At 75.9% G+C, this 55,851-nt stretch carries 58 protein-coding genes, 1 tRNA gene and 1 CRISPR repeat array (2 of these 60 cut by a window edge); of the genes, 37 read left to right on the top strand and 22 right to left on the bottom strand.

Annotation, left to right across the window (positions count from 1 at the left end; all coding sequences use genetic code 11):
• Positions 1–245 carry the 5' end (the start) of a MetQ/NlpA family ABC transporter substrate-binding protein gene (locus tag HNR08_RS06990; RefSeq protein ID WP_146840876.1) on the bottom strand. It extends 655 nt beyond the left edge of the window, so only the first 245 of its 900 coding nucleotides appear in the window; it begins with the start codon at positions 243–245; the stop codon falls past the left edge of the window.
• A 557-nt stretch (positions 246–802) separates the two neighbouring features.
• The gene (locus HNR08_RS06985; protein WP_168431863.1) at positions 803–1,720 is read right to left on the bottom strand and encodes a MetQ/NlpA family ABC transporter substrate-binding protein; all 918 of its coding nucleotides are present in this window, start codon (positions 1,718–1,720) and stop codon (positions 803–805) included.
• Positions 1,721–2,227: 507 nt separating this feature from the next.
• On the opposite strand from HNR08_RS06985, the gene HNR08_RS06980 reads away from it, so the two are divergent.
• The 3 genes from HNR08_RS06980 to HNR08_RS06970 all read left to right on the top strand — a co-directional run bounded on the left by HNR08_RS06980 (position 2,228) and on the right by HNR08_RS06970 (position 6,274).
• Positions 2,228–4,885 (top strand): DNA polymerase III subunit gamma and tau, encoded by a 2,658-nt coding sequence (locus HNR08_RS06980; protein WP_183834892.1) that lies wholly within the window; start codon positions 2,228–2,230, stop codon positions 4,883–4,885.
• A 65-nt stretch (positions 4,886–4,950) separates the two neighbouring features.
• Positions 4,951–5,550: a recombination mediator RecR gene (recR, locus tag HNR08_RS06975; protein WP_146837337.1), complete on the top strand. Its 600-nt coding sequence runs from the start codon at positions 4,951–4,953 to the stop codon at positions 5,548–5,550.
• Positions 5,551–5,650: 100 nt separating this feature from the next.
• A complete protein-coding gene (locus HNR08_RS06970) occupies positions 5,651–6,274 on the top strand; it encodes a DUF5063 domain-containing protein (RefSeq protein ID WP_371862381.1) in 624 nt (207 codons plus the stop codon).
• A gap of 25 nt (positions 6,275–6,299) precedes the next feature.
• On the opposite strand, the gene HNR08_RS06965 is transcribed toward HNR08_RS06970, so the two are convergent.
• Positions 6,300–6,725: an organic hydroperoxide resistance protein gene (locus tag HNR08_RS06965; RefSeq protein WP_146837331.1), complete on the bottom strand. Its 426-nt coding sequence runs from the start codon at positions 6,723–6,725 to the stop codon at positions 6,300–6,302.
• 111 nt (positions 6,726–6,836) lie between these two features.
• Here HNR08_RS06965 and HNR08_RS06960 point away from each other — a divergent pair, with 111 nt between their 5' ends.
• From HNR08_RS06960 to HNR08_RS22625, 10 genes are all read left to right on the top strand, one after another.
• Positions 6,837–7,463 (top strand): TetR/AcrR family transcriptional regulator, encoded by a 627-nt coding sequence (locus HNR08_RS06960; RefSeq protein ID WP_146837329.1) that lies wholly within the window; start codon positions 6,837–6,839, stop codon positions 7,461–7,463.
• The gene (locus HNR08_RS06955; protein ID WP_146837326.1) at positions 7,460–8,239 is read left to right on the top strand and encodes a TSUP family transporter; all 780 of its coding nucleotides are present in this window, start codon (positions 7,460–7,462) and stop codon (positions 8,237–8,239) included. The genes HNR08_RS06960 and HNR08_RS06955 overlap by 4 nt, the downstream gene beginning before the upstream one ends.
• A 124-nt stretch (positions 8,240–8,363) precedes the next feature.
• Complete coding sequence (locus tag HNR08_RS06950; RefSeq protein WP_146837323.1) at positions 8,364–9,638, top strand: aspartate kinase; 1,275 nt, start codon at positions 8,364–8,366, stop codon at positions 9,636–9,638.
• On the top strand, positions 9,635–10,699 hold the full coding sequence (locus HNR08_RS06945; RefSeq protein WP_146837320.1) for an aspartate-semialdehyde dehydrogenase: 1,065 nt from the start codon (positions 9,635–9,637) through the stop codon (positions 10,697–10,699). Before HNR08_RS06950 ends, HNR08_RS06945 begins: the two co-directional genes overlap by 4 nt.
• Positions 10,700–10,833: 134 nt before the next feature.
• Positions 10,834–11,202 (top strand): GntR family transcriptional regulator, encoded by a 369-nt coding sequence (locus HNR08_RS06940; protein ID WP_146837317.1) that lies wholly within the window; start codon positions 10,834–10,836, stop codon positions 11,200–11,202.
• Positions 11,199–12,107, top strand: a complete 909-nt coding sequence (locus HNR08_RS06935) for an ABC transporter ATP-binding protein (protein ID WP_146837314.1) — start codon at positions 11,199–11,201, stop codon at positions 12,105–12,107. Before HNR08_RS06940 ends, HNR08_RS06935 begins: the two co-directional genes overlap by 4 nt.
• Entirely contained in the window at positions 12,104–12,883 is a 780-nt protein-coding gene (locus tag HNR08_RS06930) for a hypothetical protein (RefSeq protein ID WP_146837312.1), read from the top strand. The genes HNR08_RS06935 and HNR08_RS06930 overlap by 4 nt, the downstream gene beginning before the upstream one ends.
• Before the next feature lie 73 nt (positions 12,884–12,956).
• Positions 12,957–13,931: an ABC transporter ATP-binding protein gene (locus HNR08_RS06925; RefSeq protein ID WP_146837309.1), complete on the top strand. Its 975-nt coding sequence runs from the start codon at positions 12,957–12,959 to the stop codon at positions 13,929–13,931.
• Between the two features lies 1 nt (position 13,932).
• Positions 13,933–14,703 carry an ABC transporter permease gene (locus HNR08_RS06920; RefSeq protein ID WP_146837306.1) on the top strand — a complete coding sequence of 257 codons (771 nt, stop codon included), beginning with the start codon at positions 13,933–13,935 and terminating at the stop codon, positions 14,701–14,703.
• 103 nt (positions 14,704–14,806) lie between these two features.
• Positions 14,807–15,907: a GGDEF domain-containing protein gene (locus HNR08_RS22625; RefSeq protein ID WP_146837303.1), complete on the top strand. Its 1,101-nt coding sequence runs from the start codon at positions 14,807–14,809 to the stop codon at positions 15,905–15,907.
• Between the two features lie 71 nt (positions 15,908–15,978).
• On the opposite strand, the gene HNR08_RS06910 is transcribed toward HNR08_RS22625, so the two are convergent.
• The 3 genes from HNR08_RS06910 to HNR08_RS06900 all read right to left on the bottom strand — a co-directional run bounded on the left by HNR08_RS06910 (position 15,979) and on the right by HNR08_RS06900 (position 19,579).
• Positions 15,979–16,052, bottom strand: a tRNA-Pro gene (locus HNR08_RS06910).
• Positions 16,053–16,163: 111 nt separating this feature from the next.
• Complete coding sequence (locus HNR08_RS06905; RefSeq protein ID WP_146837300.1) at positions 16,164–17,141, bottom strand: metallophosphoesterase; 978 nt, start codon at positions 17,139–17,141, stop codon at positions 16,164–16,166.
• Positions 17,138–19,579, bottom strand: a complete 2,442-nt coding sequence (locus HNR08_RS06900) for a transglycosylase domain-containing protein (RefSeq protein WP_146837297.1) — start codon at positions 19,577–19,579, stop codon at positions 17,138–17,140. Before HNR08_RS06900 ends, HNR08_RS06905 begins: the two co-directional genes overlap by 4 nt.
• 253 nt (positions 19,580–19,832) lie before the next feature.
• Here HNR08_RS06900 and HNR08_RS06895 point away from each other — a divergent pair, with 253 nt between their 5' ends.
• The 3 genes from HNR08_RS06895 to HNR08_RS06885 are packed head-to-tail and all read left to right on the top strand — an operon-like array spanning position 19,833 to position 20,840.
• Complete coding sequence (locus HNR08_RS06895; protein ID WP_210737102.1) at positions 19,833–20,171, top strand: WhiB family transcriptional regulator; 339 nt, start codon at positions 19,833–19,835, stop codon at positions 20,169–20,171.
• 34 nt (positions 20,172–20,205) lie between these two features.
• The gene (locus tag HNR08_RS06890; RefSeq protein ID WP_146837291.1) at positions 20,206–20,367 is read left to right on the top strand and encodes a Sp36 family protein; all 162 of its coding nucleotides are present in this window, start codon (positions 20,206–20,208) and stop codon (positions 20,365–20,367) included.
• Positions 20,364–20,840: a RidA family protein gene (locus HNR08_RS06885; protein WP_146837288.1), complete on the top strand. Its 477-nt coding sequence runs from the start codon at positions 20,364–20,366 to the stop codon at positions 20,838–20,840. Before HNR08_RS06890 ends, HNR08_RS06885 begins: the two co-directional genes overlap by 4 nt.
• Before the next feature lie 73 nt (positions 20,841–20,913).
• Here the strand turns inward: HNR08_RS06885 and HNR08_RS06880 are convergent, their stop codons facing one another.
• Entirely contained in the window at positions 20,914–21,591 is a 678-nt protein-coding gene (locus tag HNR08_RS06880) for a Crp/Fnr family transcriptional regulator (protein ID WP_146837285.1), read from the bottom strand.
• Positions 21,592–21,642: 51 nt separating this feature from the next.
• Positions 21,643–22,062: a hypothetical protein gene (locus HNR08_RS06875; RefSeq protein WP_146837282.1), complete on the bottom strand. Its 420-nt coding sequence runs from the start codon at positions 22,060–22,062 to the stop codon at positions 21,643–21,645.
• Between the two features lie 158 nt (positions 22,063–22,220).
• Here HNR08_RS06875 and nth point away from each other — a divergent pair, with 158 nt between their 5' ends.
• On the top strand, positions 22,221–22,964 hold the full coding sequence (nth, locus tag HNR08_RS06870) for an endonuclease III (protein WP_146837278.1): 744 nt from the start codon (positions 22,221–22,223) through the stop codon (positions 22,962–22,964).
• On the opposite strand, the gene HNR08_RS06865 is transcribed toward nth, so the two are convergent.
• From HNR08_RS06865 to HNR08_RS06855, 3 genes are all read right to left on the bottom strand, one after another.
• Positions 22,961–23,884 (bottom strand): alpha/beta fold hydrolase, encoded by a 924-nt coding sequence (locus HNR08_RS06865; protein WP_146837275.1) that lies wholly within the window; start codon positions 23,882–23,884, stop codon positions 22,961–22,963. The genes nth and HNR08_RS06865 overlap by 4 nt on opposite strands.
• An 11-nt stretch (positions 23,885–23,895) precedes the next feature.
• The gene (gene nhaA / locus HNR08_RS06860; protein ID WP_146837272.1) at positions 23,896–25,149 is read right to left on the bottom strand and encodes a Na+/H+ antiporter NhaA; all 1,254 of its coding nucleotides are present in this window, start codon (positions 25,147–25,149) and stop codon (positions 23,896–23,898) included.
• Positions 25,150–25,228: 79 nt separating this feature from the next.
• On the bottom strand, positions 25,229–25,963 hold the full coding sequence (locus HNR08_RS06855; RefSeq protein ID WP_146837269.1) for a winged helix-turn-helix transcriptional regulator: 735 nt from the start codon (positions 25,961–25,963) through the stop codon (positions 25,229–25,231).
• 199 nt (positions 25,964–26,162) lie between these two features.
• Between HNR08_RS06855 and HNR08_RS06850 the strand changes: the two genes are divergently transcribed.
• The 9 genes from HNR08_RS06850 to dtd all read left to right on the top strand — a co-directional run bounded on the left by HNR08_RS06850 (position 26,163) and on the right by dtd (position 33,033).
• The gene (locus HNR08_RS06850) at positions 26,163–26,900 is read left to right on the top strand and encodes a hypothetical protein (protein WP_246803056.1); all 738 of its coding nucleotides are present in this window, start codon (positions 26,163–26,165) and stop codon (positions 26,898–26,900) included.
• A gap of 13 nt (positions 26,901–26,913) precedes the next feature.
• Positions 26,914–27,333: a thioredoxin family protein gene (locus HNR08_RS06845; protein ID WP_246803055.1), complete on the top strand. Its 420-nt coding sequence runs from the start codon at positions 26,914–26,916 to the stop codon at positions 27,331–27,333.
• 83 nt (positions 27,334–27,416) lie between these two features.
• Positions 27,417–27,887 (top strand): DUF4395 domain-containing protein, encoded by a 471-nt coding sequence (locus tag HNR08_RS06840; RefSeq protein ID WP_146837260.1) that lies wholly within the window; start codon positions 27,417–27,419, stop codon positions 27,885–27,887.
• Positions 27,888–28,252: 365 nt separating this feature from the next.
• The gene (locus tag HNR08_RS06835; RefSeq protein WP_146837258.1) at positions 28,253–28,846 is read left to right on the top strand and encodes a heme-binding beta-barrel domain-containing protein; all 594 of its coding nucleotides are present in this window, start codon (positions 28,253–28,255) and stop codon (positions 28,844–28,846) included.
• A gap of 1 nt (position 28,847) precedes the next feature.
• On the top strand, positions 28,848–30,011 hold the full coding sequence (gene ygfZ, locus HNR08_RS06830) for a CAF17-like 4Fe-4S cluster assembly/insertion protein YgfZ (RefSeq protein WP_246803054.1): 1,164 nt from the start codon (positions 28,848–28,850) through the stop codon (positions 30,009–30,011).
• Positions 30,008–31,123, top strand: coding sequence for an FUSC family protein (locus HNR08_RS06825; RefSeq protein ID WP_146837255.1), 1,116 nt, complete (start codon positions 30,008–30,010; stop codon positions 31,121–31,123). The genes ygfZ and HNR08_RS06825 overlap by 4 nt, the downstream gene beginning before the upstream one ends.
• A 40-nt stretch (positions 31,124–31,163) precedes the next feature.
• Positions 31,164–31,526, top strand: coding sequence for a DUF2516 family protein (locus HNR08_RS06820; protein WP_246803053.1), 363 nt, complete (start codon positions 31,164–31,166; stop codon positions 31,524–31,526).
• Between the two features lie 2 nt (positions 31,527–31,528).
• A complete protein-coding gene (locus HNR08_RS06815) occupies positions 31,529–32,599 on the top strand; it encodes an asparaginase (RefSeq protein WP_307724255.1) in 1,071 nt (356 codons plus the stop codon).
• The gene (gene dtd / locus HNR08_RS06810) at positions 32,596–33,033 is read left to right on the top strand and encodes a D-aminoacyl-tRNA deacylase (RefSeq protein WP_146837252.1); all 438 of its coding nucleotides are present in this window, start codon (positions 32,596–32,598) and stop codon (positions 33,031–33,033) included. The genes HNR08_RS06815 and dtd overlap by 4 nt, the downstream gene beginning before the upstream one ends.
• Before the next feature lie 24 nt (positions 33,034–33,057).
• On the opposite strand, the gene HNR08_RS06805 is transcribed toward dtd, so the two are convergent.
• Both HNR08_RS06805 and HNR08_RS06800 read right to left on the bottom strand, forming a co-directional pair.
• Positions 33,058–33,537, bottom strand: coding sequence for a GNAT family N-acetyltransferase (locus HNR08_RS06805; protein WP_146837249.1), 480 nt, complete (start codon positions 33,535–33,537; stop codon positions 33,058–33,060).
• 27 nt (positions 33,538–33,564) lie between these two features.
• Positions 33,565–33,747 (bottom strand): hypothetical protein, encoded by a 183-nt coding sequence (locus HNR08_RS06800; protein WP_146837246.1) that lies wholly within the window; start codon positions 33,745–33,747, stop codon positions 33,565–33,567.
• 82 nt (positions 33,748–33,829) lie between these two features.
• On the opposite strand from HNR08_RS06800, the gene HNR08_RS06795 reads away from it, so the two are divergent.
• Positions 33,830–34,351, top strand: coding sequence for an O-acetyl-ADP-ribose deacetylase (locus HNR08_RS06795; RefSeq protein WP_146837243.1), 522 nt, complete (start codon positions 33,830–33,832; stop codon positions 34,349–34,351).
• Between the two features lie 5 nt (positions 34,352–34,356).
• Here the strand turns inward: HNR08_RS06795 and HNR08_RS06790 are convergent, their stop codons facing one another.
• Positions 34,357–35,520, bottom strand: coding sequence for a pyridoxal phosphate-dependent aminotransferase (locus HNR08_RS06790; RefSeq protein ID WP_146837240.1), 1,164 nt, complete (start codon positions 35,518–35,520; stop codon positions 34,357–34,359).
• A gap of 76 nt (positions 35,521–35,596) precedes the next feature.
• On the opposite strand from HNR08_RS06790, the gene HNR08_RS06785 reads away from it, so the two are divergent.
• The 3 genes from HNR08_RS06785 (at position 35,597) to HNR08_RS06775 (ending at position 40,290) form a co-directional block, all read left to right on the top strand.
• On the top strand, positions 35,597–36,517 hold the full coding sequence (locus HNR08_RS06785) for an SHOCT domain-containing protein (protein ID WP_146837238.1): 921 nt from the start codon (positions 35,597–35,599) through the stop codon (positions 36,515–36,517).
• 93 nt (positions 36,518–36,610) lie between these two features.
• Complete coding sequence (locus HNR08_RS06780; RefSeq protein ID WP_146837235.1) at positions 36,611–36,967, top strand: TraR/DksA family transcriptional regulator; 357 nt, start codon at positions 36,611–36,613, stop codon at positions 36,965–36,967.
• Between the two features lie 74 nt (positions 36,968–37,041).
• Positions 37,042–40,290: an AfsR/SARP family transcriptional regulator gene (locus HNR08_RS06775; protein WP_146837232.1), complete on the top strand. Its 3,249-nt coding sequence runs from the start codon at positions 37,042–37,044 to the stop codon at positions 40,288–40,290.
• Between the two features lie 37 nt (positions 40,291–40,327).
• Here HNR08_RS06775 and HNR08_RS06770 read toward each other — a convergent pair whose 3' ends face one another.
• Positions 40,328–41,170, bottom strand: coding sequence for an ABC transporter permease (locus HNR08_RS06770; RefSeq protein ID WP_146837229.1), 843 nt, complete (start codon positions 41,168–41,170; stop codon positions 40,328–40,330).
• Positions 41,167–42,180 (bottom strand): ATP-binding cassette domain-containing protein, encoded by a 1,014-nt coding sequence (locus HNR08_RS06765; RefSeq protein ID WP_146837226.1) that lies wholly within the window; start codon positions 42,178–42,180, stop codon positions 41,167–41,169. The genes HNR08_RS06770 and HNR08_RS06765 overlap by 4 nt, the downstream gene beginning before the upstream one ends.
• A 202-nt stretch (positions 42,181–42,382) precedes the next feature.
• On the opposite strand from HNR08_RS06765, the gene HNR08_RS06760 reads away from it, so the two are divergent.
• The 7 genes from HNR08_RS06760 to HNR08_RS06730 all read left to right on the top strand — a co-directional run bounded on the left by HNR08_RS06760 (position 42,383) and on the right by HNR08_RS06730 (position 48,312).
• On the top strand, positions 42,383–43,168 hold the full coding sequence (locus tag HNR08_RS06760; protein ID WP_146837223.1) for an SDR family NAD(P)-dependent oxidoreductase: 786 nt from the start codon (positions 42,383–42,385) through the stop codon (positions 43,166–43,168).
• 10 nt (positions 43,169–43,178) lie between these two features.
• On the top strand, positions 43,179–43,865 hold the full coding sequence (locus tag HNR08_RS06755) for a TetR/AcrR family transcriptional regulator (protein WP_146837220.1): 687 nt from the start codon (positions 43,179–43,181) through the stop codon (positions 43,863–43,865).
• Complete coding sequence (locus tag HNR08_RS06750) at positions 43,859–44,632, top strand: hypothetical protein (protein WP_146837218.1); 774 nt, start codon at positions 43,859–43,861, stop codon at positions 44,630–44,632. Before HNR08_RS06755 ends, HNR08_RS06750 begins: the two co-directional genes overlap by 7 nt.
• A 7-nt stretch (positions 44,633–44,639) precedes the next feature.
• Positions 44,640–45,917, top strand: coding sequence for an aminotransferase class III-fold pyridoxal phosphate-dependent enzyme (locus tag HNR08_RS06745; RefSeq protein ID WP_146837215.1), 1,278 nt, complete (start codon positions 44,640–44,642; stop codon positions 45,915–45,917).
• 74 nt (positions 45,918–45,991) lie between these two features.
• Positions 45,992–47,263: an MFS transporter gene (locus HNR08_RS06740; protein ID WP_146837212.1), complete on the top strand. Its 1,272-nt coding sequence runs from the start codon at positions 45,992–45,994 to the stop codon at positions 47,261–47,263.
• Positions 47,264–47,318: 55 nt separating this feature from the next.
• A complete protein-coding gene (locus HNR08_RS06735; RefSeq protein ID WP_146837209.1) occupies positions 47,319–47,798 on the top strand; it encodes a VOC family protein in 480 nt (159 codons plus the stop codon).
• 22 nt (positions 47,799–47,820) lie between these two features.
• Entirely contained in the window at positions 47,821–48,312 is a 492-nt protein-coding gene (locus tag HNR08_RS06730; protein ID WP_246803052.1) for an acyl-CoA thioesterase, read from the top strand.
• Positions 48,313–48,322: 10 nt separating this feature from the next.
• Here HNR08_RS06730 and HNR08_RS06725 read toward each other — a convergent pair whose 3' ends face one another.
• From HNR08_RS06725 to HNR08_RS06705, 6 genes are all read right to left on the bottom strand, one after another.
• The gene (locus HNR08_RS06725; RefSeq protein ID WP_146837206.1) at positions 48,323–49,192 is read right to left on the bottom strand and encodes a Cof-type HAD-IIB family hydrolase; all 870 of its coding nucleotides are present in this window, start codon (positions 49,190–49,192) and stop codon (positions 48,323–48,325) included.
• Between the two features lie 40 nt (positions 49,193–49,232).
• A complete protein-coding gene (locus tag HNR08_RS22270) occupies positions 49,233–49,355 on the bottom strand; it encodes a hypothetical protein (protein ID WP_276509363.1) in 123 nt (40 codons plus the stop codon).
• 177 nt (positions 49,356–49,532) lie between these two features.
• Positions 49,533–49,697: a hypothetical protein gene (locus HNR08_RS06720; protein ID WP_183834890.1), complete on the bottom strand. Its 165-nt coding sequence runs from the start codon at positions 49,695–49,697 to the stop codon at positions 49,533–49,535.
• Between the two features lie 43 nt (positions 49,698–49,740).
• Positions 49,741–50,694 (bottom strand): hypothetical protein, encoded by a 954-nt coding sequence (locus HNR08_RS06715; protein ID WP_146837203.1) that lies wholly within the window; start codon positions 50,692–50,694, stop codon positions 49,741–49,743.
• Positions 50,695–51,263: 569 nt separating this feature from the next.
• Positions 51,264–51,611, bottom strand: coding sequence for a DUF488 domain-containing protein (locus HNR08_RS06710; RefSeq protein WP_146837200.1), 348 nt, complete (start codon positions 51,609–51,611; stop codon positions 51,264–51,266).
• A gap of 60 nt (positions 51,612–51,671) precedes the next feature.
• Positions 51,672–53,309, bottom strand: a complete 1,638-nt coding sequence (locus HNR08_RS06705) for a methyl-accepting chemotaxis protein (RefSeq protein WP_168431031.1) — start codon at positions 53,307–53,309, stop codon at positions 51,672–51,674.
• 263 nt (positions 53,310–53,572) lie between these two features.
• Positions 53,573–55,851: direct repeats of the CRISPR family, unit length 29 nt; unit sequence GGGCTCATCCCCGCACGCGGGGAGACGAC; it runs 1,290 nt beyond the window's last position.

Here is a 55,851-nt window from a genome sequence, read left to right as displayed (position 1 = left end):
CTGAGCGCCGGGTTCGGCTGCTGGTAGTCGGTGAAGTTCACCAGCTCGACGTCGATGCCCTCCTCCGCCGCGAGGTCGGTGAAGGTCGTCCAGTACTCCTGGGCGATGTCGGCGACGCCGATCTTCACGGACACCGGGTTGTCCGGGTCCGCCGACGTGGGGGACGACGGCTCGCCGCCGCCGGAGCACGCGGCCAGCGCGCCCAGCGAGAGGGCGGCGATCGCGGCGGTCAGTCTGCGCTTCATGGTGCTTGCCTTCCAGGTCGCGGGCCCGGCGGTCGTGCCGGTGCGGGCCCGTGCGGTCCGGTGGGACCGCCGTGCGGTGCGGGTGGCGGCGGTGGTGCCGCGCCGGGGGCCGTCCGGCGGCGTCCCCCGGCCCGGCGACGGAGCCGTCGGGCGTCAGGACCTGGGAGGACCGGGGTGGCCCGGCGGGGTGCTCGCGGGGAGCAGGGGAGCCGGGCGGCGGGTCCGCCGCGGGAGGGCCGTGCTGCGGGATCGCAGCGTCAGCACATTCGCTGACGACAGCACATGAGCCCGCAGGTCGCCCCGGCCATGACGCGCATCGACGGCGCGGTGTGCTCGGAAGCGGCGTGGGTGCTCACGTGCTCGACTCCTGTCCCTGGGTGGGGGCGGACGCCGGCGACCCTAGCACCCGTCCGGGAAGCCGTGTCCCCGGGTCTCAGCGCCCGGCCTGGGCCCACCGTGCCACCCCCGCTCGCACCCCGCACGCGGTCGCGCACCCGCACCCGCACGCGACCGCGCCCGCCCCTCGGGGGAGCGGGCGCGGTCGCGTGCGGTGCGGCTCAGGCGGCGGACTCGCGGACCAGGTCCTCGAGGTCGGCCAGGTCGGACTGCAGCTCGTCGGCCGGCACGTCCTCGACCACGGCGGTGCCGCCGTTCTCCTCGAGCAGCTGGTCCGTGACCTCCTTCGAGTGGTAGATCTCGATCAGCTGCGCGTAGACCGGGTTGTCCTTGTCCTCGGCGCGGGCCACCCAGATGTTCAGGTACGGGCGGGCCGTGTCGGTGTCCTCCAGGTCGGAGTAGATCGCGGTGGTCGGGTCGATGCCGGCGTCCGTCGCGAAGTTGTTGTTGATGACCGCGGCGTCCAGGCTCTGCAGCTGCACGCTGGTCTGGTTCGCGTCCACCGGGACCACCTTCACGCGGGAGGCGGCCTCGTCGATCTCCGCCGGCGTCGAGAACGCGTTGCCGCCGTCCGTGAGGGTGATCAGCCCGGCGGACTGCAGGACGAGCAGCGCGCGCGCCTGGTTCACCACGTCGTTCGGGATGGCGATCTCGGCGCCCTCGGGGATGTCGTCCGGCGACGCGTAGCCCTTGGTGGTGTAGAGGCCGAGCTGGTAGATCGCGGTCGAGCCGATGGGCTCCAGGTCGTCGTCCGACGCCACGTTGTAGTTCGCCAGGTAGAGCAGGTGCTGGAACTGGTTGAGCTCCAGGTCGCCCGAGCTGAGGATCGGGTTGGGCTGCGTGTAGTCGGTGAAGTTCACCAGCTCGACGTCGATGCCCTCCTCCGCGGCGAGGTCGGTGAAGGTCGTCCAGTACTCCTGGGCCTTGTCGGTGACCCCGACGCGGACCGTGACGCGGTTGTCGGCGTCGGCGGTCGAGGTGGCGTCCCCCGCGCCCGGCGAGTCACCCCCGGACGAGCACGCGGCGAGGGTCGCGGTGGCGAGGATCGCGGCGATCGCGGCGGACAGCTTGCGCTTCATGGTGGTGCCTTCCGGGTGTGCGGCTGGGGGGTCGTGCCCCCGGGTCCCGTCCCGCTGCGCCGAGATCGGTGGTTCGGACCGAGATCGGTGCGTGGGGCGACCGATCTCGGTGGGAGGCACCGATCTCGGCGGGGGACGCGGGGTGGTTCTGCGGGCCGGCGGCCCGGGGAGGGCCGGCGGGTGGCGGCGCGGGGGCCGCCGGGCGCGCGGGAGGCGACGGGGTCGTCGCGGGGCGCCGGAGCGCGGCTCAGGCCGCGGCGGTACAGCGACAGGCGAGCGCACGGCGGCGGTCCGCGGCGCGCATGCGGCGCGGGCGGCTCGGCGATCCGGCGTGGGTGCTCACGTGTCTCTCCTGGGGTGCGGGCCGGGCAGGACGCCCGGTGGCGGAGCGACCGTAGCAACGCGTCTCGGAGATTGGAACGTCGTGCTCGGATGGCGAGACGAGGTGTCGACGGGGGTCGCCGGGACCGTCCCGGGGTGTCGGTCCGCGCCTCTAGAGTTCTGGGGGTGACGACAGCCCTGTACCGCCGCTACCGGCCCGAGACCTTCGCGGAGGTCGTGGGGCAGGACCACGTCACCGCGCCGCTCCGCCAGGCGCTGCGCACCGGGCAGACGAACCACGCGTACCTGTTCTCCGGCCCGCGCGGCTGCGGCAAGACGACCTCGGCCCGCATCCTCGCCCGCTGCCTCAACTGCGCGCAGGGCCCGACCGACACCCCGTGCGGCACGTGCGAGTCCTGCGTCGAGCTCGCGCGCGGCGGCCCCGGCAGCCTCGACGTCGTCGAGATCGACGCGGCCAGCCACGGCGGCGTCGACGACGCCCGCGACCTGCGCGAGCGCGCGACGTTCGCCCCCGCGCGCGACCGGTACAAGGTGTTCATCCTCGACGAGGCGCACATGGTGTCGCCGCAGGGCTTCAACGCGCTGCTCAAGATCGTCGAGGAGCCGCCGGAGCACGTGAAGTTCATCTTCGCGACGACCGAGCCCGACAAGGTCATCGGCACCATCCGGTCCCGCACGCACCACTACCCGTTCCGGCTCGTCCCGCCGGACGTCATGGTCGGCTACCTCGACCGGCTCTGCCGCACCGAGGGCGTCACCGTCGGGTCCGGCGTGCTGCCGCTCGTCGTGCGCGCCGGCGGCGGGTCCGTCCGCGACTCCCTCTCCGTGCTCGACCAGCTCATCGCGGGCTCCGGGCCGCAGGGGCTCGTCTACGAGGACGCGGTCGCGCTGCTCGGTTACACGCACGCCTCCCTGCTCGACGACCTGGTCGAGGCGCTCGCCGTCCGGGACGGTGCCAGCGCGTTCCGCGTCGTGGAGCGGGTCATCTCGACGGGCCACGAGCCGCGCCGGTTCGTCGAGGACCTGCTCGAGCGCCTGCGCGACCTCATCGTGCTGTCCGCCTCCGGCGACGCCGCCGCCGCGGTGCTCCGCGACGTCCCCGGCGACCAGCTCGCCCGGATGCAGAGCCAGGCCGCGCACCTCGGCGGGGCCGAGCTGTCCCGCTCCGCCGACCTCGTCAACGCCGCGCTCACCGAGATGACCGGGGCGACGTCCCCGCGGCTGCACCTCGAGCTGCTCATGGCGCGGCTGCTGCTGCCGGCGCTCGACGACTCCGCCGCAGGCCTCGGTGCGCGGCTGGACCGGCTGGAGCGGGAGGGCGTGCGGGTCGCGCCCGGTGCCGCGCCGGCTGCCACGGCGGCGGCGCCCGCGTTCGCGCCGGCCGCGCCGGTGGAGCGGGTGGCGGTGGTGACGCCGGAGACGCCGCCCGTGGCAGCGCCCGGAGTGCCCGCTCCGGCCCCCGCGCCCGTGGCCGCGCCCGCCGCGCCCGCCGCGCCCGCCGCGCCCGCCGCGCCCGCCGCGCCCGCCGCGCCGGCCGTGGCGGAGGCGGTCCCGGACGACGCCGTCGCCGAACGCGAGGCGCCGGACGAGGCCCCGGACGACGAGGCCCCGGACGACGCGGCCCCGGACGACGGCGCGGTCGACGCCGCCCCCGCGCCGGTCGCGGCGGCCCCGCAGGAGCGCGAGCCCGCCGGTGCCGGGACCCCGGCGCAGGCCCCCGCCCCCGAGCCGGTTCGCGCTCCCGAGCCGGTTCGCGCTCCCGAGCCGGTCGCCGCGCACGACGTCCCCGTCGCCGCGCCGGTCGCGCCGCTCGACCGCCCCGCCGGCGCCTCCGCCGCCGGGGACGCCGAGGTGCTCCGCCGCCGCTGGCCCGAGGTGCTCGACACCCTCAGCCGCCTGAAGAAGACCACCTGGGTCCTCATCAGCCAGAACGCGCAGGTCGTCGAGCTCGACGCGACGACGCTGCGCCTCGGGTTCTCCGCGCCGGGGCTCGCGTCGGCGTTCCGCGGCGGCTCCCACGCGGACCTCGTGCAGCAGGCCGTCCGGGAGACCCTCGGGTTCACCGTGAAGGTGGAGCCGGTGCTGGCCGGCGCCGGGTCGCCCGCCCCGCGCGCGGCCGCGCCGTCCGCCGGCCCCGCGCCGGTGCCCGCCCGGACCGGCGCCCCCTCGGCCGCCGAGGCCGCCGCGTCCTGGGACGCCCCCGCCCCGCGCCCGTCCGACGCGCCCGCCCCACCGGCGGAGGCGTCGCGCGCCCCGCACCAGGTCGGCCGTCCCGGCGGCCCCGGCGCCGGGGACGGGTCGGGCGACGACGACCCCGACGCGACCGGCGACGCCCGAGCCGCCGAGGCGTCCGAGTCGTCACCCGGGCCGGGGGACGACGCGCCCGCCGGCGCGTCGCCGGGGTCGGACCGGGTCGTCGGCACCGCGGCCGCGCCGGGGGCCGCGGCACCGGCCGCCCCCGCCGACGCCGCGCCACCCCGCCCCGGGGCCGTCCCGGCCGGCACCGTGCCCCCGCCCGTCCCGGACGGCCCCCCGCCGCCGTGGGACGACCCCGAGGACCCGGGCGCCCCGGAGCCCCCGGACGACGAGTGGGCCCCGCCGCCGGCCGCCCCGAGCGGAGCCGACCGCGTCCGCGCCGCGGCCCGCGCGGCCGCGGCGGCCGGTCCGTCCGCGGGGTCCGCGCCGGCCCGCAGCGCGTGGGCGGACGACGAGCCGTCGATGGACGACCCGGACATCGGCGCCTCGGGCCTGTCCGGCGTGCCGCTGCTCGCCCAGATGCTCGACGCGACCGTGGTGGAGGAGCAGGTCGAGGAGGGCTTCTGACCGTCGCCGCGCCCCGGTCGGCGCGCGCGGCGGCCCGCGTGGGTGCCGGGCCGTAGGCTGGGGGCGTGTACGAGGGCGCGGTCCAGGACCTGATCGACGAGCTCGGGCGGCTGCCCGGTGTCGGACCGAAGAGCGCCCAGCGCATCGCGTTCCACATCCTCGCCGCCGACCCCACCGACGTGCGCCGGCTGGTGGACGCCCTCACCGAGGTGAAGGCCCGGGTCCGGTTCTGCACCCTGTGCGGCAACGTGGCGGAGGAGGACCTCTGCCGCATCTGCCGCGACCCCCGGCGCACGCCGACGGTGCTGTGCGTGGTCGAGGAGCCGAAGGACGTCGTCGCGATCGAGCGCACCCGCGAGTTCCGCGGGCGGTACCACGTGCTCGGCGGCGCCATCAACCCGATCGCGGGCATCGGCCCGGACGACCTGCGGATCAAGGACCTCATGACCCGCCTGGCGGACGGCACGGTCACCGAGGTGATCCTCGCGACCGACCCGAACGTCGAGGGCGAGGCCACCGCGACCTACCTGGCGCGCCTCCTGGTCCCGATGGGCCTGACGACCAGCCGCCTGGCGTCCGGCCTGCCCGTGGGCGGCGACCTGGAGTACGCCGACGAGGTCACGCTGGGCCGGGCGTTCGAGGGCCGGCGCCGGATCAGCGCCTGACCCGCCGGCGCGCCAGCCGCTCGGCGACGTCCGTGCAGGTCCCCGGCGCGCCGGGCCCGCTGCCGGGCGTGTCGCGCCGCGGAGGGGCACGATGGCTGGCGTGACCGGATCCGACGACCTGCGCGTGGCGACCGACTCGGCCCAGGTGGACGACCTGGCGCTCGACCCGGAGGCCGCCGACCTGCGCGCCGTCGCCGCCTCGGTCGCGCGGGAGGCGCGGTCGTTCCTCACGACGGTCACCGAGGTGGGCGCGGGCACCAACCCCGACGCCGCCATCCCGCTGCTGCTGCTCGCCGTGTCCGATGCGCTCGCGGTCGGGGCACGGCTCGGCGCGATCGTCGACGTCGTGCCGAGCGAGCGGTACGAGCCCGACGTCGGCCCGGACCCCGACGTCGACCCGCTCCGCTCCGCCCTGGCGAACGTGCTCGACGGCGTGGACGACTACGCCGAGGTGGTCGACCCGGTGCTCGGCACGGACATCGGCGCCGCGACGCTGTCCGGCGACCTCGTGACCATCGCCGGCGCCCTGGTGCAGGGGCTGCGGCACCACGAGCGCGGGCACGTGCTCGAGGCGCTGTGGTGGTGGCAGTTCTCGTACCTGTCGGTGTGGGGCGAGCGGGCGTCGAGCGTACTGCGCACCCTGCAGACCCTGCTGGCGCACCTGCGCCTGGACGTCGAGGACGACGTCGCCGCCGAGGCGGAGTACGACGCGCTCCAGCCCTGACCCGACCGGGGGTGGTGGGGCCGCGTCAGGCGACCGTCGTCTCCAGGGAGACCTCGATGTTGCCGCGGGTGGCGTTCGAGTACGGGCACACCTGGTGCGCCTGCTCGACCAGCTTCTCCGCCGTCGCCTGGTCCACGCCGCCGATCTCGACGTGCAGGGCCGCCTCGAGCGTGTACCCGCCCAGGCCGTTCGGCAGGATCCCGATGTCCGCGACCACCGCGGAGTCCCGGATCGGCGTCTTCGCCGCGGCCGCCACGCCCTTGAGCGCGGAGTGGAAGCACGCGGCCCACCCGGCTGCGAACAGCTGCTCCGGGTTGGTACCGCCGCCGGGGCCGCCCATGGCCGGCGGGACGGCGAGGGTCAGGTCGAGCGCGCCGTCATCGGTGGCGACGCGGCCCCCGGCGCGGCCCTCGCCGGTCGAGGTGGCGGTGGCGGTGTAGACGGCGCTCATGCGAGGCTCCCTAGGTAGACGAACTAGTACGTCTACAGTGAACCACGCCGCCGGGCGCCGTGCCAGACTGGCGGACCGAGACCCCGCCGCCGAGCCCGGGAGGAGCCCGTCGTGCCGACCGCCCCCGCCGCACCCGCGGCTCCCGGCGCCCCCGCCGCCCCCGCGCGCGGCCCGGTCGCCGACCGCATCCTCACCGCCGCCGCCCGCCGGTTCGCCGCCGACGGCATCCGCGCCGTGAGCGCCGACCGGGTGATCGCCGAGGCCGGCGTCTCGAAGGTGACCTTCTACCGGCACTTCCCGACCAAGGACGCGCTGGTCGTCGCCTACCTCACGGCCCTGGCCGACGCCGAGCGCTCGGCGCTGGACGCCGCCCGCGCCGCGCACCCGACCGAGCCCGCCGCCGTGCTGCGCGAGTACGCGGACGTGCTCGGCGGCGCCGCGTGCGCCCCGGGGTTCCGCGGCTGCCCGTTCATCAACGCCGCCGCCGAGTACGCGGACCCGGCCCACCCGGTGCGCGCGGTCGTCGCCGAGCACCGGCGCTGGCTGGTCGCCTCGGCGGCCGCCCTGCTCGCGGACCTCGGGGTGCCGGAGCCGCAGCACGCGGCCGAGGAGCTCGTCATGCTCCGCGACGGCGCCATGGTCGCCGGGTACGTCGGCGGCACGGAGACCGGCCGGGAGGTCGGCGACCTGCTCCGGCGGGCCGGCGCGGCGATCGTCGCGGCGCACGGCGCCCCGTGACGGTCTCCGGGCTCGAGCTCACGGTCGGCACGGTCGTCCTGCTCGTCCTCGCGGGCTTCGTCGCGGGCTGGGTGGATGCGGTGGTCGGCGGGGGCGGCCTGGTGCAGCTCCCGGCGCTGCTGCTGGTCCCCGGCATCAGCCCGGTCCAGGCGCTCGCCACGAACAAGCTCGCCGGCATCCTCGGCACCTCGGTCAGCGCGGCGACCTACTACCGGCGGGTGCAACCCGGGATGGCCACGGCCGGCCCCATGGCGCTCGCGGCCCTCGTGGGCGCCGGGGGCGGTGCGGCCCTGGCGTCCTCGCTGCCGGAGGAGGTGTTCGTGCCGGTCATCCTCGTCGCCCTGGTGGCCGTGGCCGTGTACACCGTGGCGCGCCCGCAGGTGGGCCGCGCGACCGCCCTGCGCTGGCGGGGGCGCACCCACCTGCTCGTCGCGCTCGGGCTCGGGGCGGGCATCGGGTTCTACGACGGCCTCCTCGGCCCCGGCACCGGCTCGTTCCTCGTGATCGCGCTGGTCGGCGTCCTCGGCTACGCGTTCCTCGAGGCGTCCGCCCAGGCCAAGATCGTCAACGCCGCCACCAACCTCGGCGCGCTGATCGTGTTCACCGCGCAGGGCGCCCCGCTGTGGCGGCTCGGGCTGGTGGTCGGCGCCGCGAACGTCCTCGGGTCCTACCTCGGCGCGCGCACGGCCGTGGCCCGGGGGAGCGGGTTCGTCCGGGTGGTGTTCCTCGTGGTCGTGAGCGTGCTGATCGTGCGGCTCGGGGCCTCGCTGCTGTAGTCCGGGGCGGGTGGTCCCGCGATGCGGGCGGGCCCCGGGCGCGTCCCGCCGTCGGCCTAGACTTCGCCCCGTCCCTGCCGCCCGCCCCCGCGGTCGGCCCCCGGTACCCGGAAAGTCCCCACTCGTGGCTCTCATCGTGCAGAAGTACGGCGGATCGTCGGTCGCCGACGCCGACAGCATCAAGCGCGTCGCGAAGCGGATCGCGGAGGCCAAGCGCGCGGGCGACGAGGTCGTGGTCGTCGTGTCGGCCATGGGCGACACGACGGACGAGCTCATCGACCTCGCGCAGCAGATGACCCCGCTGCCGCCGTCGCGCGAGATGGACATCCTGCTGACCGCCGGCGAGCGGATCTCGATGTCCCTGCTCGCGATGGCGATCTCCAGCCTGGGCGTCGAGGCGCAGTCGTTCACGGGCCAGCAGGCCGGCGTCATCACCGACGAGGTGCACGGCAGGGCGCGGATCATCGACGTGACCCCCGGCCGGATCCAGGCCGCGGTCGACTCCGGTGCGGTCGCGATCGTCGCCGGGTTCCAGGGCGTCACGCAGCACACCAACGACGTGACGACCCTGGGCCGCGGTGGCTCCGACACCACGGCCGTCGCGCTCGCGGCCGCCCTGGAGGCGGACGTCTGCGAGATCTACACCGACGTCGACGGCGTGTTCACGGCCGACCCCCGCATCGTGCCGTCGGCCCGCAAGATCGACCGGATCAGCTACGACGAGATGCTCGAGATGGCGGCCAGCGGCGCGAAGGTGCTGATGCTGCGCTGCGTCGAGTACGCCCGGCGCTACGGGGTCCCCGTGCACGTGCGGTCGTCGTTCTCCACGCACACGGGCACCCTGGTGACGGACGCCCCGGACGAAGAAGGAGCACCGATGGAGCAGCCGATCATCGCCGGCGTCGCGCACGACCGCAGCGAGGCGAAGATCACGATCGTCGACGTCCCGGACGTGCCCGGCAAGGCCGCGCGCATCTTCGAGGTCGTCGCAGGGGCCGGCGTGAACCTCGACATGATCGTGCAGAACGTGTCGGTGGCCTCGACCGGCCGCACGGACATCTCGTTCACGCTGCCCGCGTCGGACGGCGCCGCCGCGACCGCCGCGCTCACCGAGCACCAGCCGGACATCGGCTTCACGTCGCTGCAGTACGACGACACGATCGGCAAGCTCTCGCTGATCGGCGCCGGCATGAAGTCGCACCCGGGCGTGTCCGCGAAGCTGTTCGCCGCGCTGTCCGACGCCGGGATCAACATCGAGATGATCTCCACCTCGGAGATCCGCATCTCGGTCGTGACGCGCGCCGACCAGCTCGACGAGGCCGTGCGCGCCGTGCACACGGCGTTCGAGCTGGACAGCGCCGACGAGCAGGCCGTGGTGTACGGAGGGACGGGACGATGAGCGCGAGCGAACGCACCGGCGCGGGCCTGCGGGTCGGCGTCGTCGGGGCGACCGGCCAGGTCGGGGCGGTCATGCGCCGGCTGCTGGACGAGCGGGACTTCCCGGTCGCGGAGATCCGGTACTTCGCGTCCGCGCGCTCGGCGGGCTCGACGCTGCCGTGGCGCGGCCGGGAGATCGTGGTCGAGGACGCCGAGACCGCCGACCCGACCGGCCTGGACATCGCCCTGTTCTCGGCGGGCGGCGCGACGTCGAAGGCGCAGGCCCCGCGGTTCGCCGCGGCGGGCGCCACGGTCGTCGACAACTCGTCGGCCTGGCGGATGGACCCCGACGTGCCGCTGGTCGTCTCCGAGGTGAACCCCGGCGCGCTCGACGACATCCGCAAGGGCATCGTCGCGAACCCGAACTGCACCACGATGGCCGCGATGCCGGTGCTCCGGGTGCTGCACGAGGAGGCCGGGCTGCGCCGGCTGATCGTGTCCACCTACCAGGCGGTGTCCGGCAGCGGCCTGGCGGGCGCCCGCGAGCTGGACGACCAGGTGCGCCGCGCCGTCGAGCAGGACACGCTCGCGCTGGTGCACGACGGCTCCGCGGTGACCTTCCCGGCGCCGGCGAAGTACGTCGCGCCGATCGCGTTCAACGTCATCCCGCTGGCCGGCTCGGTCGTGGACGACGGGCTGCTCGAGACCGACGAGGAGCAGAAGCTCCGCAACGAGTCCCGCAAGATCCTCGGCATCCCGGACCTGCTGGTGTCCGGCACGTGCGTGCGCGTCCCGGTGTACACGGGCCACTCGCTCTCGGTGAACGCGGAGTTCGACCGCCCGATCACCCCGCAGCGCGCGTACGAGCTGCTCGCGGACGCCCCCGGCGTGCAGCTCGCGGACGTGCCGACCCCGCAGTCCGCCGCGGGCGCGGACCCGTCGCTGGTCGGCCGGATCCGGCAGGACCCGGGCGCCCCCGACGGCCGCGGTCTGGCGCTGTTCATCTCGAACGACAACCTGCGCAAGGGCGCCGCCCTCAACGCGGTCCAGGTCGCGGAGCTCCTGGCCGCCCGCCTGGCCTGACCCACCCCGCGATGGCCCGGGCCCCGAGGGGTCCGGGCCTTCGCTCTGCCCGGGGTTGTGCGGGGCCGGTGCTCTGTGGTTCATTAGTGGAGTAACGAACCCAGGGACCCGGCGCGCGCGAGAGGAGGTCGCCCGTGTTCGACGGCCGCGACCCCATCTACGTGCAGATCGCCGACCAGATCCGCCAGGACGTCCTGCGCGGCGACCTCCAGCCCGAGGAGCAGGTGATGAGCACGACGCAGTACGCCACCACCTTCCGCATCAACCCCGCCACGGCGGCCAAGGCGTTCGCGCAGCTCGTGGACGACGGCATCCTCTACAAGCGCCGCGGCGTCGGGATGTTCGTGGCCCCCGGCGCCCCGGACCGGTTGCGCGCGGAGGGTCGCGAGTCGTTCTTCGCGGAGGTCGTCGACCCGGTCGCCGACCGCGCCCGCGCGCTCGGCATCCCGATCGAGGACGTGCTCGCCCGGCTCCGGGAGCGCGCCGACGGCGGTGCGGCGTGACCCCCCTCGGGTTCGAGGCCCGCGGCCTCACCGTCCGCTACGGCCGCACGGTCGCCCTCGACGCCGTGGACGTGACCGTCCCCGCCGGGTCGATCACCGGCCTGCTGGGCCGCAACGGCTCCGGCAAGACCACGCTCGCCTCGGTGGCCGCCGCGTTCCGCCGCCCGAGCGCCGGCACGCTGCTGGTCGGCGGCGAGGACCCGTGGGAGAACGAGGACCTGCTGCCCCGGGTGCTGCTGGTGCGCGAGTCCGGCGACGTGCTGGACTCCGAGACGCTCCGCACCAACCTGCGGTTCGTCGACGACTGCCGGCCCGCCTTCTCCCGCGACGTCGCCGAGCGGCTGCTCGACCGGTTCGAGCTCGACCCGCGCACCAAGCCGGTGAAGCTCTCCCGCGGCCAGCGGTCCGCGTTCGGCATCGCGATCGCCGTCGCGACCCGGGCCGACCTGACGATCCTCGACGAGGTGCACCTCGGCCTGGACGCCCCGTCCCGGTACGCGTTCTACGACGCCCTGCTCGAGGACTACGTCGAGCACCCGCGCACCGTGGTGCTGTCCAGCCACCTGATCGGCGAGGTCGAGCGGCTGCTCGAGCACGTCGTCGTGCTGGACCACGGCCGGGTGCTGCTCGCGCAGGAGGCGGACGCGCTCACCGCGCGCGGGGTCTCCGTGACCGGGCCGGTGCGCGAGGTCGAGCGGTTCGTCGTCGGGCGCACGGTGCTCGGCCGGCAGCAGCTCGGCGGCACGGCGCAGGCGACGGTGCTCGCGACGCTGACCGACGCCGAGGCGACCGACGCCCGGACCGCCGGCCTCGAGATCGGCCCCGTGCCGCTGCAGGACCTGTTCGTGCACCTGACCGAGGACGGTGCCGCCGACGCGGCCCGCGAGCTGGGGAGGACCTCATGAGCGGCACCGCGCTGCGCAGCACGCCCCTGTGGCCCGCCCGCCCGGCGCGGCGGCGGGGCCCGGTGGTCCGCACGGCCTCGTCGCTGCTGCGGTGGTTCGCGCCGATCGTCGGCATCTACCTGGTGATCGTGGTCGCCGTCGCGGTGGTCGTGCCGTTCGTCGTCGACGCCGCCGGCGACGTCCGGTTCTCGATCCTCTGGTTCGCCCGGCAGAGCGGCGTCTGGTTCCCGTTCTCCGTGCTGATCGGCGTCGCGGTGTCCTACCCGGCCGTGCACGTCGCCAACGGCATGACGCGCCGGGCGTACGTGCGCGGCTCGCTCCTGGCGGTGACCGCCCTGGCCGTCGGGTTCGCCGGGACGATGACCCTCGGGCTGCTCGCCGAACGGACCTGGTACCGCGCGATGGGCTGGCGCTGGGAGCTCGCCGAGGGCTGGTTCGCCCCGGCCGAGGGGCTGCCGACCGTCCTGGTGGCGTACCTCGCCACGTTCCTCGTCGCGTACCTCAGCGGCCTGCTGGTCGGCACGGTCTACGCCGCGAAGGGCGGCTGGTGGGGGACGCTCACCCTCCCGCTGACCGTCGGCCCGATCCTGCTCGTCACGATCCTCGTGGACAACGCGTACGACTGGGTGCCGTTCTCCCACCTGTTCGGCGACGCGCCCAGCGGCGGCACCCCGCTCGCCCTGCTGGTCGCCGTCGCCGTCGTCCTGGCGCTGGCCCTCGCCGCCGCCTTCTGGCTGGTCGCCGGCCGCCGGCCCGTCCCGCCGCGCCGGGGCTGACCCGCCGCGGCGCCGCGGCAGCACCCCGACGCACCCCCGGTCCACCCGCACGACGCGAGGAGGAGAGCCCGCCATGCCCGGAACCGACCCGGTGATCCACGCGGAGCACCTGCACAAGCGCTACGGCACCACCGTGGCCGTGGCCGACGTCAGCCTGACGGTCCGCCGCGGCGAGATCGTCGGCGTGCTCGGCCGCAACGGCGCCGGCAAGACCACCACCGTCGAGATGATCGGCGGCCTGCGGGAGCGCGACGGCGGCACCGTCCGCGTGCTCGGCCTGGACCCCGGCGGCACCGCCGCGGACCGGGCGGCCCTGCGCGAGCGCGTGGGCCTGCAGCTCCAGGAGTCCGAGCTCCCGGCCCGGATCACCGTGCGCGAGGCCGTCGCCGAGTACGCCTGCTTCTACGACGACCCCGCCGACCCCGACGCGCTGATCCGCGACCTCGGGCTGGCGGACAAGGCCGGCACCCAGTTCCGGGCGCTGTCCGGCGGCCAGAAGCAGCGGCTGTCCATCGCGCTCGCCCTGGTCGGCAACCCCGAGGTCGCGATCCTCGACGAGCTGACGACCGGCCTCGACCCGCAGGCCCGCCGCGACACCTGGGACGTCGTCGAGGGGGTGCGCCGGCGCGGGGTGACCATCGTGCTGGTCACGCACTTCATGGAGGAGGCGGAGCGGCTCTGCGACCGGGTGGTGCTCGTGGACGCGGGCCGGGTGGTCGCCGAGGGCACGCCCGCCGAGGTGGCGGCCCGGGTCGGCGCGGAGCAGACGCTCGTGTTCCACCCGTCGGCGCCGGTCGACGGGACCGCGCTGCGGTCGCTCGGCTCCGTCGGCGCCGTGGACGTCGACCCGGGCGGCGCCGTCACCGTGCGCGGGACCGGCAACGTCGTGCAGGACGTCATGGTCGCGCTCGCCGCGTCCGGCGTCCGGCCCGACGACCTGCGCGTGCGGCGCAGCACCCTGGAGGACGCGTTCGTCCGCCTGACCGGCGCTGCCGGTGGCCCGGGCGACGCCGACCCCGCCCCGACCGACGACCGAGTGGAGGCCTGAGATGTCCGCGACCAGCCCCCGGGTGCTCGCCCGGGTCACCGCCGTCGAGGGGCGGCTCGCCCTGCGCGAGCCCTCGAACGTGTTCTTCGCCGTGCTGTTCCCCGCCGTGCTGCTCGCGGTGCTCGGGCTCGCGATGCCCTGGGGGTCGGCCCCGTACAGCGAGGACGACCCGCTGCTGTCGCAGATCAACGGGATCACCGGGTACACGCCGATCGTGCTCACCCTCGCCGTCGGCACCGTGGCGCTGTCGATGTACCCGATCACGATCGCCACCTACCGCGGCACCGGCGTGCTGCGGCGGCTGTCCACCACGCCGCTGCCGCCGTCCCGGCTGCTCATCGCGCAGATCCTCGTGAGCGTCGCCGCGCTGCTCGTCGCGGCCGTGCTGGCGCTCGTGGTCGGGCTGCTGGTCGTGGACGTCAGCGCCCCGACGCGGCCGGGGGTCGTCCTGCTCGCGTTCGTGCTGACCGCGGCGGCGACGTTCGGGGTGGGGTCGCTCATCGCCGCCCGCGCACCCACGGCGGGCGCCGCGACCGGGATCGGGATGACGACGTACTTCGTCTCGCTGTTCTTCGCCGGCGTCTGGTTGCCGCTGCCGATCATGCCCGAGGTGGTGCAGCGGATCGCCGGGTGGACGCCGCTGGGTGCCGGCTCGCAGGCGATGCTGGCCGGCTGGGTCGGGGACGCGCTGCCCGTGCGGGAGCTGCTGGTGATGGCCGGCTGGGCGGTGGTGCTGGTCCCGCTGGCGGCGAGGCTGTTCCGCTGGCGATGACCGGTGCGGCGCCATCCGGACGAACCTGAGGAATTCGGGCGGATTTCGTGCAAGTCTCAACGGGTTCCTGCAGGGCGGGCGGTCCGCCGCCGATGAGAGGCGTGTGACCACCACCCCGGACGACAGGCGCGCGCGCGAGCGTGCCCACGTGCCGCCCGAGGAGCCCGTGATCGTCCGGCTCATGGTGCACGTCCCCCCGCGGTTCCGCGTCGGCGGGCACGCCGCGGCGGGCGGCCGGGTGCTGCTGCTCTTCTCCGGCGCGGTGGTCGTCATCGGCGCGCTCTTCCTCGGCGCCTCCGCCCACGAGCTGCGGGTCCTCGCCGGCACCTCCGCGGCGATGCTCGTCGCCGTCGGGCTCAGCCTGCTGGTGCGGTGGCGCCCGCACTCCTGGGCCACGTTGGTGTTCCCGGTCACCGTGCTCGCCGGGCTCGCGGTCCTCGGGCTGACGACCCACCTCGCCGCCGCGTTCGTCGGCCTGATCCCGCTGTGCTTCGTGTACGTCGGGCTCTTCCACCCCGGGCGCGCCGCGCTGGCCGTCGTCCCGGTCGCCTGGGCGGCGTACGCCTCGATCGTCACCGTGCTCGACGGCCGCACCGCCGTGCGCCTCGTCATCTACGGCGTCACCTGGTGGGCCACCGCGCAGATCCTCGCGCTCACCACCGCCTACCAGCGGGACCAGTACCGCCGGATGCGCACCGACGCCCGCACGGACGCCCTCACGTCGCTGGCCAACCGCCGGGACCTCGACGACCGGCTCGGCCGCGCCGTCCCGGGCGACTGCATCGTGATCTGCGACCTCGACCACTTCAAGCGCGTCAACGACACCCACGGCCACCCGTTCGGCGACCTCGTGCTCGAGAAGTTCGGCCACGCGATCGACCAGCACCTGCGCCGCCGCGACTACGCCGCCCGGTACGGGGGCGAGGAGTTCGTGCTCATCCTGTCCCGCACCGAGACCGTGCAGGCGATGAACATCCTGCGGGCCCTGCGCACCGAGTGGGCCGAGGAGGGGACCGGCGTGACCTTCTCCGCCGGGATCGCCCTCGTCACGGCGGACACCCCGCCCGGCAGTGCCCTCGCGGCGGCGGACATCGCGATGTACCGGGCGAAGCAGGCGGGGCGCGACCGGTTCCGGATCGCGACGGCGGCCCTGGACTCCCGCCGCCCCACCACCCCGAGGCCCGAGGTCCCCACGGGCTGCTGAGGCGCCGGGATGCACGAAGACCCGGGCCGTGGGGCCCGGGCCTTCGCCGATGTCCTGCTCGACATCACCGGTCGGGGTGGCGGGATTCGAACCCACGACCTCCTCGTCCCGAACGAGGCGCGCTACCAAGCTGCGCCACACCCCGGTGAAGCCCGCCCAGCATAGCCGACGCGGGCGGGTGGTCGTTAACCGGGACCGCCGGCCGGGCGGCGAGTGTGAGCAGCGTCGCTCCCGGCCCGGTGGCGGACCCGCGCGGTCAGGCCGGGACGAGGGTCAGCAGGGTCGCCTCGGGCCGGCACGCGAACCGCACCGGGGCGTACGGCGACGTGCCCAGCCCGCCGCTGACGTGCAGCCACGTGGAGTCCGCGCCGCCGCGCGCGTCCGGGCGGGGACCCGGCCAGCCGTGCAGACCCTTGGCGCGTCCGCGGTCCAGGTCGCAGTTCGTGACGAGGGCGCCGTAGCCCGGCACGCCGAGCTGGCCGCCGTGCGTGTGCCCCGCGAGCACGAGGTCGGCGTCGTCGGCGAGCATGGCCTCCAGCACGCGGCGGTAGGGCGCGTGCGTGACGCCGAGGTGCAGGTCGACGTCGCCGCCGTCCGCCCGGGTGACGCCCGCGTCGTCGACGACCCGGGCGGGCCGGACGTCCTCGGGGCCGCCCGCCGCGGGGAACCGGTCGCGGTCCAGGTGCGCGTCGTCGGTGCCGACCAGCGACACGCGCCGGCCGCCGGCCTTGACCTCGCCGCGCCGGTTGGTCAGGTCGACCCAGCCGGCGGAGGTCAGCCGCCGCCCGAGCTCGCGCCACGGCAGCTCGACGGGCGGCCGCTCCGGGGCGGTGCGGGCGTCCGGGAGCAGGTAGCGGGCGGGGTTCTTCGGCGACGGGGCGAAGAAGTCGTTCGACCCCCACACGAACGCGCCGGGCGTGCCGAGGTGCGGCTCGAGGGCGTGCAGCAGCGCGGGCATGGCGTCGAGGTGTGCCCAGTTGTCGCCGGTGTCCACGACGAGGTCGGGCCGCAGGGAGGCCAGATCGCGCACCCAGTCGACCTTCCGCTGCTGCCCGGGCGTCAGGTGCAGGTCGGACAGGTGCAGGATCCGCAGCGGGTCCTGGCCGGCGGGCAGCACCGGGACGGTGACCTCGCGCAGGGCGTACCAGCGGACCTCCACGAGCGACGCCCAGGCGAGGGCGCCCGCGCCGGCGAGCGCGAGCCCGCCGAGCGCCCGGGCGGCGGGGTGGCTCACGGGTTCGGCCCGCCGCCGCCGGGGTTCCCGCCGGCGTTCCCGTTGCCCTGGTTCCCGCCGGAGTTCCCGTTGCCCGGGTTCTGGTCACCGGTGTTCGGCTGCGCCGCCGGCCCCGTCGACAGCGCGATCGTGATCACCGACCCGGCCGTCGCGGTGCCCGAGGGGTCCTGGGTCGCCACGCCGCCCGCAGGGACCGTGTCGGAGCTCACCGGGGTCCCCACGGTGACCGTGAACCCGGCCCCCTCCAGCGTCCGCCGGGCGGTGGCCTCGTCCTGGCCCACGACCGACGGCACAGCCACGGGCTTGCCGAACACCGAGTCGTTGGACGGGGCGCCGAACTCCGGGTTCGGCTGCCCGTCCGCGAGCGCCTGGTCCATGAACCGCTTCCACGTCGGACCCGCGACCGTGGCGCCGTACATGTTGGGGATGTAGCGGCCGTTGACGCGGACGCCCTGCATCGGCGTGAACTTGTCCGGGTAGCCGACCCACACCGCCGTCGCGAGGCGCGGGGTGTAGCCGACGAACCAGGTGTACTCGTTCTCCGAGGTCGTGCCGGTCTTGCCCGAGGCGGTGTACCCCGACGGCCGGCCGATGTCGCGGCCCGTGCCCTCCCAGACCTTGCTCATCGCGAAGTTCATCGCGTTCGCGATCTCGGGGCTGATCGCCTGGGTGCAGTTCGCCGACGGGATCGGCAGCTCGACCCCGGACGCGTCCTGGACGCTGGTGATCGCGATCGGCTGGCAGTAGGTGCCGCCGGAGGCGAAGGTCGCGTACGCCCCGGCGAGGGCCAGCGGCGTGGTGGACTGCGACCCGAGGACGTTCGCCGGGTAGGCGTCGAACACGCCGGTGCCGGACTTGCCGCCCGCCTTCACGACGCCGAGCTGGGCGGCGCCCTCCATGACGTTGCACAGGTCGAGCTGCATCGCCATCGTCAGGTAGGCCAGGTTGACGGAGCCCTTGGTGGCGTCGGCCACCGACATGACGCCGCGCCCGCCCTCGGCGTTGCCCGGGGTCCAGGACTTGTTGATGCCCTTGGCCCCGCACGACGTGAACTGGTTCTCGTTCAGCGGCCGGACGCTGCCGTTGACCCGCTCGCTCAGGTTGTGCCCCTGCTTGAGCCACTCGAGCAGCGTGAACGGCTTGAACGTCGACCCGGGGGCGAAGCCGGTGGAGCCGCCGTAGTCGTACGAGGTGTTGTAGTTGACCGAGGTGTCGCGGCCGGTGGCGTCGGCGGAGTTGTTGAAGTTGCGGTTCTCGGCCATGGCCTTGATCTGCCCGGTGCCCGGCTCGACCACGGAGATCGCCGAGCCGATGCCCTGCGGGTCGTCGACCGGGACGCCGGCCTTGACCTCGGCGTCGGCGATCGACTGCTGCCGCGGGTCGAGGGTCGTGCGGATGGTCAGACCGCCGCGCAGCAGCACGTCGCGGCGCTCCTCGGCGGTCGCGCCGAAGGCCGGGTCGTTCTCGATCACGCGGGTGACGTAGTCGCAGAAGAAGCCGGACCCGGCGACGACGTCGCCGGCGGCCATGCAGCCGCTGCGCGGCTCGCTCACGTGCAGGGTGTCGGCGATCGGCGTGGCGACCCCGAGGTCGTACTCCTCCTGCGTGATGTAGTTCTCGCGCAGCATGCGGTTGAGCACCGTGTTGCGCCGCTTCTCGGACGACGCGGGGTTCTTCACCGGGTCGTAGAGCGTCGGGCTGTTGGTGATGCCCGCGATGGTGGCGGCCTCGAGGTAGGTGACCTCGGCGGCGGACTTGCTGAAGTAGCGCTGCGCGGCGGACTCCACGCCGTACGTGGCGACGCCGAACTGCGCGATGTTGAGGTAGTTCTCGAGGATCTCGTCCTTCGTCATCCGCTTCTCGAGCGCGATGGCCAGCTTGGCCTCGCGGAGCTTGCGGGCGTAGCCCTCGGGGCCCTGGTCCTCGCGGGCCTCCTCGACGGCGGCGAGGTCGCCCTCGCGCGTGGCGGCCTCGATGAGGACGTTCTTGATGTACTGCTGGGTCAGCGTCGACGCGCCCTGCTGGGAGCTGCCGAGCTGGTTCTGCACCAGCGCGCGCATCATGCCGGCGGGGTCGATGCCGCCGTGCAGGTAGAACCGGCGGTCCTCGGTCGCGACCACGGCGTCCTGCATCGGCTTGGACACCTGGTCCAGCGACACCACGACGCGGTTCTCGGCGAAGAAGGTCGCGAGCACGGTCCCGTCGGCCGCGAGCATCGTCGAGTTCTCCGAGAGCGGGCCCGGCTCCAGCTCGCCGGGCAGGTCCTCGAACGCCTGGACGCTCAGGTCGGTCGCGGTGTTCGCGGCGGCGACCGTGGGCATCACGAGCCCGGCGGTGAGGAGACCGCCGACGCCGGCGGCCAGCACGAACGCCAGGAGGAGGGCGAGCGCCTGCACGACGGTGACCTGCCGCCCGCGCGGCGAGGGGGGAGGAGCCATGCCCGCCAGGGTACGGGAGGAGCGTGGGCGCGAGCCGGTCGTCCACAGGGCGCGAGGTGACCTGCACCGTACCTGCACAAGGACCCGCCGGGGCCGGAACCGTCGCATGTCCACCGAACGGAGGATGCGTCAGGAGGAGACGAGCCGGTACGGTCGCCGGGCAGGGGGACTGCCGAACCGTCCGTCGTCGCGCCTCGGTGCCGACGGCGGTGCGGCCCGTCCCGGTACTCAGGGACGAGGTGTGGGCATGTCGATGGCGGGGCCGGACGGCCACTGGACCGCGCGAGCCGCGTGCGGCCAGGGCAAGGTGGCGCCCGACGCGCTGTTCGTCGAGGGCGCGGCGCAGCGCGACGCGCGCTCGGTGTGCGGCGCGTGCGTGGTGCGGATGGAGTGCCTGGCGGACGCCCTGGACTCCCGCGCGGACTTCGGGGTCTGGGGCGGGATGACCGAGCGGGAGCGGCGGGCGCTGCGCCGCCGGCGACCCGAGGTCGAGTCGTGGTGGGACGAGCTGTTCGGCCCGGACCGGCCCGGCGGGCCGGACGCGGGCGACCCGGCCGGCGCGTCGGCGGCACCGCAGGCGCTCGCCACCTGACGCGCGCCGCTGCCGCACGGCTAGGGTGGCGCCCATGGCCACCACCACGTGGGAGTACGCGACCGTCCCCCTCATCGTCCACGCCACCAAGGCGATCCTCGACCAGTGGGGTCAGGACGGCTGGGAGCTCGTCCAGGTGCTGCAGTCCGAGACCGGGCTCGTCGCCTACCTCAAGCGCCCGACGGGCGAGAAGTGAGCGTCCTGGACCGTCTCGCCGCGCTCGGCGTCGAGCTGCCGCAGGTCGCGGCGCCCGTCGCCGCCTACGTCCCGGCGGTCCGCACCGGGCCGTACGTGCACACCTCGGGGCAGCTGCCGTTCGTCGCCGGCGAGCTGCCCGTCACCGGCAAGGTCGGCACCGGCCCGGGCCTGGTGTCCCCGGAGACCGCGCAGGACCTCGCCCGCACCGCCGCCCTCAACGCGGTCGCCGCGGTCGCCTCGCTGGTCGGGGACCTGGACCGCGTGGTCCGGGTCGTCAAGGTCGTGGGCTTCGTCGCCTCCGACCCGTCGTTCACCGGCCAGCCCGGCGTCATCAACGGCGCGAGCACCCTCCTGCAGGAGGTGTTCGGCGACGCGGGCGTGCACGCGCGGTCCGCGGTCGGCGTCGCGGTGCTGCCGCTGGACTCGCCGGTCGAGGTCGAGATCGTCGTGGAGCTCGCCCCGGAGGGCTGACCCCCGCACGCAGCGCGACGGCCCGGCCGCTCCCCGAGGGGACGCGACCGGGCCGTCGTCGTCGGGGCCGGCCTCAGCGCGCCCGGCGCTCCAGCCGCTCGAGGTCGAGCAGCACGATCGCGCGCCCCTCCCGGCGGACCCAGCCGCGGGCGGCGAAGTCGGCGAGCGCCTTGTTCACGGTCTCCCGGCTGGCGCCGACGAGCTGCGCGAGCTCCTCCTGCGTGAGGTCGTGCGCGACCCGCACGCCCTCGTCGGTCTGCTGGCCGAACCGGTGCGACAGGTCGAGCAGGGCCTTGGCCACGCGACCGGGCACGTCCGAGAAGACGAGGTCGGCGAGCGCGTCGTTCGTGCGGCGCAGCCGGCGGCCGAGCGCGCCGAGCAGGTGCTTCGCCACCGTCGGGTTCTGCTCGAGCCACGGGATGAGGTCGTGGTGCCCGAGCTCGAGCACCACGGCGTCCGCGAGGCCGGTGGCCGTGGCGGTGCGCGGGCCGGGGTCGAACAGCGACAGCTCGCCGAACATCTCGCCGGGGCCGAGCACGGCGAGCAGGTTCTCGCGGCCGTCCGTGGAGCGGCGGCCGAGCTTGATCTTGCCGGAGCGGATCACGTACAGGCGGTCGCCCGGCTCGCCCTCGTGGAACAGCACCTCGCCGCGGGCGACGTGCAGCGGCGCCATCGAGGCGAGCAGCGTGCGGGATGCCTCGGGGTCCATGTTCGCGAACAGGGGCGCCGTGAGCACGACGTCGTCCTCCACGGGAGGAACCTCACCTTCTGACCGGGATGTGACGTCCCTCAGTGTGCCTCATCAGGCGCGGGCAGCACCGCGCAGGACGCCGACGCCGCCGTCCGTGACGTCGCGGGCGAGCTGCTCGATGTACCGGTCGGTCAGCTCGCGCAGCGCGTCGGCCAGGCGGGTCTCGTACCGGGCGAGGCGGGTGTCCAGGTCGCGGAGCCGCGGGAGCTCGTGCACCTCCGCGATCGGCAGCGCGCCGCGGACGGCGGCGGCGAGCTCCGCGGCGGGCGGCACGTCCGGGGCCGGGCCGAGCAGGTCGCGGACGTCGGGGTCGGCGCCGGGCGTCTGGGGCGGGGCCGCGGCGGCCACGGCGAGCTCGAGGCGGTCGCGGACGAGGCGGCGCCAGCGGATCACGTGCTGGTGCTCGAGGCGCAGGGCACCCCGCTGGCGGCGCAGCTCGACGAGCTCGGCAGCCGTGCCGGCCAGGGTCATGCGGGTCCGCCGTCCTCCTCCGCGGCCCGCACTCCCACCGGCCGTCCACCCTCTCGTTCGACGCGGGGCATGTCCGACTTGAGCAGTTGGCATCGTGATCTGCGACCGGTCACCCGCCGGGAGGACCCCGTGTCCCCCGGTGGACCTACGCTGGGCCGATGAGCCCCGCGCCGCCCGCCCGCCCGGCGACCGGGCGCGCCGGTGCCGCGGCGGACGGCCCCGGGCGCCCGCCGGTCGCGCTGGTCCGCCGCGCGCGCCGGGTGAACCGCGCCCTGGCGGTGCGCTGGCCGGACGCGCGGTGCGAGCTGGACTTCCGGACGCCGCTGGAGCTGCTGGTCGCCACGGTGCTCTCGGCGCAGACCACGGACGTCCGGGTGAACCAGGTCACCCCGGCGCTGTTCGCGCGGTACCCCGACGCCGCCGGGTACGCGGGCGCCGACCCCGAGGAGCTGGAGGGCCTCATCCGGCCGACGGGGTTCTTCCGGGCGAAGGCGCGGTCGCTGCAGGGGCTCGGCCGGGCGCTCGTCGAGCGGTTCGACGGCGAGGTGCCGCCGCGGCTCGAGGACCTCGTGATCCTGCCCGGCGTCGGCCGCAAGACCGCGAACGTCGTGCTCGGCGACGCGTTCGGCGTCCCGGGCATCACGGTGGACACCCACGTCGGCCGGCTCGCGCGGCGGCTGGGCTGGACCACCGAGGACGACCCGGTCAAGGTCGAGCAGGACATCGCCGCGCTGATCCCGCGCCCGGAGTGGACGCTGCTCAGCCACCGGCTGATCTTCCACGGCCGCCGCACCTGCCACGCCCGCAAGCCCGACTGCGCGAGCTGCCCGCTGACCCGCGACTGCCCGTCGGCGCTCGTGCGCGTCCCGGCGCCCCCGGTCCCGGCGGGCGACCCCGCCTAGGGCAGGTCGCGCAGCCAGTCGCGCAGCAGCGCGGTCACCCGCTCCGGCTCCTCCTCGGGCAGGTAGTGCCCGGCGCCGGACAGCATCTCGAACCGGTACCGCGACCCCAGCGCGCGCCCCACCGGGCCGTCCGCCATCGCGCGGGACACGGGGTAGCAGCCGTCGGAGCCGCCGTGCACCTGGAGCGTCGGCACCGCCTCGGCCCCGCGCAGCGCGTGCGCGTACCGGCGGCCGTCGGCGCGCGGGCCCGAGCGGTACAGCCACCGCACCTGCTCGAGCGCGGAGTGCGCCGCGAACGGCACCTGCGCGGCGCGCCGGTACAGGGCCAGGGCCGCGGGCTCCGGCCAGCGCGGTCCGCCCCATTCCCGGAGCAGCCGGGCGACCAGGTCGCCGCGGGTCATCGCGCGCTCCGGCAGGTACGGCACCTGGATCGCGGCCATCCGCCGGGCCGCGCGCGCCCGCAGGCCGGAGCGCGGGTCGGCCCGGCGCAGCAGCGGGTGCGGCGCGGACAGGGCCGCGACGCCGCGGGTGAGCTCGGGGTGGTAGGCGGGCATCGCCCAGGCGACGTCGCCGCCGCCGACGCCGTGGCCGACGACGACCGCGCGGTCGCAGCCGAGCGACCGGACGACGCCGGCGACGTCACGGGTCAGGGTGGGCACGTCGTAGCCGATCGGCGGCTTGTCGGAGCCGCCGGTGCCGCGCAGGTCCATCGCGACGACGCGGTACCCGTCGGCGGCGACCGCGGGCAGCTGGTGCCGCCAGCTCCACCACAGCCCCGGCAGGCCGTGCAGCAGCACCACGAGGGGTGCGTCACGGTCGTCGGGACCGGCGACGGCGACGTGGAACCGGGCGCCGTTCGCGGGGACGAAGTGGTGCCGCCACGGGCCGTCGAGCAGCAGGGCGGCGGAGTCGACGGTCATCGGAGCCGAACCTACCGCGTCCGCGTCCCCCGCGGACCGACCCCGGGCTGCCGGTGCTGCCGGTCCCGCCACGCGAGCGCCGCGCCGCCGAGCAGCGCCGCCGTGGTGGACGCGAGCAGGATGGCGACCTTGAGGTGCTCGTCGTGCGGGCTGCCCGCGCCGAACGCCAGCTCGCCGATGAGCAGGGACACCGTGAACCCGATGCCCGCGAGCAGGCCGACCGCGCCGACGTCCCGCCAGTGCAGGTCGGGCGCGAGCGACGCCCGCGTGAACCGGGCGACCAGCCAGGTGGCCGCGAGGATGCCGAGCGGCTTGCCGACGACCAGCCCGAGCGCGACGCCCTGCGCCACCGGGTCGCGCACGGCGTCGGCGACGGCCCCGCCGGACAGCGGGACGCCCGCCGCGAACAGCGCGAACACCGGCACCGCGAACCCGGCCGAGACCGGGCGCCAGCGGTGCTCCAGCCGCTCGGCGACGCTCTGGTCCTCACCGGCCCGCGGGAGGGCGGGGGCGGTCAGCCCGAGCAGGACGCCCGCGATCGTCGCGTGCACCCCGGACGCGTGCATCAGCCCCCACGCGGCGAGCGCGAGCAGCAGCAGGGCGGCGTGCCCGGCCGGCCCCGGCCGGCGGACCCGGACCAGCGCGGCGAACGCGGCGACCGCCACCAGCGACGCCCCGAGCCACACCAGGTGCAGCCCGTCCGTGTAGACGACCGCGATGACGACGATGCCGAGCAGGTCGTCCACGACGGCGAGCGTGAGCAGGAACGCCCGCAGCGACGTCGGCAGGCTGCGGCCGACGACCGACAGCACGGCGACGGCGAACGCGATGTCGGTCGCCGTCGGCACCGCCCAGCCGCGCAGCGCGTCGTCCGTCGCGCCCAGGTTCACCAGCACGAACAGCAGCGCGGGCACCGCCATCCCGCCCAGGGCGGCCACCACGGGGACGACCGCGGTGCGGGCCTCACGCAGCTCGCCGGCGACGATCTCCCGCTTGAGCTCGAGGCCGACCACGAAGAAGAACACGGCCAGCAGGCCGTCGGTCGCCCAGCCCGCGACGGTGAGGTCGAGGTGCAGGGCGGCGGGGCCGATCACCCTCTCCGAGACCGTCGCGTACGACGCCGCCCACGGGGAGTTCGCCCAGAGGAGGGCGATCACGGCACCGATCAGCAGCAGGACGCCGCCGGTGCGCTCGGCGCGCAGGGTGTCGAGGACGTTGCGCTCACCGCCGGGGGTGAGGGCGGCGAAGAGGCGGCGCTGCGGCACGGGGGCTCCTGGGGTCGACGACGTGGACCGCCGACCAGACTTCCCGGCACACCGCGGACGATCCTACCGAGCGGACGGCTCAGACGTCGGCCGCGACCTCGGCGGGCGAGGGGGCGCCGGCGGACTCGGCCGAGCGCCGGTCCTTCGGCGGGTCGAAGCGGTAGCCCACGTTCCGGACGGTGCCGATGAGCTGCTCGTGCTCGGGGCCGAGCTTGGCGCGCAGCCGCCGGACGTGCACGTCGACCGTCCGCGTGCCCCCGTAGTAGTCGTAGCCCCAGACCTCCTGGAGCAGCTGCGCCCGGGTGAACACACGTCCCGGGTGCTGGACCAGGTACTTGAGGAGCTCGAACTCCTTGTACGTGAGGTCGAGCGGGCGCCCGCGCAGCCGGGCGGTGTACCCGCCGGCGTCGATCATCAGCTCGCCGGACGAGATCTCCTGCGGCTGGTCGTCGTAGGACGAGGACGCGGCGCGCTCGATGACGAGGCGGAACCGGGTCTCGACCTCCGCCGGCGTGGCGTTCTCCAGGACGATGTCGTCGGCGCCCCACTCCGCGGTGACGACCGTGAGGCCGCCCTCGGTGAGCACGAGCACCAGGGGCACGGTCAGCCCGGTGGCGCGCAGCAGGCGGCAGGTGGTGCGCGCGGTCACCAGGTCCCGGCGTGCGTCCAGCACCACGATGTCGGCGTCCGGCGCGTCCACCAGAGCCGAGGGCTCCACGGGCAGCACGCGCACCCGGTGGGACAGCAGCCCGAGTGCCGGGAGCACCTGGGACGAGCCGCCGGACGCGGGTGTGAGCAGCAGCAGGTCGGCCACTGGCGACCCTCCTCCCCGTCCGAATTGGGGGACACGGTACCGCGTGGACGTCACACCGAAGTGACCCCGTTCGTCACATTCGTCCCGCCGGGCGACGACCGGGGCCGAACCGCTCCGCGCGCGACCCCGGCGCCCGACCGTGCGGGACGGACGCGCCCGGTCTGCGAGGATGGCCCGCGTGCAGGCGTCGAATCGTGCCGTGACCACGGCGGTCCTGGCGACGCTCGTCGCCGTCGCCGGCGTCCTCGGGGACGTCTCCCTCGCCGGGCGGGACGGGGTCGTGCTGGCCGCCCTCCTCGCGGTCCTCGCGGTGGTGTTCGCGCTGGGCCTGCCGCGTGTCGCCGCGCTGCCCGCGCGGATCGGCAGCAGCGTCGTCATCGGGCTGGCGGGCGTGGCGGCCGTCGTCGTCGCGCACCTCACCGCGAGCGAGCCGCTGCTCGGCGACGTCCCCGTCGTGTTCGCGCTGTCCGTGCTCGCCGCGTTCGTCGCCGAGCTCGCGCGCCGGGACGGGCGCGAGCGGCTCGTGGAGTCCGTCGCCGGCACGGTCGCGGGGGCGCTGGTCGCCGTGTGCGCCGCCGGCTGGCTCGCCGCCGAGCGCACCGCCGCCGGGGACGCCGTCGTCGTGACCGGGGCCGTCGCGCTCGCGGTCGGCTCGGCGCTCACCGCGCTGCCGCTGCGGGGCTGGGCCGCCGCCGGGGCCGCGCTCGGCGCGTCCACCGCCGCGGGCCTCGTCGCCGGCGCCGCGCTGCCCGCGGTCGGGCTGCTGCCGGGCGGGCTGCTCGGGTTCGGGGTCGGCGTGCTGGTCGCCGCCGCGGACGCGCTGTTCGACCGGCTGCCCGCCCTGGAACATCGTCTCGCGGGCTGGGCGGTCGCTGTGCTGCCCGTCGCCGTCACCGGCATCCTGGTGTACGTCGTCGGGCGCGTCCTCGTGGGGTGAGATGGAGTCGCGGGTGCTGCTGGTCCTGGCCGTGCTCGCGCTCGCCGCGGTCGCCGGCCTGGTCTGGCGCGCGCGGAACGGCCGGTTCGTCGCGGCGGGCCCGGCCCCGGACGCGCTGACCGCCGCGGAGCTCGGCGCCCCGCTCGGGCCCGCCGCCACCTTCGTGCAGCTCTCCTCCGAGGCGTGCGCCCCGTGCCGCAGCACCGCGGCCGTGCTCCGCGCCGTGGCCGCCGACCGGCCCGGCGTCGCGCACGTCGAGGTCCGCGCCGAGGAGCGCCTCGACCTGGTGCGGCGGTTCGGCGTGCTGCGGACCCCGACCGTGCTGGTGCTCGACGCCGCCGGGTCCGTCCGCGGGCGGACGTCCGGGGCGACCACCCGGGCGCAGGCGCTCGACGCGCTGGAGCGGTGTCCCGGCGCGGTCGCCGCGCGCTGACCCGACCTCCCCGGGGGGACGGCGTCCCGCCCGGCGGCCGCGGCCCGACCCCGACGTCCCGCCACCCCAGCCTGGAGATCCCTGTGACCACCGACCGCCGCCCAGCCCCCGCTCCCGCTCCCGCCCCCGCGGGCATCGACCCCCGCGGCCCGCGGTTCGGCGCCGCCGTGACCGCCGTGCTGCTCGTCGCCGTCCTCCTGCTCCCCGGCGCCGCCGCGACGGTGGGCCTCGCCGTCGTGGCCGCCCTGTTCGCCGTCGGCGCCGCCCGGGGCGCGCAGGGCTCGGTGCCCGGCCTGCTGTTCCGCCGCCTCGTGCGTCCGCGCCTGGCCCCGCCGACGGAGCTCGAGGACCCGCGCCCGCCGCGGTTCGCGCAGGGCGTCGGCCTGGTCATCACCGGCGCGGGGGTCGTGCTCGCCCTGCTGGGCGTCCCTGAGGCGGTCCCGGTCGCCGCCGCCCTGGCGCTCGTGGCGGCCGTCCTCAACGCGGCGTTCGGCCTGTGCCTCGGCTGCGAGCTGTACCTGCTGGGCGTCCGCCTGCGCCCTGCGCGCCCCTGATCACCCCACCCGCCCCACGCGCACCCGCCCCACGCGCACCCGCCTCACCCCGCGCACCCGCCTCACCCCGCGCACCCCCCCACGCACCCGCCCCACCCCCACGTGCGAGGGGGTGGCTCCCGATCAGCCGGGGCGCTGCACGGCGTGCGCGGATGCACGCCGGGTACCCCCTCGGCCGGCCGCGCACGCACGCCCACGCCCGGACGGGAAGGCGCGGGACGGTTCCGTCGTTAGGATCGGTGCATGTTGGCACTCGAGATCGTGTTCATCGGTCTGCTCGTCGCCTCGGCGCTCGCGATCGCGTGGTTCGCGGGCTTCGTCGTCTACCGGCTGTTCAAGGGACAGCGCTGACCAGAAGGAACCCCATGGCGTTCACCCTGCCCGAGGGCCTCGCGCCCGAGATGTACCCGCTGGCCTGGCTCGTGGGCCGGTGGCACGGCGAGGGGGTCGTCGGGTACCCGGGCATCGAGGAGACGGCGTTCACCCAGGACGTGGTGATCGACCACGACGGCGGCCCGTACCTGTCCTACGCGTCCACCATCCGGCTCGTCGTCGCGCCGGACGACGCCTCCGCGCTCGCGGACGCCGACGGGACCCCGGCGGAGGGCGCACCCGGGGCCGACGCGGCGGAGCCGGGGCCGGTGTGGTCGACCGAGCAGGGGTTCTGGCGGATCCCGCCGGAGCGGCCCGACGGCCTGGGCTCGGACCTGTTCCCCGTCGAGCTGCTGCTCGCCGACCCGTCGGGGCACGTCGCCGTCTACGTGGGCGCGACCGGCAACGGGCGGATCGACCTGGTCAGCGACGTCATCGCGCGCACCGCCACCGGCGCGGAGGTCACGGGCGGCAAGCGCCTGTGGGGCCTGGTGCAGGGCGAGCTCATGTGGGCCCACGACCTCGCGGCGTTCGGCCAGGACCTGCAGTCGTACGCGTCCGCGCGGCTCAGCCGCGTGCAGGACTGACGTGGACGGCGAGCCCCAGGCCGCGCCCCGGCACCGCAGCCCGCTGCTGGACCGGCGCGGCGCCGTGCCCGCGGCCGGACCGGACGCCGGCGTCGCCTGGCACTACGGGGACCCGACGGCGGAGCAGCGCGCCCTGACCCGCGGCGGCGCCGTCGTGGACCAGTCGCACCTCGGCGTCGTGCGGGTGACCGGCCCGGACCGGCTGACCTGGCTGCACTCGATCACGTCGCAGCAGCTCGCGGACCTGCCGCCGCGCACGTCCACCGAGACGCTGGTGCTCAGCCCGCAGGGGCACGTCGAGCACGCGGCGGCGGTCGTGGACGACGGCGCGTCGACCTGGCTGATCTCCGAGACCGCGCCCGGCCTCGCGGCCTGGCTGGACCGGATGCGGTTCATGCTGCGCGTCGAGGTCGCGGACGTCACCGACGAGTGGGCCGCGATCGGCGAGCCGGTGTCCGCCGAGGGCGCGGAGGGGGAGCCCGTGACGTGGGCCGACCCGTGGCCGCGCACGCTGCCCGGCGGCACCCGCTACGGCCTGCCCGACGACGAGCACCCCGGGGCGGACCGCGCCTGGCGCCTGGTGCTGGTGCCGCGCGCGGACCTCGCCGACGCGGTGCGGGCCCGGGAGGCGTCCGGCTGGCCGCTGGTCGGCACGTGGGCGAGCGAGGCGGTCCGCGTCGAGGCGTGGCGCCCGCGCGCCGGCCGCGAGGTCGACCACCGCACGATCCCGCACGAGCTCGACTGGCTCCGCACCGCCGTGCACCTGCACAAGGGCTGCTACCGCGGCCAGGAGACGATCGCGCGGGTGCACAACATGGGCCGCCCGCCGCGCCGCCTCGTGCTGCTGCACCTCGACGGGTCCGGGCACCTGCTGCCCGACACCGGCGCCGCCGTGCGCGACCTCGGCGACCTGCTCACCACGGGCGAGCCGGGCCGCGAGATCGGCCGGGTCACGAGCATCGCCCGGCACCACGAGCTCGGGCCGGTCGCGCTCGCCGTGGTGAAGCGCTCGGCCCCGGTCGACGTGGAGGTCGTCGTCGACTGCGACGGCGGCGCGATCACCGCCGGGCAGGAGGTCGTGGTGCCGGGCGACGGCGTGTCCGTCGACCGGCCCGCCGCCCACGGACCGCTCACGCGCGGCCTGGGCGGGCACCCGATGCTGTGAGCGCCCGCGCGCCCCGGGGCCCGTCGTCGGTCCGGGTGCAGCTCGCCGCGCGCGCCCGCCAGGGCTGGTCGCGGGTCCGCACCGCGTTCGTGCCGGTGCTGCAGGCGGTGGTGGCCGCCGGCATCGCCTACGCGATCGGGTACTACGTGCTCGGGCACAGCGCCCCGTTCTTCGCGCCGGTCAGCGCGTGGGTCGCGCTGGGCTTCACCGCGGACCGCGACCTGCGCCGGGTGGCCGAGCTCGCGGTGGGCGTGGCGCTCGGGGTCGCGCTGGGCGACCTCGTGGTGCACGGCATCGGCACCGGGCCGTGGCAGGTCGCGCTCGTGCTCGGGGTCGCGGCGCTGACCGCCCGGTTCCTGGACCGCGGGCCGATGCTCACCACGCAGGCCGGCGTGCAGGCCATCGTCATCGTCGGGCTGCCGGTCGTCGGCGCCTCCGGCGGGCCGGTCGGGCGGTGGACGGACGCGGTCGTCGGCGGCGTCGTGGCGCTGGCCGTCGCGGCGCTGACCCCGAGCGACCCGCGCCGCCGGCCGCGCGCGCAGGGCCGGGACGCCGTCGAGGAGCTCGCGGGGATGCTCCGCCTGCTCGCCCGCGGCATGCGCACCCGCTCGGCGGCCGACGTCGAGGACGCCCTCGTCCGCGGCCGGGCCTCGCAGCCCGCGCTGGACGAGTGGCACGACGCCGCGGCGTCCGCGAGCGACCTCGCGCGGGTGTCCCCGGCCGCGCGCCGGCACCGCACGGAGCTCGCGTGGATCGGGCAGTCGGCGGTGCGGGTGGACCGGGCCGTCCGGAACGCGCGGGTGCTGGCCCGGCGCGGGCTCGCCACCGTCGAGGCCGAGCCGCCGCACGACCTCGGGGCGGTCGCCGACGCCGTGGACCGGGTGGCGCTCGCCGCGGACGCGCTCGCCGCCGCGCTCGGTGCCGGGGCCGAGCCGCTGCGGTCCCGCGAGGAGCTGCTGCGGCTGGCGGGTGACCTCGACCCGTTCGTGCTGAGCCCGGACGACTGGCAGGCGCAGAGCCTCGTGCTGCTGCTCCGGTCCCTCGTGGTGGACCTGCTGGAGGCGAGCGGGGTGGACCCGCGGGCGGCCCGCGAGGCGCTGCCGGAGCTGTGACGCCTCGTGCCCGGCGGCGCGGCACCGTAGGCTTCCCGGCGTGATCTTCGGCTCCGTGCAGGTCCTCCTGCTGCTCGCCTTCAGCCTCGTCATCCTCGTGCTGGCGGTCTGGGCGCTCGTCGACGCGCTCCGGCGCCCGGCGTCCGCGTTCACCACGGCCGGCAAGCGGACCAAGCAGGTCTGGACCATCGTGCTGGCGTTCGCGACCGTGGTCGCGTTCCTCGCCGTGCCGCCGCCGCTCGGCTTCGCGTTCCTCCCGCTGTTCCTCGCGCTGCTCAGCGCGGTCGCCGCGATCGTCTACCTGGTGGACGTGCGCCCGGCGATCGCGCCGTACTCGGGGCGGCGCGGCGGCGGGCGCGGGTCCGGCGGCTCGGGCGGCGGTCCCTCCCGCGGCGGGTGGTGACCGTGCCGCGTCCCGGCGGCCCGCAGATCGCTCAGCGGCTGCACGACGCCGCGGCCGCGGTGGTCGCGCGGCACGCCGAGGGGGCCGGCGACGTCGGCTCGGCCGCGGTGCCGCTGGCCCGCGTGGTCCGCGGCGACCTCGTCGAGTCGGTGCACGCCGGGCACCTCGTCGTGCTCGGGCCGGACGGCGACGTGCGGCTCGCGCTCGGCGACCCGGAGGTCACCGTGCTCGCGCGGTCCTCGCTCAAGCCGCTGCAGGCGGTGGGGATGCTGCGCGCCGGGCTCGACCTGGACGGCGTGCACCTCGCGCTCGCCTGCGCCAGCCACGACGGCACCCCGGAGCACCTGCGGGTGGTCCGCGAGACGCTGCTCGCGTTCGGGCTGGACGAGTCCGACCTCGACAACACCCCCGACATGCCGCTGGACCCGGACGCCGCGTTCGCCTGGCGGCAGGACGGTCACGGCCCCGAGCCGGTCGCGCAGAACTGCTCCGGGAAGCACGCCGCGATGCTCGCGACCTGCCTGACCCACGCCGGCGAACCCGGCTGGGAGCCCGCGGGCTACCGCGAGCCGGAGCACCCCGTCCAGGTCGCCTGCCGCGCCGCGATCGAGGAGCTCACCGGCGCCCAGGCCTGGCACACCACCGTCGACGGCTGCGGCGCCGCGCTGTTCTCGACGACGCTGATCGGCCTCGCCCGGGCGTTCGCGCGGATCGCCACGGCCCCGGAGCGCGAGCCCGGCACGCCGCCCGCGCGGGTCGCGACGGCGATGTCCGCGCACCCCGGGCTGGTCGGCGGGGAGCGGCGGGACGTCACCCGCGCGATGCGCGCCGTGCCGGGGCTGGTCGCGAAGGACGGTGCCGACGGCGTCTACGCCGCGGGGCTGCCCGACGGGTCCGCGCTCGCGTTCAAGGTCGCCGACGGCGGCCCGCGCCCACGCCCGGCCGTGCTCGCGGCGGCGCTGCGGGTCGCGGGGGTCGAGGCGTCGCTCGTGGCCGCGCTCGGTGACGTGCCGGTGCTCGGGCACGGCGAGCCCGTCGGCGCGGTGGTGCCGACGTTCGGGCCCGCCGCGTGAGGGCGGTCGTCCAGCGGGCCACGCGCGCGTCCGTGACCGTCGACGGCGAGGTCGTCGGGTCGTTCGACGGCCCCGGCCTGGTCGTGCTGGTCGGCGTCACGCCGGGCGACGGGCCGGCGCAGGTCGAGCACATCGCCCGGAAGATCGCCGAGCTGCGCATCCTGCGCGACGAGCGGTCCGCGGTCGAGGTCGGGGCGCCCGTGCTGGTGGTCAGCCAGTTCACGCTCTACGGCGACGCCCGCAAGGGCCGCCGCCCCACGTGGAACGCCGCCGCGCCGGGACTGGTCGCAGAGCCGCTGGTCGACGCGGTGGTCGCGGACCTGCGGGCGCGCGGGCTCACCGTCGCGACCGGGGTCTTCGGGGCGGACATGGCCGTCGAGCTGGTGAACGACGGGCCGGTGACGCTGCTGCTGGAGTCGGCGCCGGGGGACTGAGCGCGGGGCCGCGCGCCCGGCCGGTCACCCCAGGCGCAGGACCAGCCGCTCCTCCACCCGGGACGGCGTCGCGGCGTGCCGCTCGTTCGTCCGCTCGAACCCCGCCCGCACGTACAGGTCGCCCGCCGCGTGGTTGCCGTCCGCGACCCACAGCGACACCGTCGACGCCCCCTCGGCGCGGGCCGCCGCCCGCACGGCGTCGAGCAGCGCCCACCCGATCCCGCGGCGGCGGACCTCCGGTGCGACCCAGAGCTGCACGACGTGCCGGTCCGACGTGGGGGAGCCCGGCTCCTGGATCATGCCGACGAGGCCGCGCGGCACGCCGTCGTCGTCGACGGCCAGCCAGGTCGCGGCGCCGCGCACGCGCATCCGCCAGTGCGACTCCGTGAACATCTCCTCGCGCGCCAGCGACGAGCCGAACGCCGCCGGGTCCTCCCGGAGGGCGCGCAGCCGGACCTCGCGCACGCTCGGCCAGTCGTCCTCGTGGGCCCGCCGGATCTGCACCGGGTCAGCATGCCCCACGGGTCGCGGTCAGGGCTGGAGCCGCGCCTCGCCGGCGTCGACCCCGGCCTCGGTCCCGGGGTCCCCGTGCCCGGACCGGTCCGGGACGGCGCGCGCGACGTCGGCGACCTCCTCCTCCGGGCGGGGCGGGACCGTCTCGTCGTACTCGAGCTCGGGCACGTCCGTGCGGCCGTCGTGCACGGGTTCGGTCATCTCGGGTCCTCCCGGGGGCTCGTCCTGGGCCGTCCCTGCTCACGGTAGGACGAACCGGTCGCACCCGCGCGACGATGGGGGCATGCGCATCGAGGCCGTGGCCGGCGACATCACCGGGCAGGACGTGGACGCCGTCGTGAACGCCGCGAACTCCACGCTGCTGGGCGGCGGGGGCGTGGACGGCGCCATCCACGCCGCGGCCGGGCCCGGGCTGCTGGCCGCGTGCCGGGAGCTGCGCCGCACGGTGCTGCCGGACGGGCTGCCCACCGGGGACGCCGTGGCGACCGGCGCGGGGCGGCTGGCGGCGCGGTGGGTGATCCACACCGTGGGGCCGGACGCGCGGGCCGGGCAGACGGACCCGGCGCTGCTGCGGTCGTGCTTCGCGCGGTCGCTCGACGTGGCGGCGGAGGTCGGGGCGCGGACGGTCGCGTTCCCCGCGGTGAGCGCGGGCGTCTACGGCTGGCCGGCGGGCACGGTCGCGGACGTCGCGGTGCGGGCGGTGCGCGACTGGGACGCCGCGCACCCGGGTGCGGTGGACCTCGCGCGGTTCGTGCTGTTCTCGCCGGGGGTGCTGGCGGCGTTCGAGGCGGCGCTCGGGGCCTGAGCGGGTCAGCGGGCGGGCGCGGGAGCGGCGGTCCGCGCCGGGAGCCGGGTCAGCCCCGCGCACAGGTCGGCGGCGCTCGCCGTGAGCGAGATGCGGACCCAGCCCTCGCCCGCCGGCCCGAACGCCGAGCCCGGCGCGACGGCGACGCCCTGCGACCGCACGAGGTCCTCGGCCCACGCCGCGACGTCCCCGCCGGACGCGTGCGACACGTCCGCCCACAGGTAGATGCCGCCCGCCGCGGGCAGCCACGGGATGCCGCGCTCGTCGAGGACCGCGGTGGCCAGGTCCCGGTGCGCGCGGTACGTCCGGCGGGCGTGGTCGACCGCGTCCTGCGGTCCGGTCAGCGCCGCGAGGGCCGCGTGCTGCGCCGGGCTGTTCACGCAGGACACGATCGCCTCCTGCACCGTCGGCATCAGCGGCGCGAGCACGTCCGGCACCACGAGCAGCCCGACCCGGAAGCCCGTCATCGCGTGCGTCTTCGAGAAGGTGTGCAGGGTCAGCACCCGGCCGTCGGCGTCGAACCGCGCGGCGGGGACGTGCGGCGCGTCGTAGGTGAACGCGGCGTAGCACTCGTCGGACAGCACCCACAGGTCGTGCCGCCGGGCCAGGTCCACCAGCTCCGCGACCAGGTCCGCCGGCAGGCTCGTGCCGAGGGGGTTCGACGGCGAGTTGAGCAGCAGCACCCGCGTCCGGTCGGTGATCGCCGCCTCGACCGCCGCCGGGTCCGGCAGGAAGCCGTCCTCCGGCCGCAGCACGTACGGCTGGGCCTCGGCCTGGAGCAGCTGCGTCGCCATCGTGAACGGCGGGTACCCCGGGTCCGGCACCAGGACGCCGTCGCCCGCGCCGACCGTCAGGCTCAGCGCCAGGTGCAGGGCCTGCGCCCCGCCCGCCGTCACCCACACGTTGTCCCGGCGCACGGGCAGCGCGTGCTCCGGGTCCAGCCACGCGGCGACCGCGTCCCGCAGCGGGGCGATGCCGCCGTTCGGGGTGTACCGGGTGTCGTCGCGGGCCAGGGCGTCCTGCGCGGCGGCGAGCACGTGCGGCGCCGTGGGCAGGTCGGGCTCGCCCACGCTCAGCACGACGGTCCCCGGCAGCGACCACGCGAGCTCGGTGATCCGGCGGATCCCGGAGGCCGGGACGGTGCGGGCGTGGGCGGCGATCGCGGGCATGTCCGCAGGCTAGACCGGCGATGTGTCCGCCCGATGACGAGGCGGCCGCGGCGGTGTGCGGGCAGGATGGACGCCCGTGAGCACTCCCGTGACCGATCCGCCGACCCTGCCCGGGACGCGCCGGCGCACCCTCGTCCACCTGCTGCTCGTCGCCGGCCTCGGGGCGCTCGCGTGGTGGCTGCTGCGGCTCGGCGCCCACGACGCGACGCTGGTCCGCTGGGAGTGCGCGGCGGGGACGTGCGCGACGGACGACTTCGCGGGCGCCGGCTACCCCCTGGGCGGGATGGTCCTGGCCGGGACCGGGGCCGCGCTGTACAACCTCGCCCGCGGCGCCACGCCGGGCCTCGTGGTCGCGCTCGGCGCGGGCGCGCTGCGCAGCGGCTGGACGGGGGCCGTCGCCGACGGGCTGAACACCCCGGAGGCGGTCCGGTGGCGGGTGCTGGTCGTGACGGTCCTGCTGGTCGCCGGGCTGCTGTGGGCGGTCGTGGGCGGGCTGCGCAGCGCGCGGCGGTCCGGGCTGACGGCGCGCGTGGCGGGCCTGACCGGGACCTGGGCGCGCGTGCGGGACTACGAGGACGTCGGCGGCACGCGGTGCCGGGCGACCGTGCACTTCGCGGACGCGGCCGGCGTCCGGCACGCCGTGCGGACCGAGGTGCCGCGCGAGGCGTTCAAGCAGACCCCGCGGGCGTACTACGACCCGCTCCGGCCCGACGACCCGGAGCGGCTGCGCGTGGTCGTGCCGGCGCTCCCGCCGACCGCCGCCGGGCGCCGGGCCCGGGAGGCCGCGGTGCGGCTGGCGCTGCCGCTGCCGGACGACGACGCCCCCGACGGCCGCCCGGCGGGGGAGCGCGCGTCCGCCCCCGGGCCGGACACGGGCCCGGGCGAGTCGGTCGTCGACGAGCTGGAGCGCCTGCACGCCCTGCACGCCGCGGGCGCGCTGACCCCGCAGGAGTACGCGCGCGCCAAGTCCCGGGTCCTCGACCCGCGCTCCCGGTGAGACTGCAGCAGCTGCGGGGTTCGGGCGGTCGGAACCCGCACCTGCTGCAGTCTCGGCGGGTGCGGCGCGGGCGGGCGGGCGGATACTGATGGGATGACGAGCGGCTTCGAGGCGGAGGAGGTCGCGGCGGTGCTGCACGAGCGCCGGCGCGAGGCCCTCGAGCGGCTCGCCGGCACGGGCGCCGAGCGGGAGGCCGTCGTCCAGGCGGCCCGCGAGTCCGTCACCGACGACGAGCACGACCCCGAGGGCTCGACCATCGCGTACGAGCGCCGGATGCTCGACGCGCTGACGCACGACATGCGCGAGCGGGTGCAGGACGTCGACGCGGCGCTGGACCGGCTGGCCCGCGGGACGTACGGCACGTGCACCCGGTGCCACCGCGCGATCCCGGCCGAGCGACTGCGGGCGCTGCCCACCGCGCGCACGTGCGTGGCCTGCGCCGGCCGCTGACGCGCCCACACGCCGCCCCGCCCCCGCCCACGCGCCCCACCCGCCCGCGCCCGGCGCGGTCCTAGACTGCCGCGGTGCCTGGTCCCGCGTCCGAGCCGCTGCGGCTGACCGTCCTCGGGCAGGTCCGCGCAGCCGCCCCGGGCGGCGACGCGCTGCTCCCCGTGACCGGCCTGGGCGCGAACCTGCTGCTGGCCCTCGCGCTCGAGCCGCGCGGCCTCAGCGCGGCGCGGGCGGTGGACGAGACGTGGCCGGACGGCGCGCCGGCGTCGGGCCGCGCGGCGCTGCAGACCCTGGTGTCCCGGCTGCGGGGCGCGCACCACGCGGGGCTCGTGCGGTCGACGGCTTCCGGCTACGTGCTCGGCGTGGGCCGCGCGGCGGTCGACCTCGCGCGCGCCGCCGACGCCGCGGCCGCCGCCCGGGACGCCCTCGCCGCCGGGGACGCGGCGTCCGCCGCGCGCACGGCACGGGCGGCGCTGGACCTGTGGGACGGCGAGCCCGGCACCGGGGCGACCGCGCCGGACCTCGTGGCCGCGGTCCGGGGCCGGGCGGACGGGGTGCGCCGCGACCTGCTCCGGCTGCACGCCGCCGCGCTGCTCGACCTCGGCGACCCGGCGGCGGTGCCCGCGGCCGAGGACCTGCTCGCGCTGGCGCCGCTGGACGACGGCGCCCACCTGCTGCGGATGCGCGCGCTGCACGCCGCGGGGCGGACGACGGAGGCGGTGGCCGCGTTCGCCGGGTACCGCGAGCGGCTGCGCGACGCGCTGGGCACCGACCCGTCGCCGGAGGTGGCGGCGTTCCACGTCGAGCTGCTGCAGGGCACGGCGGCCTCGACCCCCGCGCCCACCCCCGCCCGCGGCCGGGTGCACGGCCTGCGCGTCGCCCCGAACGCCCTCATCGGCCGGGACGCGGACGTGCGCGCGGTCGAGGCGGCCCTCGGGACGGCGCCGGTGGTCACGGTGCTCGGCACCGGCGGCCTGGGCAAGACCCGGCTGGTCCAGGAGGTCGCGCGCCGGGCGGCCGAGCGGTACCCGACGGTGTACGTGGCCGAGCTCGCGGGCGTCCGCGACGACCCGGACGTGCTGCCCGCGCTCGCGGTCGCCCTCGGGGTCCCCGAGCCGGTGGCCCGCCGGGGCGTGGCCGACGCCCGGGTGCGCAGCCTGCCGGAGCGGGTGCTGGACCGGCTGGGCGAGCAGCCGGCCCTGCTGGTGCTGGACAACTGCGAGCACGTGCTCGCGGGCGTCGGGGAGTGGGTCGCCGAGGTGGTCGGCTCGCTGCCGTCGGTGCAGGTGCTCACGACCAGCCGCGCGCCGCTCGGCGTCCAGGGCGAGCGCGTGCACCCCCTGGAGCCGCTGCCCGCGCTGGACGCCGACGGCGGCCCGGGTGCGGCGGTCCGGCTGTTCACCGAGCGGGCCACGGCCGTGCGCCCGGGCGTCGTGCTGCCGGAGGACGTGGTCGAGCGGCTGTGCCGGCGGCTGGACGGGCTGCCGCTGGCCATCGAGCTCGCCGCGGCCCGCACCCGCTCGCTGACCGTCGTCGAGGTCGAGCGCCGGCTCTCCGACCGGTTCGCCCTGCTGGTGTCCGGGGCGGCGGGCGCCCCGGAGCGCCACCGCACGCTGCGGGCGGTCATCGCGTGGTCCTGGGACCTGCTGACCGAGCGGCAGCGCGCCCTGTGCCGCCGGGCCGCGGTGCTGCCGGACGGGTTCGGCCTGTCCGCGGCGCTCGCGGTCCTGGCGGGGGAGGCGTCCGAGGTCGAGGTGCTGGACGACCTGGACGCGCTGGTCGCGCAGTCGCTGGTGCGCGTCGAGGAGGAGCCGCGGACCGGCGAGGTCCGCTACCGGATGCTGGAGACCGTCCGCGAGTTCGGGCAGCGCGAGGTCCTCGCGGCGGGCGAGGAGGACCGGTTGCGCGAGGCCGTCCTGGACTGGGCGCGGGACGTGGCGTCGGGGGTCGTCCGGCGGGCGGGCAGCCCGGAGCGCGTGCTGCTGGACCCGGTCGGGGAGGTCGAGCACGACAACCTCGTCGCGCTGCTGCGCCGGGAGCTGGCGGTCGGCACGCGCCGGCCGGACGCGGTCCTCGCGCTGTTCGCGGTCGTCGGCCTGCGCTGGATGCTCCAGGGGGCGCACGCCGAGCTGGCGGACGTGCAGCGCGGCGTGCTCGCGGCGAGCGCCGGCTGGGTGCCGGACGGCGACGTCGAGCCCGCGGTCCTGGCGCTGGCGATGCTGGCGGGCACCCAGCTCATGTCCGGCGACCTGCGGGCCGGTGCCCGCGCGCGGCTCGCGGTGCGCCGGGCCGCCGCGGCGGGCGGGCTGCGGCCGGTCACGCGGGTGCTGGCCGAGGTCGTCGACCGGATCGGGGAGCCCGCCGCGCTGGCCCGGATCCTCGCGGGCGCCCGGGAGTCCACCGACCTGCCGACCCGGCGGCTGGCGCTGCTCGCGTCGTGGTCGCTGGCGGAGAACGACTCGGACGTCCCGGCGTCGATCGCCCACGCCCGGGAGGCGTACCACCTGGCGGTGGACACCGACGACCCGTGGACCGCCGTGATGTCCGCGGTGTCCCTGGCGGGCGCGTACAGCCAGACCCTGCGCCCCCAGGAGGCCCTGGACTGGCTGGCCGCCGCGCGCACCGCGCTGGCCGCCCCGCAGATCACGCACCGCGACCTCATGCTGCAGGCGTTCGAGGACAGCCTGGAGCAGGTCTACGGCGTGACCCTGCTCAGCCTGGGCGAGTGGGACGAGGCGGAGCGGGTGTTCGGGCTGGTGGCCCGGGCGACCACCGACGTCCGCGACGCCGAGATCATGTCCGGCCTGGGGTTCGCCGAGGTCGAGCGCGGCCGGCGCGAGGTCCCGCGCGCGCTGGCCCGGTACCGGGCCCTGCTCGCGCGCGCGGCCGGCCGGGACGGCTCCGGGCCGTGGCTGCTGGTCGCGACCGGGGCGTGCCTGGCGGCGCACGTGCTGGAGGGCCGCGCGGACGAGCCGGCGCTGGCCGAGGCCGTGCGGGCGATCCCGGAGGCCGACCTCACCGGCCGGGCGGGCTTCACCGACCGTCCTGTCCTCGGCACGCTGCTCACCGGCGTCGGCACGTGGCGGGTCGCGGTGGCGCCCGAGGACCCGGGCGGGCTGGAGCTGCTGGCGCTCGCGGAGCGGATCGGCGCCCGGCAGGACTTCCCGTGCGGCGTGCTGGCGCCGCACCTGGCGCTCGCGGCCGAGCGGTACGGCGAGGCGGTGGTCGAGCGCGCCCGCACGGCGGCTGCGGCCCTCCCGCACGGCGACGACGTGGTGCGCGCCGTCGAGCTGCTGCACGCCGCGGGGGCGGGGACGGCCTGACCCGGCCCTCCCCGCCCCCGCGGCCGCGCGGCGGCGCTCAGGCCCGCCGCATGTACGCCCGCACCGTGAGCGGCGCGAACACCGCGACCACGATCGCCGCACCGAGCAGCGCCCACCCGGCGTCCGCGGTGATCCCGTTGCCGAGCGTGAGGTCCCGCGCGGCCGTCACCAGGTGCGACACCGGGTTGACGTCCACGAACGCCTTCAGCCACCCGGGCAGCGTGTCCGCGGGGACGAACGCGTTCGACGCGAACGTCAGCGGGAACAGCACGATCATCGAGATGCCCTGCACCGACGACGCGGAGCGGGCGATCACGCCGAAGAAGGCGAAGATCCAGGACAGCGCCCACGCGCTGACCACGACCAGCAGCCCCGCGGCGACGACCCCGACGGTCCCGCCGTCCGGCCGCCAGCCCATGATCAGGCCCATGACCATCGTCAGCGTCGTGGCGATGAGGTACCGGATCGTGTCCGCCAGCAGGGCGCCGGCGAGCGGGGCGATCCGGGCGATGGGCAGCGACCGGAACCGGTCGAACACGCCCTTGTCCATGTCCTCGCGGAGCTGCACGCCGGTGACCACGGACGTGGTGATGACGGTCTGCACGAGGATGCCGGGGATGAAGAACGGCAGGTAGGACTGCACGTCCCCGGCGATGGCGCCGCCGAAGATGTACGTGAACATCAGGGTGAACAGGATCGGCTGGACGGTCACGTCGAACAGCTGCTCCGGCGTGCGCCGGACCTTCAGCAGGCCGCGCCAGCCCATCGTGAACGACTGCCGGACGGCGGCGCCGGGCGTCACCCGGTTGCTGGCCGCGCGGGCCAGGGACTGGGGGTCGACCGCCGGGGCGGCCGGCCGTGCGGGGGTGAGCGTGGTCATGCGCGGGCCTCCTCGAGGTCGCGGTCCTGGGCGTCGTCCTCGGCCGGGGCGGCCGCCGCGGAGGCGTGGCCGGTCAGCGTGAGGAACACCTCGTCGAGCGTGGGCTCCTGCACGGCGATGTCGTGCAGGGGGATGCCGGCCGTGCGCAGGGCGACCAGCAGGTCGCCGGCCGAGTCGGCGGTCGGGACGGGCGCGGACAGCCGGCCGTCGGGGGCGCGGGTGGGCTCGACGCCCAGGACGGCGCGGGCGATCCGCAGCGCCTCGGGCTCGTCGGCCGGCTCGGCCAGCCCGATCTGCAGCCGGGACGTGCCGACGGACGCCTTGAGCTCCGCGCCGGTGCCCTCGGCCACGAGCTGCCCGCGGTCGATGACGGCGATCCGGTCGGCGAGCTGGTCGGCCTCGTCCAGGTACTGCGTGGTGAGCAGCACCGTGGACCCGCCGGCGACCAGGCGGCGCACGGTGTCCCACATCTGCAGGCGGGTGCGCGGGTCCAGGCCGGTGGTCGGCTCGTCCAGGAAGATCAGCGGGGGCTGCGCGATGAGCGACGCGGCCAGGTCGAGGCGCCGGCGCATGCCGCCGGAGAAGTTCTTCAGCGGTCGCGCCGCGGCCTCCGCCAGCCCGAACTCCTCGAGCAGGGCCGCGGACGTGCGGCGGGCGTCGCCCCGGGACAGGCCGAGCAGCCGCGCGAACAGCACGAGGTTCTCGGTGGCGGACAGGCTCTCGTCGACGGACGCGTACTGGCCGGTGACGCCGATCAGCGACCGGACGGCCTGCGACTCGCGGGCGACGTCCCGGCCGAACACGGTGGCCGTGCCGGCGTCGGGGCGCAGCAGCGTGGCGAGCATCCGGATGGTGGTGGTCTTGCCGGCGCCGTTCGGGCCGAGGAAGCCGTACACGGCGCCGGTGCGGATCCGCAGGTCGATGCCGTCGACCGCGCGGTTGTCGCCGAAGGTCTTGACGAGGCCGTGGGCCTCGACGGCCCAGGGGCTGCCGCCGGTGGATGTGGTCATGGTGGTCCCTCCTGTGATGACGGGACCGATCCTCCGGGCGCCCGCTCACACGGCGCTCACGTCCCGCTGACACCCGCGGGCGCCCCGCGTTACCAGTGCGTTACGGCTGGTCCCGGCCCCTTCCGGTGGCCGCCGGGCGGGTGCCATAGTCCGATCTGGGTCGATCGACCCAGTCGCCCGCGCCGCACCCGGGGAGCCCGCCATCACCACCCACCACCGCCCGCTCGCCGTCGTCACCGGCGCGTCCTCCGGCATCGGCACGGAGTTCGCCCGCCGGTTCGCGGCCCGCGGCCACGACCTCGTCCTGGTCGCCCGCCGGGAGGACCGGCTGCGCGCGCTCGCGGCCGACCTCGAGGCGGAGCACGGCGTGACGGCCACCGTCCTGCCGGTCGACCTCGCCGACCCCGCCGGCCCGCAGGCCGTGCTCGACGGGCTGCGGTCCCGGGGCCTGTACGCGGACGCGCTGGTGAACAGCGCCGGGTTCGGCACGTACGGCCCGTTCGCGGAGGAGGACCCGGCCCGCGTGGCCGAGGAGCTGCAGGTGAACGTCGTCGCACTCACCCTGCTGTCCCGGCTGCTGCTGCCCGACCTGGCGGCGTCCCGCGCGGGCGTCCTGGTCAACGTCGCGAGCACGGCGGCCTACCAGCCCGGGCCGTCGTTCGCGGTGTACGCGGCGAGCAAGGCCTACGTGCGGTCGCTCACCGAGGCGCTGTGGCAGGAGCACCGCGGCACCCGGCTGCGGGTGCTCGCGCTGGCGCCGGGACCGGCCGAGACGGAGTTCTTCGACGTCGCCGGCTCCGACCGGTTCCGGATCGGGCAGGTGCTGACCGTGCCGGAGATCGTCGACGTGGCGTTCGCGGCCCTCGACCGCCGCGACCCGCCGCCGTCCGTGGTCGCCGGCCGCCGGAACGCCCTGACCGCCGCGGTCGCCCAGGCGGCGCCCCGCCGGCTCACGCTGCGGGTGGCCGGCCGCCTGGCGGGCGGCTGACGTGCCGCGGATGGCGGTCGCCGACCGGCGGCGCGCGCTCGTGGACGCCGCCGTGCGCGTGATCGCGCGGGACGGGGTCGCCGGCGCGACGACCCGTGCCGTCGTCGCGGAGGCGGGGATGTCGCTCGCGAGCCTGCACTACGCCTTCCCGTCCCGGGAGCACCTGCTCGAGGCCGTGGTCGCCGAGGTCACCGTGCAGGAGCGGCTGGCCGCGGAGGTGGGGCTGCTCCCGCTGCCGGAGGATCCCGCCGGTCCGGCGGAACGAGCGCTCGAGGACGTGATCCGTGACGGGCTGGAGCGGTACGTCGACCTGCTCGAGGCCGACCCGCAGCGCGAGCAGGCGCTGCTGGAGCTCGCCCTGTACGCGATGCGCACGCCCGGGCAGCGGGCGTCGATCGTCGCGCAGTACGACGTGTACCGGGCCTCGGCCGCCGCCAGCCTGACCGCCGCGGCCCTGGCGACCGGCAGCCGGTGGACCGTCCCGCTGGACGACGCCGCCCGCGCCCTCGTCATGGTCACCGACGGCCTGACGACTGCCTGGCTGGCGGACCGGGACACGGACGCCGCCCGCCGCACGGCCCGGTTCGCCGCCCGCGCGCTCGCCGCGCTGGCCGAGCCCGCACCCGCCGCCGCCGCACCCGCCGCCGCCGTCCCCGCCGCCGTCCCCGCCCCGACCCCCGAGGAGCCCCCGTGCTGACCGACACCGACCCGCGCGCCGCGGCGTTCGTGAACCTGCACGCCGTGCTGGGTGCCGTGCCCGAGCTCGTGCGGCGGGTGCCCGAGGCCCGCGCGCTGCTGGACGTGGACCCGCGCCCCGTCTCGATCGCGTTCGCCGTCCGGGGCGGCCCGCGCGCCGTCCTCGCCTTCCGGGACGGTGCCGTCCGCCTGGTGCCCGACCGGACGATCGGGACCGTGCTCCTGCCGTTCACGAGCCCCGAGGCGTTCAACCGGATGATCGACGGCGCCGCGCCGCCCGTGCCGGTGACCGGGCTGCACCGCGTGGGCTTCCTCATGCGGGTGTTCGCGCCCCTCACGGAGCTGCTGACCCGGTACCTCCGGCCGTCGGCGGAGGACCTCGCCGACCCCGCGTTCCGCGCCACGAGCACGGCGCTCACCCTGCACGTCGCGGTCGCCGCGGCGGCCCAGCTCGCCAACGAGGACCGCTCCGGCCGGTTCAGCGCCGCGCACACCGCGGACGGCGACGTCGCGCTGGAGGTCACCGGCTCGCTCGCGTACACCCTGCGGGTCCGGGACCACCGGATGACGTTCCTGCCCGAGCCGTCGCCGAGCCCCCGGGCCGCGCTGACCTTCGCCGACCTCGACACCGCCGGCGCGCTGCTCGCGGGGAAGGTCAGCGCGCTGGCCTGCCTCGGCGACGGCCGGATGGCGATGCGCGGCCACATCGCCATGGTCGACAACGTGAACCGCATCCTCGACCGCGTCGGCCAGTACCTCGGAGAGTGAGCCCGCGATGACCACCACCACCCCCACCGTGCCGTACACCTACGCGAAGAGCCGGGCGGCGTTCGAGCGGGCCCTGCAGGTCGTGCCCTCGGGCGTCTACGGCCACCAGGGTCCGGCCGAGGGCTGCGCCGTGCCGGTGTCGGCGTACCCGCTGTTCTCGCAGCGCGCCGAGGGCACCCGGTTCTGGGACCTCGACGGCAACGAGTACCTCGACTACATGTGCGGCTACGGGCCGAACGTGCTCGGCTACGGCGACCCGGACGTGCAGGCCGCGGCGGCCGCCCAGCAGCGGCTCGAGGACGTCGTCACGATCCCGTCGTCGATCATGGTCGACTTCGCGGAGCTGCTGGTCGACACGGTGGCCAGCGCGGACTGGGCGTTCTTCGCCAAGAACGGCGGGGACGTCACGACGCTGGCCGTCATGACCGCCCGGGCCGCGACCCGGCGCAAGAAGATCGTGTTCTTCGAGGGCTACTACCACGGGGTCGCGCCGTGGACGCAGAAGCTCGACTACCCGGGGGTGCTCGAGGAGGACGTCGCGCACAACCTGGTCGCGCCGTGGGACGACCTGCCCGCCCTGGAGCGGCTGCTCGCCGAGCACCGCGGCGAGGTCGCCGGCCTGATCGCCCAGCCGTACCTGCACGGCAACTTCGCGGACAACCGGCTGCCGAGCCCGGGGTTCTGGCAGGAGGTCCGGCGGCTGTGCGACGCGCACGGGGTGGTGCTGATCGTCGACGACGTGCGCGCCGGCTTCCGGCTGGACCTCGCGGGGTCGGACCACCACTTCGGGTTCAAGGCCGACCTCATCTGCTTCTGCAAGGCGCTGGCCAACGGCTACAACGTCTCGGCCCTGTGCGGCTCCGACGCGCTCAAGGACGTCGTCAGCAGCCTCACGTACACCGGCTCCTACTGGCTGAGCGCGGTCCCGTTCGCCGCGGGCATCGCGACGCTCACCAAGCTCCGTGCGCTCGACGCCCCGGCGCTGTTCGACCGGCTCGGCACGGAGCTGACCACCGGCCTCGTCGCCGCCGCCGCGGACCACGGGCTGCACCTGGTGACCTCCGGCGCGCCGGCGCTGTTCTACCTGCGGCTCGCCGACGACGACTCGCTGATGCTGCACCAGGAGTGGGTCGCCGAGTGCGTGCAGCGCGGCGTCTACCTGACGTCGCACCACAACCACTTCATCAACGCGGCGCTGACGTCGGCGGACGTCGCGCGGACGATCGAGGTCGCGCACGAGGCGTTCGGGATCGTGCGGGCGCGCCACCCGGAGCTCGGGGGCTGACGGGGTTCGATCGGCACGGCGGCACCACCGGCGGCGCACCCGCGCCGCCGCACGGCGGGCGAGAGGTGCGGGCGATGGGCGGTGCGAGGGCGGTGGACGTCCGGGCGCGGGTCGCGGTCGGAGCGGCGTACGCGGCGCAGGGCTTCGGCTACGCGACGGTGGTGACGGCGCTGCCCGCGTTCAAGCAGCGGCAGGGCATCGACGACACCGCGGTGTCGCTCGTCGTCCTCCTGGTCTGTGTGGCGGCCGCCGCCGGGTCGGTCGTGGCCGAGCGCCTGGCGACCCGGCGCGGCAGCCGGGCGGCGCTGCTCGCCGGCCTCGGCGTGCAGGCGGTCGCGCTGCCGCTCGTCGCCGCGTCGGCGCCGATGGTGCCGTTCGTCGCGGGGTTCGGGCTGTACGGCCTGGGGCTCGGCATGGTCGACGCGGCCGGCGGCATCCAGGGTGTGCTCGTGCAGCGCCGGTACGGGCGCCCCGTGATGTCTGGGTTCTTCGCCTGCTACACCGCGGCGGCGGTGGCCGGGGCGCTGGTGATGTCGGCGCTGGTCGGCGCGGCGGCGGTGCCCGGGGCGGCCGGGGCGCTGGTCGTCGCGGCCGTGGTCCTCGCGGGCGCGCTGCTGCTCGGGCGGCCGCGGCTGGTGCCGAGCGACCTCCCGCTCGCGGCGGGAGTGCCGGACCCGGACGTCGCGGTGCCGGCGGCGCCCGCGGGCGGTGCGGCCCCGGGCACCGCGGTGCCGGGCGTCGCGCCGGGCGTGCTCGTCCCGCCCGCGCCCCCGCGGCGCCCGCTGCCGACCCGCGGCATCTGGACGATCGGCAGCGTCGTGCTCGCCGCGTTCGTCGCCGACTCGGCCGTGAGCACCTGGAGCACCGTGTACCTGCACGACGTGCTGCTCGCGTCGGCCGCGGTCGCCCCCCTCGGGTACGCGGCGTACCAGGCGGCGATCCTCGTGACGCGGCTCGCGGGCGACCGGCTCGTGACCCGGACGGGGCGCGGGCCGCTCGTGGCGGTGACGGCGCTCGCGGCCGCGGCCGGTCTGGTGCTCGTCGCGCTCGTGCCCGCCCCGGCCGCCGCGGTCCTCGGCTTCGCGGTCGTCGGTGTCGGCGTCGGGGCGCTGGTCCCGCTCGCGTTCTCGGCGGCGGGCGACCTCGACCCCGCGCGGACCGACGAGGTCGTGGCCCGGGTCAACCTGTTCAACTACGCCGGCGCGGTGCTCGGCGCGGTCGCCGTCGGGCTGCTCGCGGACGGACCCGGGCTCGAGGTGGCGTTCCTGCTGCCGGCCCTGCTCGTGGCGCCGGTGGCCGCGACCGCGCGGGCGTTCGCGCCGTCCGGATCGCCGGCCGGGCGGTGACGGGCAGGGGTCCGCTGGCGCAGACTGGGCCGCACCCGAGTCGAGGAGGCCTCCCGTGCAGACCCGCGTCCACCCCTTCCTCTGGTACGACCGCGAGGCCGAGCAGGCCGCCGCGCTCTACACCTCGCTGATCCCGAACTCCCGCGTCCTCGAGACCCGGCGCTACCCGGACGGCGCCCCCGGCGTCGAGCCCGGGCAGGTGATGGGGGTGACGTTCGAGCTGGACGGCCTGCCCGTCGAGGCCCTCAACGCCGGGCCGCAGTTCCGGTTCACCGAGGCGTTCTCCTTCTACGTCTCGGTGGACACGCAGGACGAGGTGGACCACCTGTGGGACGGCCTGATCGCCGGGGGCGGCGAGCCGTCGCAGTGCGGCTGGCTCAAGGACCCGTACGGCCTGTCCTGGCAGATCGTGCCGCGGGTGCTGGAGGAGCTGCTGCAGGACCCCGACCCCGGGCGGTCCGGCCGCGCCATGCAGGCGATGCTGGCGATGCAGAAGCTCGACGTCGCCGCCCTGCGCGCCGCCGCGGACGGCTGACCCGGCGACCTACGCTGGGCCGGTGACCGACCCCCTCACCCTGAGCGCGACCCCGGCCGGCGGCGACCCCGCCGCGCACCGCGGGCGCGTGACCATGCAGGTCCGCTGGTCCGACGTGGACCTGTTCGCCCACGTCAACAACGCCGCGTACCTGCGGTTCCTCGACGACGCCCGGTTCGCGCTGTTCCCGTCGATGGGCGTGGACCCCGCCGGGCGGCCGACGGACTCGCTGCTCGTCGTCGTCAAGCACGAGATCGAGTACCTCGCGCCGCTGGGGTTCCGGCCCGCGCCGGTCGCGGTGGACGTCTGGGTGCCGCGGATCGGCCGGTCCTCGGTGGACTTCGGGTACGAGGTGCTGGACGCGGACGGCGACGAGCCGGTGGTCTACCTGCGCGCCCGGTCCCGGATGGTGCAGCTCGACCGGCAGGCGCACGAGCCCCGGCCGTTCTCGGCCGAGGAGCGCGCGGTGTTCGAGCGGTACCCGGGCGAGGCGCCGGTCCTGCACGGGTGGTGACCGGGCGGCGTCACCGCCCGACGTCGACCCCCAGCGCCGCTGCGATCGTCCGGACCACGCCGTCCCGGGCGTTCGCCGGCGCGACGTACCGCGCCCGCGCCCGGACGTCCGGGTGCGCGTTGTCCATCGCGAACGACCAGTGCGCGGCGTCCAGCATCCCGGCGTCGTTGAGGTAGTCCCCGAACGCCATCGTCTGCGCGGCCGTCACCCCGAGGCGCTCCTGCACCCGGCGCAGCGCGTGCCCCTTGTCGGCGGCCGGGTTCATCACGTCGAGCCAGTGCTGCCCGGACACCACGACGCGCAGCCGGTCCGCGAGGTCAGCGAACGCCGGCGCTGCCACGTCCTCGATGGACCCGAAGTCGAACACGGCGATCTTCAGCACCACGTCGTCCACGGCCGTGACGTCGTCGACCTGCTCCAGCCAGGCGTAGTGCCGCCGGGCGTGCTCGGCGAACGGGCCGTCGCCGCGCTCGACGTACCCGGACCGCTGCCCGCACAGCACCATGCCGACGTCCCGCCCGGCAGCCGCGAGGTCCCGCACCCGCTGGACCACGACCGGCACCTCCTCGGCGGGCAGCGGGTCGGTGGACAGCGCCTCGCCGCCCTGCGCGACGTAGGCGCCGTTCTCCGCGATGTACACCAGGTCCCGGCCCCGGTCGCCGAACAGCTCCCGGAGGTTCGCGTACTGGCGGCCGCTCGCCGGGCAGAACGCGATGCCGCGCCGCTCCAGCTCGTCCAGGACGGGCCAGAACGTCGCCGGCACCCGGCCTCGTTCGTCCAGCAGCGACCCGTCCATGTCGGAGACGACCAGCCGGACGTCGAGGTCCTCCGGGAGGGCGGGCGGGTCGAGCACGGGCGTCACGGAGGTGGCGAGGGGCATGGGGCCCATTGTCTCGCGGCTGCGGAGAGGGTCGCCGCCGTCACCGCCCCTCGAGCAGCCGGCGCAGCACCGTGAGGTTGCTCGGCTCGACCTCACAGGTCGTCACCAGCATGGTCGGGCCACGCGTCCACACGGGCGCGGTCTGCGGGCTGATCAGCAACATCCTGGCCGCCGCCGGCACGTCAGGGGGGGTGTGGGCGCGCGAGTCAGGGCAGCGCATCCTGGGACGCGAAGGCCACCGGTCGGTGAAGCGGAGGACTGGGCCCCTCCACTTCATCGCCGGAGGCCTTCGCCTGTCAGGACGACCACCCGCCGAACGGTGGAATGATCTTCCTGGACGTCACGACTTGTCGGTTCGCTGATCGCGTCGCGGACGGCGACGCCACAAGAACCGCTGGGCCAACCAGTACACGACACCGAACGCCACGACGAGCACGTAGTCCTCGACGGTGTGCAGGTTGCCGGTCGCGGCCATGCCGGCGAGCAGAAGCAGGGAAGAGCTCACTGCCTCAAGAGCAGATCTGCTCATGCCAGCCCCTGGTCGCGGATCATGCGACTGGCTTCCAGCCCACGAGCGTGAGCATGGGCGTTGCGTGTGGCGGCATCGGGACGACGAGGAACTTCAGCTCGACCCGCTGCTTGTTCTTCGCTGCCGACTTGAACGTGTTGGCGATGCTCTTGATGGTGTCACCGGTGATTGCCATGCACGCCGCGGCTGCCGGGCCGTTAGGAATCGCGCCGCAGAGAATGCCGACGTAGTGGGCTCTGTCCGTGATGGGGCTCGCCGCGATCGACTTGGTCTCTTGCTGAGAAAAGTAGACGTAGATGCCCGTGCCGACGGTGACCGTCGGGTCGGCCACGATCGGGTAGGTCGCGCCTGGGCCGGGACGGACCATCTGGATCAGCTTCGAGCCCTCGACCGTGTAGCTCGTGTCGACGTCTCGTCCGGCTGCATCGACGGCCCACGGGGGAGCGACCTCGCCACGGGACATGACTACTTCCCCGTCGTCGTCACTGACGAGGAGGGCGCTGCCGTCATCCCTGAGCTTTGGTGCGATGCCGTCGCTGAAATCGTAGGTGAAGGTGTGCGGCGCCTCGGGATCGGCGATAACGGTCTGAAGCCGAACGTCGCCCGCAGTCGTGGTCTGCACAGCCACGTCGACCCCCCTGCCGACCGCCGGGAAGACGACCGTGCCGTCGGTGGCAGTCTGCGCGGACGTGACGTTGACCTCGGCGGGCAGATCGATCCCGAACGGAGCGACCAGTCCGTCAGCATCTTCGATGGTGACGGGCAGCTCCGGCGAAAGCGGAATCGTCGTCACGGCAGTCTCCGTGATGAAGTGGATTGCCCCGTCTGCCTCAGATCCGACTTCGAGTGGGCTCGAACGCGGCGCGATCGCCTCAATGAGCTCAGCGGTTTGCTCAACCGGGTCCGACGTAGGTGCGGCATGGGCCGAGCCGCCCGCGGTGATGAGTAGTGCGAGGATCGCGACCGCGACCATTTTCCTGCGAGATGGATGTTGCATCGTTGCGCACTCCAGCCGAATGGAAACGGCCCCCAACACGAGGCACGTTACGTGGCCCGTGCGTTGTGCATGAGAGTTCTGGCCCTGGCTAACTCGAAGGCGGGCGCCCATCCGGGCCGCGCCTCGTGGTGGGACGTAGCCACAAGAGGCAAAGGTCCTGGACTGCTCCGCGTCTCGTTCGAATCTCGGAGTGATCGAGTCGATGTGCGTGCGCCCGGGGCTCGTCCCCGGGTGAGGGGAGCGGGCACGTCCACACCAGCGACGAGGCCCGCCGGCACCCACTTGCCCTGCACTCCTCCGCGTGAGTAGGTCTACCGCCGAGCTCGTGAGCCGGCACCAGCGAGTCCGCTGCCCCGCCCCTGCGGGGCTCCATGACCATCCCTGGCTACTGGAGGGCGCCGCGCACCGTGCTGTCTGCCGAGCCGGCCGCATCCGGGGCTCGCCTCTTGCGCGCCCCGGTCGCCTCCAACGCCCTCGACGGCGCCGCCGAGCACGCCGGGTGGCCGGTGCCCGACCTCGCCGCGGTGGCCGCGGCGGTCTGACTGCTACCGGGCGTCGAGCAGCCGGCGCAGCACCGTGAGGTGGCTCAGGTCCACCTCGCGCGTCGCGGTCACCAGCGTCGTGGGGCCGCCGGCCACCAGGTCCGCCAGCTGCGCGAACGCCTCCGCGCCCGGCCCGCCCGCCAGCTCGGCGGCGTACCGGTCCGCGAACTCCTCGAACGCCTCCGCGCGGTGGCCGTACCACCGGCGCAGCTCCGTGCTCGGCGCGACCTGCGGCAGCCACGCGTCCACGCGGGGGTCGTCCTTCCGGACACCACGGGGCCAGAGCCGGTCCACCAGCACCCGGCGCGTGGCGCCGTCGGGCTGCTCGTAGACGCGACCGACCTGGACCATGGGCCCATCATGCTCCGCCGGCCGGCCGGGACGGCAGCGCCCCGGCCGGCCCGCGACCGCTCAGTAGGTGAACCCCGACACCCGCCCCCGCAGGTCCGTCGCGATCCGCGCGAGGTCGTCGATCGAGGTCCCCATCGACCCGAGGACCCGCGTGCTGGACGCCGTGGCCGTGGCCACGCCGGTGATGTTGCTCGCGATCTCCCCCGACCCCGTGGCCGCCTCGGCGACCGACCGGGACATCTCGGTGGTGGTGGCGGTCTGCTCCTCCACCGCGCTCGCGATCGTCAGCTGGTAGTCGTTGATGCTCGCGATGATGTGCGAGATCTCCCCGATCGCCGCGACGGCCCCGGTGGTGTCGTTCTGGATGGCCTCGACGCGGCGCGCGATGTCCTCCGTCGCGCGGGCCGTCTCCTGCGCGAGCTCCTTGACCTCCCCGGCGACGACGGCGAAGCCCTTGCCGGACTCGCCCGCCCGGGCGGCCTCGATCGTGGCGTTCAGCGCCAGCAGGTTCGTCTGCTCGGCGATGCTCGTGATGACCTTGACGACGTTGCCGATCTCCGTGCTCGACGTGCCGAGGCGCGCGACCTGCTCGTTGGTCGCCGCGGCGGCGTCGGTCGCCCGGCCGGCCACCTTGGCGGCCTGCGTCGCGTTCTGGGCGATCTCCCGGATGCTGGCGCCCATCTCCTCAGCGCCCGCGGCGACGGTCTGCACGTTGCGCGACACCTGCTCGGCTGCGGCGGCGACCACCCCGGCCTGCGCGGACGTCTCGTCGGAGCCGGCCACCACCTGCGCGGAGGACGCGGCGAGCCGCTCGGCGGCCGCGGCCACGTCGTTCGCGGACCCGACGATCTCCGCGACGGTGCCGCGCAGGGCGCCGGCGGCCCGGTCGAGCGACGCGGCCGTGCGGCCGATCTCGTCACCGCCGCCCACGCCGCTGCGCGCCGTGAGGTCGCCCTGGGCGAGCGCGTCGGCCACGCGGCGCACCCCGTTCATCCGCGAGCTGAGCCGCCGCGCGACGACCAGGGCCACGAGCGCCGAGAGCACCGCGCCGATCACGAGGCAGCCGAGCACCAGCCACGTGCGCTGCCCGGCGTCCGCCGCTGCCTGCTCGTCCGCGGCCTTCGACGCGGCCACCTGCAGCTCGACCAGCCGCTCGATGCCGTCCGTCACCGCCTGCCCGATCGGCGCGGTCTCGTTCTGCAGCGTCTGCGCCCGGTCCTCGTCACCGGCCGCCCGGGCCGCCGCGGTGTCGGCGATCTTCTGCTGGTACGTGACGACCTCGTCGTGCACGGCCGCGACCGCGTCGGCCTGCTCGGTCGTCAGCCCGTCCTGCTCCGCGTACTGCGCGGCCAGGTCGCCGACCTGCGTCAGTGCGGCGTCGCGGGCGTCCTGGAACCCCGCGATCATCTCGGCGTCGCCCGTGGCGACCTGCTGGTACAGCGCCGCGATCGTGTTCTGCCGGGCGGTGACCATCTGGAACCGCATCTCCCCGGCGAGGGCGGTGCCCTGGACGTCCTCGTCGTACATCCGGTGCGAGACGTCGGCCATCTGCCGGACCGAGGACACGGACACGAGGCCCACCACGACGGTCGCGAGGACCGCGATCGCGACCGTGAGCAGGATCTTCGCGGCGAAGCCGAGCCCGGCCACCCTGGCGCCCACCCGTGTTCCGCGCCTGTCGTCCGCCACCGTCGTCATCGACCCGCTCCTTGGGCTCCGGCACCGCTCGTGCGGCGGCGCTCCGCCGTTCCGATCGGCGCTGGGGCGGGTGATAAACCGGTTAAGAGGCGGAACGACCCGAACGGGGGACGGCGGAGGGGCGGTGCGGGTGACACCGGAGCGCCGAGTGCAGGCCCCGCTTCACCCGGCCGGTCGCACGCGACCGCTCACGCGAGCACGCTCGAGGACCGCACCACCAGCTCCGGCTGGAACACCACGTGGTCCCGCACGGGGTTCCCGTCCGGCTCCTCCCCGCACGCGGGGAGACGACGTGACCGGGAGGGTCTTCGCGGGGACCAGGGAGGGCTCATCCCCGCACGCGGGGAGACGACCGCCGGCAACGGTGTGCTCGGGTCCGGGTTCGGGGGCTCATCCCCGCACGCGGGGAGACGACCGATGCTGGACAGATGGCCCCGGCACCACGACGGGCTCATCCCCGCACGCGGGGAGACGACCGCGGCTCGCACGCCGATCTGCGCACGTCCGAGGGCTCATCCCCGCACGCGGGGAGACGACGGAGTGCCCGCAACGAGCACTTCGCTGTCGCTGGGCTCATCCCCGCACGCGGGGAGACGACGCAGCGCAACGCGGCGATGGCGACGATTTTCGGGGCTCATCCCCGCACGCGGGGAGACGACTTCTTCGTGAACAGGGCGCGCAGCTTGGCCAGGGGCTCATCCCCGCACGCGGGGAGACGACGCCCAGCAGGATCCACTTGACGACGCTCATGCCGGCTCATCCCCGCACGCGGGGAGACGACCGCCGACTGCTGCCGGTGGGCATCTCGGCGTCGGGCTCATCCCCGCACGCGGGGAGACGACACCCGGACCCGGTCGATCGAGATCGCCCCGAGGGGCTCATCCCCGCACGCGGGGAGACGACCGCCGACTGCTGCCGGTGGGCATCTCGGCGTCGGGCTCATCCCCGCACGCGGGGAGACGACACTCCCGCGTACGGGGCGATGACCGCACCGACGGGCTCATCCCCGCACGCGGGGAGACGACCTGACCGGCGTCGCCGTGCTGGCGGTGAAGACGGGCTCATCCCCGCACGCGGGGAGACGACACGTACGACACGTTCCTCGGGCAGATGGACCAGGGCTCATCCCCGCACGCGGGGAGACGACGTGATCTTCCCGGCGTTGAGCGAGGTGACCGGGGGCTCATCCCCGCACGCGGGGAGACGACCCGGGCGAACTCGCGGTCACCGTGCGACCCAAGGGCTCATCCCCGCACGCGGGGAGACGACACCCGTGACCGGTTCATCGAGACCGCGCAGCAGGGCTCATCCCCGCACGCGGGGAGACGACCTGAACGGCCGCGAGCTGAAGTTCCTCGCGGTGGGCTCATCCCCGCACGCGGGGAGACGACGCGATGCGCTCCTCCGCGCGGACCGTCACGAGGGGCTCATCCCCGCACGCGGGGAGACGACGAACCGCGGACGGAGTCCTTCCGGGTGAAAGGGGGCTCATCCCCGCACGCGGGGAGACGACTTGGACGGGTTCGCCGCTGCCCATGCGAGGCTGGGCTCATCCCCGCACGCGGGGAGACGACGTGGGAGCTCAACCTGTGAGCGCGGAGTCGGCGGGGCTCATCCCCGCACGCGGGGAGACGACGACCTGGCGATGATCGAGGACCGGATCAACACGGGCTCATCCCCGCACGCGGGGAGACGACGACCTCAAGGGCGCGACCGAGCCGACGCGCACCGGCTCATCCCCGCACGCGGGGAGACGACGCGATGTCGATGTACTCCCCGGTCGCGAGCGTGGGCTCATCCCCGCACGCGGGGAGACGACGAGCTCGCGTCGGTGGGCCAGCGCCTGCAGGAGGGCTCATCCCCGCACGCGGGGAGACGACGTGTGCGTGTGGCCCGACGCCCACGCGATCACGGGCTCATCCCCGCACGCGGGGAGACGACGAGCTGGTCGATCTCGTTGGCCTGCTGGGCGCGGGCTCATCCCCGCACGCGGGGAGACGACATCGTCACCCAGACGATCACGGTGCCGGCGGGGGGCTCATCCCCGCACGCGGGGAGACGACTTCGTGAAGTCGTTGCCCGTGACGATGTAGTTGGGCTCATCCCCGCACGCGGGGAGACGACGACGTGAGTCCGATGTTCGCCAGGATCAGGTACGGCTCATCCCCGCACGCGGGGAGACGACCCGGAGGGGCACCCGTTCATCGGGCGGGGCCTGGGCTCATCCCCGCACGCGGGGAGACGACGTCTGCGGCACTAGCGCCGCGATCAGGCGCCGGGGCTCATCCCCGCACGCGGGGAGACGACAAGATGGACAACCTGAAGGGCGACCTTGAGCAGGGCTCATCCCCGCACGCGGGGAGACGACGACCTCGATGGCGTCGTGTACGTCGGCGGGGAGGGCTCATCCCCGCACGCGGGGAGACGACGCCCCGTCGCCCTTCGCGCCGTAGTCCTTCACGGGCTCATCCCCGCACGCGGGGAGACGACTTGTCGCAGGTGCAGGGCGGCCCGGAGATCGACGGCTCATCCCCGCACGCGG

This window comes from Cellulomonas hominis (genome assembly GCF_014201095.1).
Lineage (GTDB): Bacteria > Actinomycetota > Actinomycetes > Actinomycetales > Cellulomonadaceae > Cellulomonas > Cellulomonas hominis.
Note: the sequence above shows the minus strand (reverse complement) of the source record. Positions and strands in the feature narration are given on the sequence as shown.

Coding starts and splice junctions, on each gene's coding strand:
- HNR08_RS06920 (WP_146837306.1), top strand. CDS start 13,933: ATGTCCGCGACCAGCCCCCGGGTGCTCGCCCGGGTCACCGCCGTCGAG.
- HNR08_RS06780 (WP_146837235.1), top strand. CDS start 36,611: ATGACGAGCGGCTTCGAGGCGGAGGAGGTCGCGGCGGTGCTGCACGAG.
- HNR08_RS06985 (WP_168431863.1), bottom strand. CDS start 1,720: ATGAAGCGCAAGCTGTCCGCCGCGATCGCCGCGATCCTCGCCACCGCG.
- HNR08_RS06790 (WP_146837240.1), bottom strand. CDS start 35,520: ATGCCCGCGATCGCCGCCCACGCCCGCACCGTCCCGGCCTCCGGGATC.
- HNR08_RS06900 (WP_146837297.1), bottom strand. CDS start 19,579: ATGGCTCCTCCCCCCTCGCCGCGCGGGCGGCAGGTCACCGTCGTGCAG.
- HNR08_RS06945 (WP_146837320.1), top strand. CDS start 9,635: ATGAGCGCGAGCGAACGCACCGGCGCGGGCCTGCGGGTCGGCGTCGTC.
- HNR08_RS06705 (WP_168431031.1), bottom strand. CDS start 53,309: ATGACGACGGTGGCGGACGACAGGCGCGGAACACGGGTGGGCGCCAGG.
- HNR08_RS06875 (WP_146837282.1), bottom strand. CDS start 22,062: ATGACCCTGGCCGGCACGGCTGCCGAGCTCGTCGAGCTGCGCCGCCAG.
- HNR08_RS06925 (WP_146837309.1), top strand. CDS start 12,957: ATGCCCGGAACCGACCCGGTGATCCACGCGGAGCACCTGCACAAGCGC.
- HNR08_RS06765 (WP_146837226.1), bottom strand. CDS start 42,180: ATGACCACATCCACCGGCGGCAGCCCCTGGGCCGTCGAGGCCCACGGC.
- HNR08_RS06725 (WP_146837206.1), bottom strand. CDS start 49,192: ATGCCCCTCGCCACCTCCGTGACGCCCGTGCTCGACCCGCCCGCCCTC.
- HNR08_RS06930 (WP_146837312.1), top strand. CDS start 12,104: ATGAGCGGCACCGCGCTGCGCAGCACGCCCCTGTGGCCCGCCCGCCCG.
- HNR08_RS06835 (WP_146837258.1), top strand. CDS start 28,253: ATGGCGTTCACCCTGCCCGAGGGCCTCGCGCCCGAGATGTACCCGCTG.
- HNR08_RS06740 (WP_146837212.1), top strand. CDS start 45,992: ATGGGCGGTGCGAGGGCGGTGGACGTCCGGGCGCGGGTCGCGGTCGGA.
- HNR08_RS06865 (WP_146837275.1), bottom strand. CDS start 23,884: ATGACCGTCGACTCCGCCGCCCTGCTGCTCGACGGCCCGTGGCGGCAC.
- nth (WP_146837278.1), top strand. CDS start 22,221: ATGAGCCCCGCGCCGCCCGCCCGCCCGGCGACCGGGCGCGCCGGTGCC.
- HNR08_RS06800 (WP_146837246.1), bottom strand. CDS start 33,747: ATGACCGAACCCGTGCACGACGGCCGCACGGACGTGCCCGAGCTCGAG.
- HNR08_RS06795 (WP_146837243.1), top strand. CDS start 33,830: ATGCGCATCGAGGCCGTGGCCGGCGACATCACCGGGCAGGACGTGGAC.
- HNR08_RS06710 (WP_146837200.1), bottom strand. CDS start 51,611: ATGGTCCAGGTCGGTCGCGTCTACGAGCAGCCCGACGGCGCCACGCGC.
- HNR08_RS06770 (WP_146837229.1), bottom strand. CDS start 41,170: ATGACCACGCTCACCCCCGCACGGCCGGCCGCCCCGGCGGTCGACCCC.
- HNR08_RS06715 (WP_146837203.1), bottom strand. CDS start 50,694: ATGGTCGCGGTCGCGATCCTCGCACTACTCATCACCGCGGGCGGCTCG.
- HNR08_RS06895 (WP_210737102.1), top strand. CDS start 19,833: ATGGCGGGGCCGGACGGCCACTGGACCGCGCGAGCCGCGTGCGGCCAG.
- HNR08_RS06965 (WP_146837331.1), bottom strand. CDS start 6,725: ATGAGCGCCGTCTACACCGCCACCGCCACCTCGACCGGCGAGGGCCGC.
- HNR08_RS06890 (WP_146837291.1), top strand. CDS start 20,206: ATGGCCACCACCACGTGGGAGTACGCGACCGTCCCCCTCATCGTCCAC.
- HNR08_RS06745 (WP_146837215.1), top strand. CDS start 44,640: ATGACCACCACCACCCCCACCGTGCCGTACACCTACGCGAAGAGCCGG.
- HNR08_RS06755 (WP_146837220.1), top strand. CDS start 43,179: ATGGCGGTCGCCGACCGGCGGCGCGCGCTCGTGGACGCCGCCGTGCGC.
- HNR08_RS22270 (WP_276509363.1), bottom strand. CDS start 49,355: ATGTTGCTGATCAGCCCGCAGACCGCGCCCGTGTGGACGCGTGGCCCG.